Here is a 57,671-nt window from a genome sequence, read left to right on the forward strand (position 1 = left end):
GAGGTTTTGAGGGCGCCGGTCTCCTTGTCAAGCGTCACCTTGACTTGCACGTACTGCCACGTGTGGTCGTAGGTGATGCCGTCCTTGGTGTCGTTCACGGCGTCGGCGGGTACGACCTCGCGGATGGAGTACGTGTGCGTGCCGGTCGTATCGAAGTCGAGCTTGTCGAAGGTCACGTCGCCGTTCGCGTCGTTGGTCTTCGTCTGGAGGAGCTTCGTCTGATCGCCGTCGCCGGTTTGCTGGCCGTCATACAGCTGGAACGAGAACTGACCATCCGCGAGGTCGTACCCGCCGACGCCGTGAACGACACCAAGGACGGCATCACCTACGACCACACGTGGCAGTACGTGCAAGTCAAGGTGACGCTTGACAAGGAGACCGGCGCCCTCAAAACCTCCGTCACGGACGCGAACACCAACTCCGACACCGCCGCGTTCACCAACAGCTACGACGCCACCGGTGCCGCGACGCTCGGAGCGAAAAAGGCGTTCAAGAACGCGGACGGCTCCGCACGCCCGATTCCGGAGAACGACTTCCAGTTCCAGCTGCATGAAGGCGAGACCACGAACGGCAAGGTCCTCCAGACCAAGGTCGCCAAGACCGACGGCTCCGTGACGTTCGACCCGATCGCCTACAAGCTGAGCGATCTGGGCGGTATGAAGGCGAAGACGTTCACCTACACCGTCAACGAGGTCGTGCCCGCCGACAAGGACAAGCTGCCCGGCGTCGACTACGACACCACCGCCCACACCTACACGGTGACGGTCACGGACAACGACAAGGGCAAGCTGACCACCAAGGTCGCGGTCGACGGGAACGCCAACGAACAGCAGCCGACGTTCACCAACACCTACAGCGCCGAGGGTTCCGCGAAGCTCTCCGGTGTCAAGAAGGTGACGGGTAAGGACGGCAGGGACTACACGGCTGTTTTCGCCGGGAAGTTCGGTTTCACGCTTACCGGCAAGGACGGTGCGCCCATCCGAGTGTCTGGCACCGGTGGTGCGGGCAGTGATGCGGGCAAGTTGGTGACCAAGGATTCGCTGACCGCGACGAACGCCGCGGACGGCGGCGTCTCCTTCGACGGCCTGCACTATACGCTCGCGGATCTCGGCGGCGCGCGTTCCAGGGACTTCACGTATGTGGTCGCCGAGTCTTCGGATAAGACGGTCGCCGGCGTCACGAACGACGCGAACGCGACCCGTGAGGTCACGGTGAGCGTGTCGGATGACGGTTCGGGCAGGCTGTCGGCCGTGGTGAAGCATGAGAAGGACCAGCCGTCGTTCACGTTCACGAACACGTACGCGGCCGGCGGCTCGCTTACGCTGACCGGCACGAAGACCCTGACCGGCCGCAAGCTTACGGACGCCGACAGGTTCACGTTCACCGTGTACGAGGGCTACCAGAGCGCCGACAAGCCGGGCACGCCGGTCTCCACCGGCACGAGCGACAAGACCGGTAGGATCGCGTTCGACAAGCCGTTGCAGTACACGCTCAAGGATCTCGGCGAGCACACGTATACGGTGGTCGAGTCCGAGGCGGGCCTGCCGAAGGGCGTGTCCGCCGTCACCAAGACGCGCACGTTCACCGTAAGCGTCGCGGACGAGACGCATGACGGCAAACTCACGGTCACGGCGACGGGACTGGGCAAGGGCAACAGCGTGTCGTTCGAGAACGCGTACACGACCACGGACTCGGCCCCGGTCGGGTTCAGGGGCGTGAAACTGCTCGACGGCGCCCCGATCGCCGATTTCGACGGCAGGTTCACGTTCACGCTGACCGGCGAACAGGGCGCCCCGATGCCCGTCAAGGCGAAGGACGGCAGGCTGTCGGTGACGAACGATAAGACGGGCAACGTCGATTTCGGCACGGTGACGTTCACCAAGGCCGACCTCGCTGGCGAAGCCGAGAAGACGTTCACGTACACGGTCACTGAGTCCGGCAGCGCTCCCGGCGTGACGAACGACGCGACCGCGACGCGCACGTTCACCGTCACGTTGCGCGACAACGGCGACGGCACGCTGTCCGCGACGGCCAGTCCGGCGGAAGGCCCGCTGTTCACGTTCACGAACACGTACTCGGCCAAGTCCACAACCGACAGCTTCTCCTTCACGAAGACGCTGAACGGCCGCGATCTGCATGACGGCGAGTTCACGTTCGTGCTGGACGCGAAGGACGACGCGCCGATGCCGAGGTCCGCGACCGCGACGAACAATGCGGACGGCCGGATCGCGTTCGGTCCGATCACGTACGACAAGCCGGGCACGTACACGTACACGGTCCGCGAACAGTCCGGCGACGAGACCGGCGTGATGTACGACGACGCGACGTACGTCGTGACCGTCACCGTCACGGACCACGGCGACGGCACGCTGAGCGCAACGCACACGGTCGCCGACGCGAACGGCAAGACGGTAAGCCAGCCGACATTCGTGAACACGTACACGCCGCCGGCCACACCGCCCGACACGCCGCAGCCGACGCCCGTCACCGTCAATTTCGACGCGCGTAAGACGCTCAACGGCCGCGACTTGCGGGACGGCGAGTTCACGTTCGTGCTGCGCGATGCGGACGGCAAGACACTGCAAAGCGCGGCGAACACCGCGGACGGCACGATCGTGTTCCAGCCGATCACCTACACCGAGGCCGGCACCTGGCGGTACGAGATCACGGAAACCGCGGGCGACGACGCGAACATGACCTACGACCGCACCACGTACAAGGTGACGGTCACGGTCACGGACGATGGCAACGGCAAACTGACCGCGAACGTTGCCTATTCGTCCGGTTTCCTGGGACTGGACCGGAAAACGCCCGAATTCGTGAACACGTACACGCCGCCGGCCACGCCGCCCGACACACCGGAGGAACCGGGCAAGCCCGAGCAGCCGGAGACACCGGGCACGCCGGAACAGCCGACCACGCCCGGCCAGCCGACGCAGCCAACCCAGCCGACGGACCGGTCCTACCCCAAGACCCCGCTGTCCCAAACCGGCGCGGCGACCTCGTCGATCATGGCCGCCTTCACGGCCCTGCTCGGCTGCGGCCTGGCACTCGGCATGATCCGCCTCCACGGCACAATCGCACGCTCCCCGCGCAAGAGCAAGGGACGCCACGCACAGTAACGTGTTCGCAGATGCTGACCTCGGCCGGCGACATGGTCCGGCCGAGGTCAGCGTATCGTTGGACATGGCAACAACCGAACCGGCAACGATCGCAGCCGTCGTCGCAACGCATCGCAACGCGCCACGGCGACGGGCGGTCATCGCACCAACAAGGAGGTCTTATGCTGCACCGCAATCTCGGACCGTTCTACACCACCGCCATCGGCCACGGCGAAATGCCGCTGACCATCGAAAACAACCGCGGCCACGATGTCGGCATCGAAACGCTGCACGCCTCGCTCGACGCGGGCTGCCGCCACATCGACACCGCGTGGGCCTACTACACGCCCGGCGAGGAGGAGCAGACTGGCGAAAAGCTCGTCCGCGAGGCCCTCGACACGTGGAACGGTCCGAAGGAGGAAGTGCTCGTCGCCACGAAGATCGGCCTGCGCCGCGCATGGGACGGCGACAAGCCCGTCTGGCCGCGCGACGGCAAGCCCGAATATCTCATCCGCTACGGCAAGGAATCGGCGATGGCGCTCGGCGTCGACACGATCGACCTGCTGTACATGCACCGCCACGATCCTGAGGTGCCGTACAACGAGTCCATCGAAGCGTTGAAGCAGCTCGTCGACGAAGGCGTCGCCCAGTACGCGGGCGTGTCCAACGTGACCATCGAACAGCTCGACATCGCGCGCGGCATCCTCGGCGATAAGCTCATCGCCGTGCAGAACCAGTATTCGCCGGTCCACCTCGACACGCAGGACACGCTCGACTACTGCGCCAAGCTCGGCCTCGCGTTCGTGTGCTGGAGCCCGCTCGGCGGCTACCGCCACCCGTACGACGAGCACAAGTTCGACCCGTTCCGCGAGGTTGCCGCCAAGCACGGCGTCTCCTACCAGCAGGTCGTGCTCGCGTGGGAGCTCGCCAAGGGTGACCACATGTTCGTGATCCCCGGCGCGCACCGCCCCGAAACCATTCTCGACAGCCTCAAGGCCGGCGAACTCCAGCTTGACGAGGAGGATTTCGCCAAGCTCGGCTGAGCTGTGCGCTTCCTGAATCCTTGGTCCCTCGGCTGGGGCTGTCGGCGAAGCCGACTGGGGGAGTGTCACAGGCGAGCGGCGTTTGACGCTCATTGTCTTGGCGATCACGCCCCCGTTTCGCGGGCGGTCGTGGCCAGCACCGCCGCCGCCCGTGCGAACTCCTCCGGCGTCGTGTACGAATAGCTCAATCGCAGCGCATTGTCGCCCTCGAAATCGTACACGTCGCCGGGATTGAGCAGCACGCCGCGCTCCAACGCCAGCTGGAACAGGCGTCCGATCTTCACCGGCTGGTCGAACGTGAGCCAAATGTAGAATCCGCCCTGCGGCACGGTCCAATGCGCGAGCCCCGCAAACAGCCGGTCCAGCGTGTCGAGCGCGGCGTCGCGCCGCCGGCGCAGCTCGCGCTTGAGCCCCGCCACGTATTCGTCGTACAGGCCGCTGTCCAAAAACCGCGCGTACACCCATTGGCTGAGCGTGCTCGCGCCGTAATCCATCTGCATCTTCACGTCGGCTAGCCGGTGCACGATCGACCGGTCCGCCACGATCCAGCCGATGCGCAGGCCGGGCGCGAGCGCCTTCGACGCGCTGCCCAGCGTGATCACCATGCCTGTCTTGTCCAGCGATTTGAGCGGCGTGGGCGCGGGTCCGTCGCCGAAGTACAGGTCCTGATACGCGCCGTCCTCGATGATCGGCAGCCGGTTCGCCACGCAGCAGTCGATGAGCTCGCGCCGCCGCGCGTCCGGCATCGTGACGCCGGTCGGATTGTGGTTCGTCGGAATCGTGTACAGCACCGCATCGTCCGTCCGTCGGCGGCTGATCGGTGACGGCACCGGACGTTGGATCGCGCTTCCTGATCGGAAGTCCGGTGGCGTGATCGGCGCGGCCGACTGGGCGTTCGACGGCAGACCGGCCCCGGTCGTATCCGCGCCGGAATCGTCGGACCGGTTGGCGGAACCGTCCAACATTGCACGCAGCGCGTCGACGCGCAGTCCGTCGCCGTCCATCGGCACGCCGGCAAGCCGGATCCCCGCCGACTGGAACACCTGCAGCGACTTGATGTAGCTCGGCGCTTCCGCGATCACCGTCGATCCGGCCGACAGCAGGCTCACCGAAATCATCTGCAGCGCCTGCAACGCGCCCGACGTGACGAGAATCTGCTCGGCCGTGCAGTCGACGCCGGTCGCGCGCATGTGCGCGGCGATCGCCTCCCGCAGCGCCGGCGTGCCCTCCGGCTCCGGATATCCGATCGCATCGATCTCGTCCGCGGCCTCGCGCGCCACGCGTCGCCACATGTCGCGCGGAAACAGTCGCGGATCAAGCTCGCCCGTGCCGAGCCGGGTGACGCCGCGCGCGAACTCCATGCGGTTGATGGTCTGCATCGTCGCGTTGTTCGCGCGGAAGAAGCCGGACGAGACGTAGTCCGCCCAATCCGGCGCGCCCGGCAGCATGAGCGACCACGTGTTGCTCACGATGCGTGTGCCCGCGCCGTGCAGGCCCTCGACGATGCCGTAGTCGGCCAGTTCGCCGATCGCGGCGATGACGGTCGACCGGTTCACGCCGAACGCCTCGGCCAGCGCGCGCTGCGACGGCAGGCGCGAGCCGATCGGCCATGCGCCGCTGGACACCTGACGGCACATGAAGTCGACGATCTGTTCGGTGACCGGCACGTCGGACGCGCGGTCCGGTGTCCAGTCGATGCTGATCGGCGCGATGCGTGCCATGACGGTTCCTCGATTCGTGGTTGGACGGGCGCGGCCGACTGACGTCCGTGATGGGATTCCGGTTGCTGCGGTGCTGCGGCGTTGCCGTATGCGGTGCCGTGGAGTGCGGTCGATGCGGCCAACTGTGGTTGATGGGCTCAGTTTGGTTGGGTGCATGGTGTACTGCTTGGCTGGTTGCCAAGTGTAATCGCTTGGGTAGGATAATGCGACGGTATTGGAATAGTGCGGATTCGCTGGTGATCGCGATCCGCGGGAGTTGATCCGGCCGGCAAGGATTTGGCTGGATTTGGTTGGTTGGGTGTGACCCAGCCAAACCGAGACGCAGGGGAGTGAAGACATGGGCCTGTATTTGCAGGGACTGACGATGGGACTGGCGTACATCGCACCGATCGGCATGCAGAATCTTTTCGTCATCAATTCGGCGCTCACGCGCACGCGCCGCAACGCGCTCATCACGGCGCTCATCGTCGTGCTGTTCGACATGTCGCTGTCGCTGTCCTGTTTCTTTGGCGTGGGCGCGCTCATGGAGGCGCACCCGTGGCTCGAGACCATCGTGCTCGGCCTCGGCGGCCTGATCGTGGTGAAGATCGGCATGGGGCTGCTGCTGCCGAAGAAGAAGGCCGCGACGCAGGGGTCCGCCGCCGATTCGGCCGCCGCGAACTCCTCCGTCGCGGTCGCGCAGTCCGCTGACGGCACCGTCGCCGGCGCGGCCGGCACCACCGCGAACCACGCCCAGCACATGGGCCTGCGCGGCCTGCTCGACACGATCGGCACCGCGTGCGTGGTCACGTGGTTCAACCCGCAGGCCATCATCGACGGCACGCTCATGCTCGGCGCGTTCGCCGCGACCCTGAGCGCCCAGCAGACCACCCCGTTCATCACCGGCGTGGAAACCGCCTCGGTGATGTGGTTCATGGGCGTCACGCTCGTCGTCAACGCGTTCGCCCATAAGTTCAGCCCGAAGATCATCGACGTGCTCAACCGCGTGTGCGGCGGCGTGATCACCCTCTACGGCGTCAAGCTCCTCGTCGACTTCGCCCTCGCCGTGCTCTGACGGATCCGCGGAACGAAGCCGACGAGCAACGTCTACTCCGCCTTGAGGGTCGGCTTTTTGGTGCGCGAGCGGATCGCCGCGTTGTGCGGCACCGGATGCGGGCACGGCATCGAGAACACGTGCGCCGGATTGTTGATCGCCTCGACCCAATGGCCGTCCGCGTCGCGGAAACCGCCGGCCGGAACCGTGTAGGCGAACGGGCGCTCGCCCGGCAGCAGGAATTCGATCTCCTGCCCGGCCTCGATCTTGTTGCGGCTCATGAGCGTGACGCGGCCGCCCTCGTCCGGCGTCCAGTCGAGCGCCTCGCCCACGACCATCCACGCGCGGAAGTATGCGGAACGGTTCGTGTTCTGCGTGACCTTGTGCTCCGGATAGTAGAAGCCGGTCGAATAGTCGCGGTGCGCGACCTTGTCGGGCTCCTCCAGCAGCCACTCGGGTAGCGCGACCGGTTCCGCCGGGCGAACCTTCGCATGATGCCAGCCTTCCGGCAGCACCTCCTCGGCCGTGTTCGACTTGCGGCGCGCGCTGCGGGCGCGGTAGCTCAGATCGTCGAGCTGCGAGCCGCCGGCCGCGCGGGCCGCGGCGTCTTCGGTCTTGTCGTCGCGCACGTTCGCGGCCTTGCCGTCGCGACCGAGCGGAGCGATCTTCCCGGTGTCGGCTGCATCGGCCGCGACCGTCGCCGCCTCCGCGGCGCCATCCCCGCCGAACTCCAGCCCCATATCGCCGCCGGGCACGCCCGCGAACGCGCGATCCGCGTCGCGTTCGATCGCATCCGGCGCCGCGTCGATCGACTCCGCGTAATCCGGGTCGCCCTCGCGGATCACCCGATCGTGGAACGGCTTCAGCACGTCGCCGCCGGCCGACTCGAACCCGCGCTGCACCATGTACTCGTTCACCGCGATCTTGTACGCGTTCGTCATCGCCGCGATGTAGTACGCCGACTTGGAACGCCCCTCGATCTTCAGGCTCGTCGCGCCCGAATCGATCAGATCGTCGATGTGATCGAGCATGCACATGTCCTGCGAGTTGAACAGATACGCGCCCTCCTCGGTCTGCTCGATCGGGAAGTACTGGCCGGGCCGCTTCTCCTCGACGATCGAATACTTCCAGCGGCACGGCTGCGCGCATTCGCCGTGATTGCCGTCGCGGCCGGTCAGGTAGTTGGAGAACAGGCAGCGGCCGGAGAACGCCATGCACATCGCTCCGTGTACGAAGCACTCGATGTCCATGTCGTCGGGGATGCGCGCGCGGATGTCGCGCACGGCCTGCAGGTCCATCTCGCGGGCGAGTACCACGCGGCGCGCGCCGAACTCGTACAGCGCCTGCGCCGCGCCGTAATTCGTCACGCCGGCCTGCGTGGAGACGTGCAGCTCCACGTCGGGCGCGATCTGGTGCGCCATCATCATCACGCCGATGTCGGTGACGATCATCGCGTCGATGCCGGTGTCCTTGAGCTGGCCGATGTATTCGCGCATCGCCTCGACTTCGGCGTTGCGCGGCAGCACGTTGAGCGTCACGTACACGCGCGCCCCGCGTTCGTGGGCGTAGCGCGCGCCCTCCTCGAAGTCCTCGAGGCTCAGGTTCTTCGGGGCCGAGCGCATGCCGAACGCCTTGCCGCCGCAGTAGACGGCGTCCGCGCCGAAGTCGACGGCGGTCTTGAGTCCGCGCAGGTTGCCGGCGGGTGCGAGCACCTCGGGCTTGCGTCGGGTGCGCAAGGTGCGCAGGCCGGTGCCCACAGTTGCATTGGTATCCGTTTTCATCACCCCAACAGTGTAGGGCACAGCCATCTCAGTGTTTCCGCGGTCGGCGCAGCGTCCCGCCGGCCGGGCGCCGCGTCACGCTAGAGTGGGCGGCATGAGCGATGAACAGTATGATGACGAGATTCTTGACAGCAGCAAGATCAGCTCCACCGACCGCGACGGCAACCCGATCCCGGTGACGATTCCGATCGCGCTCGCGCCCGGCGTCACCGTCGTGTACACGACGCGACTTGGGGGCTTAAGCACCGGCGACTTCGGCAACTGCAACCTCGGCGGCAAGTCCGGCGACGATCCGGCGGCCGTGCTGTCGAACCGCGTGGCGCTCGCCGAAGCGGCCGGCGCGCGTCTGTCGCTGGTGTCGCAGGTGCATTCCGGCATCGCCGTGGACGTGGACGACGCGTTCGAGATCAACACGCCGTTCGGCTTCGACGTGTCCGGCACGCGCACGCCCGGCGATGGTGACGCCCCGACCGTCAAGGAGGCCGACGGCCAGGTCACGTCGCGTTCCGGCATCGCGCTCGGCATGTTCGCCGCCGACTGCCTGCCCGTGCTGCTCGCCGATCCCGAAACGGGCATCATCGGCGCGTGCCACTGCGGCCGGCGCGGGCTCGAGAACGGCGTGATCGGCGCGACCGTCGAACTCATGAAGCTCAAGGGTGCCGACCCGTCGCGCATCGTCGCCACGCTCGGCCCGCGCATCTGCGGCGACTGCTACGAGGTCGGCGACGAGATCGCCGACAAGTTCGAAAAGCGCTTCCCGCTCACCAAGACGACCACGCGGTTCGGCGGCGCCGGCATCGACATCGCCGAAGCCGCGATGATCGACCTCGCGTTCGCCGGCGTGAGCAAGGTCGTCGATTCGATGCCGCGCGTGCACGCCGCCACCCAGTACCTCGACCATGATCCCGAACTCGCCGAACTGTGCCGCACCGACGGCGAAGGCCCCGCCTCGCTCGATGAACGCATCGAAGGCATCAGCCGCAGCATGTGCACGCTCGAAAACCCGCTGTGGTACTCGCACCGCCGCGCCGCGCTCGCCGGCAAGACGCACGAGGGACGCATGCTCGCGCTCATCGTGCGGCACTAGCCGCCGACCGCGACCGCGGGGGTTCCGCGCATATTCCGTGCAGATGGGTGTGAGCCGGCTCACGTCCGCCGCCCTCCGCCGTACGGTGGAAGACATTATGACCGAGAGAGAAACAGAACAACCCATGCCTGAGAACGCAACCTCACCCGAAACCGCGTCGTCCGCTTCTGCGTCGGCGTCGTCCGCGTCGGAGTCGCCGGCGTCCGCCGCGCCGAAGCCGCAGACCGTGCCCGTCGTGGCCGTGGTGCTCGCCGCCGGCTTCGGCACGCGCTTCGACCCGAACAATCCCAAGCAGCTCGTCTCCGTCGGCGGCAAGCCGATCGTGTGCTGGAGCATCGAGGCGTTCGAGCGCAACGAACGCGTCTCCGACATCATCGTCGTGGTCAACCCGGCCGTGCGCGCCACCGTCGAGGAGCTCATCGAACGCGCCGGCTATCCGAAGGTCCGCATGATCATCAACGGCGGCCGCGAGCGCGTCGACAGCACCGCGGCCGCGCTCGGCGCGCTCGCCGACGCGGGCGTGCCGGCCCGGGCGAAGATCCTCATCCACGACGCGGTGCGTCCGTTCGTCGAACAGTCGTCGATCGACGGCTGCATCGACGCGCTCGACGAGCTCGACGCGGCCACCGTCGCGTACGCGAGCACCGACACCGTGCTGTTGACGGAATTCCGCGACGGACGCAAGGTCGTGCGCCAGGTGCCCGACCGGCCGCACACGTTCCGTGCGCAGACGCCGCAGGCGTTCCGCTTCGACACAATCCGCCGCGCGTACGATCTGGCGTCGGCCGATCCCGGATTCCACCCGACCGACGACACTCGCGTCGTCGTCGACTACCTGCCCGACGCGGCGGTCGCCGTGGTCGACGGCAGCGAGTCGAACCTGAAGATCACGACGATGTCCGACATCCCGACCGCCGAGCGGATCGCGGCAGAACGTCTCGGCCGGCCCGGCATGCCGCCGGTCACAGCGACGGCGGGCGGCGCGACGGGCGCGGACGATGCGGTCGCGGCCGCGTTCGATCCGGCCGCCGCAGGTCCGGTCGATCCGGTGACCGGCGCGCCCGCGAACCTGTCGCACATGACGCGCGAGGAGGCCAAGGCGCGCATGCACGCGATCTTCGCCGAGGCCGCGTCGCGCATGGGGCGCTGACTTCGGGTCGCCGATTGCGGTCGTTGACTCGGGCCGCCGCGTCCGAGCGTTCCGTTGTGGCAGCGGGCAGACGGCAGACGGCAGGCGCCGGCGGAGGCGCACAGGCGACATGAGCCCGAGGGGCGCGCGCCGGGCCGCCGCCGCTGGTTTAGACTGGAGACCATGCAGCAGATCAACGTGGTGATTTCCGGCTTCGACCATTATGACGGCATCGACGTCAACCCCTGTCTCGAAGTGCCGCGCGCGCTCGCCGAACAGGGGCTGGGGCCGGCCGCCGGGAACCGGTTCGACGATCCGCTGGGCGACGTGCGCGTCAATATCCGCACGGTCGCCATCCCGGTCAGCTTTGCCAAGGCGTGGCCGACGCTGCTCGCCACGATCGAGGACGCGCATCCCGACATCGTCATCGCCACGGGGCTCAAGCATGCGGCCCGCGGCGTGCTGCTCGAACGCTGCGCCACGAATCTGATGGACTCCGCGCGGCCCGACGCGGACAACGCGACGCCGCGCTCCGGCCCGATCGACCCGAACGGTCCGGCCGCATACTGGACGCGTCTGCCGCTACGCTCGATCCTCAGGGACTTCACGCGCGACGGCATCCCCTCGTCGCTCAGCTCCGACGCGGGCACGTTCGTGTGCAACTCGCTGTTCTACAACCTGCTCAACTGGACCGCCACGCAGGATCACGTCCTGAGCGGATTCGTGAGCTTCCCCAAGGTCGTCGACGACCGCAAGACGCAGCACGGGCTGCCGCTCGACCAGCAGGTGCAGGCCGGGCGCGACGTGATCCGCGAGACCGTGCGGTACCTGCGCTGCCCGTCGTCCGGCGACATTCTCATCGTCTGATTTCCCGGCGGGCCGCCGTTGTACGGGGGTATCGGCCACGGCGAACCGGTTTGCGAGACACGCCCGAGATTGCGGCTTCTGTGAGGAAACCGCGCTCCCAGCGCGTATTCAGGATTCATACGCTAGAGTGCTCGGTGTGGGTTGTCCCGCAAGGGACTCAGGGGCGTCGAACAGACGGCGAAAGGAACAGGCTATGGTGGATCGTTTCCCGATCGCATTGCGTGGGTACGACAAGGAAAAGGTGGACGAGGCGTTCGGGGCGGCGCAGGACACGCTGCTGCAGCTGCGCGACCAGGTCAAGCAGTACGACGAGCGCATTCTCCAGCTTCAGGCTCAGCTTCAGGAAGAGCGCAACAAGAAGGCGAAGGGCGGCGCCTCGTTCGCCTCGCTGGGCGCGAACGCGCAGCAGATGCTCGCCTCCGCCGAACAGACCAGCACCGAGCTGCTCAACCGCGCCAAGCAGGACGCGGCCGCAACCCGTGCCGCGGCCCAGGCTCAGGCCGAAACGCTCATCAACAACGCGAAGCTCGACGCGCAGCACATCGTCGGCGACGCGACCTCCAAGGCGAAGGCCATGCTGCAGGACGCGAACACCAAGGCCGAAACCATGTCCGTGTCCGCGCAGGAGGACGCCGCGCAGATGCGCTCCGAAGCGGCCAAGGTCGTCTCCGAGCAGCGCCAGTCCACCGAGCTCGAGCTGAGCAACGCCCGCGAGGAGCAGAAGAAGCGCCTCGCCTCCGAACGCGCCAAGCAGGAGCGCGAGATCGCCGACATGCGCGCCGAGGCCACCCAGCAGATCACCGAGCAGCGCAAGGCCGCCGCCGAGGAGATCACCAGGCTCAAGAGCGAAACCAACGACCAGATCGAGTCCGCGCTCGCCGAGGCGAACAAGAAGCTCGCCGACGTGCGCGAGCAGGTGTCCAAGATGATGTCCGAGGCGCGCCGCAAGGCCGGCGAGATCACCGACGCGGCCAGCTCGAAGGCGCAGGGCATCGTCGACGAGGCCGAAGTGCACCGCACCAAGACGATGAGCCAGGTCACCGCAGAGGTCGAGCAGATCCGCGCCGACATCGCCGCCCAGCAGGACGAGGCGACCAAGAAGGTCGACGAGCTGCTCTCGCATCTCGACGAGCGCCGTCAGGTCGCCAAGCAGGAGGCCGACGAACTGGTCGGCCAGGCCAAGACCGTGCGCGAGGAGGCCGACGCCTACGCCACCGCCAAGCGCGCCGACGCGGACAAGCAGGCCGCGGCCATCCTCAAGAAGGCCGACGCGGACGCCGCCGCGCAGATCGAGCAGCGCCGTCAGGCCGCCAAGTCCGAGATCGAGGGCATGGAGACGCACCTCAAGGAGCTGCAGCAGCGCGAGTCTCAGATCACGCAGCGCGTGTCCGAGCTGCGCGCGATGTTCTCCAACGCGTTCGCCGGATTCGCGATGCCCGAGCCGCCCGCCGAGGGCGACAAGGCCGAGGGCGGCGAGAACGCCGACGACGGCAGCACCGACGGCGCGCAGGACGCGCAGCAGCAGGCTCCGGCCAACGGGCAGCAGCACTGACACGGCTTGCCGGCGGATCTATCTGTTATCTGTTGACTGATCCGCTGACTGAATGGTTTCAAAAACAGTCCCGGTCATACTCGGATTCGAGTAGACTGGGACTGTTTGCATCGCGGCACCCCGGCCGCCGGTCCGTTCTCCCAATGGGAGCGCGGCCGACATGGCAGGGGTGCCGAACTATGTGGCCCAGAAGGCCCAAACACACAAGGAGAATCGCATGAGCGAAATCACCGCACTGAGCGCCGACAAGTTGAACGCGCTGCGCGAGGAATTCGACGCTGACGGCACCAACCGTCTCGCCATGAACGCCGTCACCGCGGCCGGCATCGAGAAGGTCGCGCGCAACTACGATCGCGCCCGCCTGCTGCAGCGCCGCTTCTCGACCATCGTCGACAACGGCGAGGTCACCCATCAGGACCGCTCCGGCCGCTGCTGGCTGTTCAGCTCCCTGAACGTGGCCCGCTTCGTCGCCAAGCAGAACATGGGCCTCAAGGAGTTCGAGTTCTCGCAGAACTACGCGATGTACTACGACAAGCTCGAGCGCGTCAACTACTTCCTCAACGACGTGGCCGCCCTCGTGGCCGCCGGCGAGCCGAACGACTCCCGCCTCGTCAAGCACCTGCTTGACGACGTGATGGGTGACGGCGGCCAGTGGACGATGGCCATGAACGTGTACAAGAAGTACGGCGCGGTCCCGAAGGACCTGTTCCCGGAGACCGAGTCCTCCAAGAACACCGGCGCGATGAACACGCAGCTGCGCCACATGCTGCACACCGCCGTCGCGCACCTGTTCGCCGCCAAGGGCGACGAGGGCAAGACCGCCGAGATCGTGGCCGAGGCGACCGCCGCCGGCCATCGCATCCTCACCATCCACCTCGGCGAGCCGCCGGTCTCCTTCGACTGGGAGTGGACCGACAAGGACGGCGAGTTCCACCGCGACGGCGAGATCACGCCGGTCGAGTTCTGGAAGAAGTACGTCGGCTCCGCCGATCTCGAAAGCTACGTGTGCCTCGTGGACGATCCTCGCCAGGAGCACGCCAAGGGCAAGAAGATCGGCATCGAGCACCTCGGCAACGTCGCGGGCGGCGATCCGACCGAGTACCTCAACGTGCCGAACCAGTTCATGAAGGACTGCGTGCGCCAGATCCTCACCGAGCAGGGCATCCCGGTGTGGTTCGGCGCCGACTGCGGCCCGTTCATGGACCGCGTCAACGGCGCGTGGGCGACCGACCTGTTCGAGTACGGCAAGGTGTACGACTTCGACTTCGACCTGAACAAGGAAGACCGCGTGCGCTACTGCGATTCCGCGATGAACCACGCGATGGCGTTCGTCGGCGTCGACGTGGCCGAAGACGGCAAGACCACCCGCCGCTGGCGCGTCGAGAACTCGTGGGGCAAGGACATCGCCGACAAGGGCTACTTCACCATGAGCGACGACTGGTTCACCGAGTACGTCTACGAGGTCGCCGTCCCGAAGGCGATGCTCCCCGCCGAGTATCAGGCCGCCCTCGACGAGCCTGCCACCATGCTCCCGGCCTGGGACCCGATGGGCGCATTGGCCAAGTAGCACGCGAAGCGTGCGCCGGCCAATACGCGAGAAGCCGGAAATAGAAAACAGTCCAGTGGACTGTTTTCCCGGCTTCCCGGCCGATAGGCCGGAGAATATCCTATATGCAATCGGCTGCGCACGTGATGGTATTGCGTTGCATTCTGCCATCGCGTGACTTGGGTGTCAACGCACGCGATGGCATCGAACGATGATGTTCCATCGCGTGCGTTTTTTCATACCGATTGCAGGGGCACGCGATGGAATAATCCTCGAGAATGTCATCGTGTGACCAGCCGGTTGACTCACAGGATGGCATTGCCGTTGCGGATTCCATTTCGTGACCGATTTCTCATGATTTCCGGGGTCACGCGATGGCAATCTTGCGTATTTTTCCATCCCGTGACCAACTCTCTTCTCACGGGATGGCATTTTTGTTTCGGTTTCCATTTCGTGACCGGTTTTCCGCGGTTTTGCGGGTCACGCGATGGCAATTTGGTGAATTGTGCCATTTCGTGACGAACACGCATCTCACGGGATGGCATATGCGCATGATTTACCATCGTGTGACCCCGAAGGTCGGGCGATCTGCCGCGCTATCCACATTCCAGTCCGGAATTTCCGCAACCCGGTCCCCTCGACTATCCTGTGTTCGGTATCGTCTACGCATATGCGACGTGCATGAGTAGCGCACGCAAACGCACGCAGAACAGCAGAGGAGAGCATCACGATGGCAGGTCTTCGCGGTCCGGACAGTTCCGAGGATGAGCGACGCTTAAGCAGGAACGCCGTGTTTCCCGAAACGGTGGACGTGAACATCCGCCAGCTCGACCCGATTCCGGCCCCGCGCTATTTCCTCAAGGAGCTTCCCCTCACCGACGAGATGAGCGACCTGGTCCTGCGTTCGCGCCAGGAAATCCGCGACATCCTGCACGGCCGCGACGACCGTCTGCTCGTCATCGTCGGCCCGTGCTCCATCCACGATCCCAAGGCCGCGCACGAATACGCGACCAAGCTCGCCGCGGTGGCCAAGGAACTCAACGATCGTCTGCTCGTCGTCATGCGCGTGTACTTCGAAAAGCCGCGCACCACGATCGGCTGGAAGGGCCTGATCAACGACCCCGATCTCAACGGCCGCTTCGACATCCGCAAGGGCATGTGGCTCGCGCGCAAGGTGCTCACCGACGTGCTGTCCCTCGGCCTGCCCACCGCGACCGAATGGCTCGACCCGATCACCCCGCAGTACATCTGCGACCTCATCAGCTGGGGCGCGATCGGCGCGCGCAACACCGAATCGCAGGTCCACCGCGAACTCGCGTCCGGCCTGTCCATGCCGGTCGGCTTCAAGAACGCGACCGACGGCTCGATCAAACCGGCCGCCGACTCATGCTATGCGGCCGCGTTCGAGCACCACTTCCTGTCCATCAATCTGGACGGCCGGGTCATCTCCGCCGAAACCAAAGGCAATCCCGACTGCCATCTCGTGCTGCGCGGTTCCAATTCCGGCCCGAACTACGACGCCGCATCCGTCGCGCAGGCGCTCGCCGACCTCAAGAAGTCAAAGGCATCCGGTCCGAGCGAGCACGGTCTGATCATCGACGCGGCGCACGGCAACTGCGGCAAGGACGAGAAGGTCGAGGCCGAAGTCGTCGAGAACATCGCCTCGCGCATCGCCGCCGGCGAGCAGGGCATCCTCGGCGTGATGATGGAAAGCTTCCTCGTCGCCGGCCATCAGAAGCCGGCCCCGCTCGACCAGCTCGTCTACGGCCAGTCGGTCACCGACTCGTGCGTGCCGTGGGATCGTACCGAACAGCTGCTGCACACGCTCGCCGACGCGGTCGCCGCGCGTCGCGCGGCCTGAGTCCGTTGCAGGATGCCGTCATCCAGACCGGTTCGACGATTGAGAGGCTGATAAGGACGGTTGTACGGGTCGGTTCGACGATTGAGAGGCGGCCGGACAGACCATACGAGTCATCTTGCCCTTATATTGCGTGGGCGTTGCAATATGCCAAGGCATCGGTTCCACGGAAAGATGCCTCTTGATCGTCAAACTGACCCGTGCGTAAGGCGGAAATAGCCTCTCGATCGTCAAACTGCGGCCGACAAGGCCTATGCGGCTGACCGACGGCGCCCTATGTCAGGCCACGTCCCGCGTCGCGTCCTCCGCGGCGTCGATTTTCGCGATGGCCTCCTCGTACGTCGGGCAGTCGGGCACGCCGTTGACCGAACGCTGGATCGCGAGAGAGGCGGCCGCGTTCGCGATCCGCACGGCGTCGACCAGCGACCATCCGCGCGCCAGCATCGCGCACGTCGCGCCGGTGTGCGTCGCGCCGGCCGAGCGCGTGTGCGTCGCCTTCGTCTCGTAACCGTCCACATGCACCACGTCGCCGCCCGGCGTGCGCACCCACGCGCCGCGCGATCCGGCGCGCACCACGAGCGGCGCGCGCAGCGTCTCGCCGAGCGAACGGCATAGTTCCGCCATCGCGCGGTCGAAACCGCCGCCGACGGTCAGCGCCACGTCTTCGTCTCGCGCGATGCCGAGCCGGTCGGCCAGCGTGTTCGCCTCCTGCCGGTTGCACGACCAGATCGGCCGCGCCAGCACGAGGTCCTCAAGCAGATGGTCGTTGACCAGCGACAGCGTGTTCGTCGGGTTCAGCACGATCCGATACGCGCGCGACGCCGGATCCGCGCCGGCTCGCTGCATGAACTCGTCGATGCCGGCCGCCGTGTGGTCCATGAGTGTGTTGCCGCTGATGTGCACCACGTCGCCCGCCGCCGGCTCCACGCAGTCGAACGTCGTTTCGTCGCCCTGCGCTTCGGCTCCGTACGTGGCGATGTACGTTTTGCGATGATCTTCGTCGGACAGCACGAGACGGAATCCGGAGTCGGCGTCGATGCGGTCCTGCCCGATGTGCTCGATGCCGTCGTCCGCGAGCGCCTGCCGCACGATCGTGGCCCACGGTCCGGTGCCGATGATGCCTGCGTGCTCGGCCTTGACGCCCATGCGGCTCGCGGCCTGCAGGACGCGGTAGCTGCCGCCCACGGTGGCCGTGGTGTGGTCGGACACGGCGAATCCGCCGGTTTTCGGCACGCCGTCGACGTCCATCATGATGTCGACCCAGACGTGGCCCAGCGAAATGACCGCATGCGCCGGCTCGTCCGGCCGTTCGTCGAGATGATCCTCAAGATGGCGGGAGAAACGCTCCCCGATACGACTGAGCATGGCATCCTCCTTGATTTCCCGCGATCGTGCGCCCTGTTGCACCCCAACCGTTGTCAATGTTGTACGCCAAGTCTATGAACGTTTCCTGAACGTCGCAATAGTCATCGGGGATGATTCCGCATAGGGGAGCGCCGGCGTGTTCCCGCGCCCCGCCCCGACTGCGGGCCGTCCGCCGCGGGATTTCCGGCCGTCTGCTGAGACGAAGACGCGGCATGCGGACGGCGCGTGGTATGCGCCCGTGTTGCATTGTCCGGGACCGCGCTGTATATTAGGGAAGTTGTGTGTTCGACCATGCCGTAGAACGTATGGCATGAACGAATGCAAGACTTGCAAGTCAAAAGAACATTATAGGGAGTCCATTATGGCAGCTCGTTGCGCAGTGTGCGGCAAGGGACCGCAGACCGGTTACACCGTTTCGCATTCGCATATCCGCAATAAGCGCACCTTCCGCCCGAACCTGCAGCCGGTTCGCACCACCGTTGACGGCCAGAACGTCCGTCTGCGCGTGTGCGTCAAGTGCCTCAAGGCTGGCAAGGTTCAGCGTGTGGCCGCGTGAATCGCGAGATAGCAAGCTTAAACCCCGGTAGTCGCAAGACCGCCGGGGTTTTTCATTGCCCGGGCGCCCGGACGCCCGGGCGGGGTTCGGCAAAGTCCGCTTGCGCCGCAAGAATGGGATGCCATGAGCATTACGTTGGATACCCCGATCGCGTCCCTGATGACGAACAAACGGCGTGTCGGCGCGCTCAAGGCATTGGGCGTCGTCACGGTTGGCGACGCGCTGACCTACTATCCGTTCCGCGTGACCGAACCCGTGCCGTTGAGGTCGCTGCGCGAGGCGCGCATCGGTGAGGCGATGGCGTTCGCCGCCGTGGTGCGCGGCCAGCGCGTGACGCGCACGTCCGGCTACTCGTACCGGCTCGAAGTCGTCGTGGACGATTCCAACTTCGCCCCCGAACGCCGCACGTCCGGCGCGCTCGCCCGGCTCGTCTATTTCTCCGGCAAGAAGCAGTTCATCGACTGGAAGGCGATGGGCCTGCGCGAGGGCGCCACGATCGTCGTCTCCGGACAGCCTAGCGAATTCAACGGGCAGCTCCAGTTCACCCATCCCGAAACGCTCACCGTTGCCCCCAACGCGGATGATCCCGACGGCGACATGTTCATCCCCGCCTCGTCGTCGCTCAAGTACGACGCGGACACGATCGAGGCCGGTCTGCGCCGCGTGTGCCGGCCGCGGCCCGTCTACCACGCCACGTCGCGCATCTCCAGCGAGCACATCCACGAATCCATTCTCGGCTTCCTGCGTCTGCTGGAAGGCGAGAATGCGGACGCGGGCGACGGCGCTGCGCTGCCTGTGTCGCTGGCATCGCCGACTTCGCCTGCGCCGCCGCCATCGTCCGCGTCGTCCTCCGCGTCGGCGGCCTCGTCCCCGGCCGTCTCGTCGGCGCAGGTTGCGTCCGCACAGCGCAACGCGGTCGAAGCGGACCGACTCGCCGCCGCCATCCCCGACATCCTGCCCGAATCGGTCCGCGCGGCCCGCGGACTCATGCACCGTGCCGAGGCGTTCGCCGCCATCCACGACCCACAAACCACGGCCGACTTCAGACGCGGCATCGACGCCATGCGTTACGAGGAGGCGTTCATCTGCCAGACCGCACTGCTCAACGCGCGCCGGCACGCGCACCACGCCGCCGCCGAACCCTGCCCCGACACCGAGCTGCGCGACCGGTTCATCGACGCGCTGCCGTTCACGCTCACCGGCGGACAGCGCGGGGTCATCGACGACATCGCCGCCGACATGGCCCGCGACACGCCGATGCAGCGCCTGCTACAGGGCGAAGTCGGATCCGGCAAGACGGTCGTCGCGCTCGCCGCCATGCTGCAGGCCGTCGGCTCCGGCCGACAGGCCGTGCTCGTCGCGCCCACGCAGGTCCTCGCCGAACAGCACGTCGCCACGATCTCCCGCATGGTCGCCGGGCTGGACGACCCGGCGGGCGGCGACGGTGAGCCCGACCCCGCCGGAACGGCGTCGTCGGCGGGCTCGTCGGCCAAACGCAAGACGCGCACTGCCGGCGGGAACGGCAGCGACGGTCGCGCCGGCATCCCCGTCATCCTGCTCACCGGCGGCATGAAACTCGCCGAACGACGCCGCGCGCTCGCCATGGCGGCCAGCGGCGAGCCGTGCATCATCGTCGCCACGCACGCCGCGTTCTCCAAAACGTTCCAGGCGCCGAACCTGGCGCTCGCGGTGATCGACGAACAGCACCGGTTCGGCGTCGAACAGCGCGAATCGCTGCGCGCGAAGACGGACAAGGCCCCGCATCTGCTCGTCATGACCGCGACGCCGATCCCGCGCACGGCCGCGATGACGTGGTTCGGCGACCTCGACATCTCGTGGCTGACCGAACTGCCCGGCGGACGCAAGCCGATCCGCACGTTCGTCGTGCCGGAAGCCGACGTGCGCACGATGGCGAGCATGTTCGCGCACATCCGGCAGCGCATCGACGCGGGGGAGCGCGCGTACGTCGTCTGCCCGCGCATCGACGCGGACGATGACGACGGCGAGTCCGGCGCGGACGGCTCCGAAACCGGCGTGTACGACGTGTCCGACGAGATGACGCGCGAAGCCCGCTCGTCGTTGGTTGCAGGCTCGGCGGGTCGGGGGACCGCCGGCGGACGGAATGGGGCCGCGTCCGACGCCGACGCGACAGAGCGTCCGCCGCTGCACGCGGTGACGGAGATCGCCGCGCGACTCGCCGCGCTGCCGCAGTTCGCCGGCATCGCGTTCGCGACGCTCACCGGCCGCGACGACGACGAGACGAAGGCGCGCGTGATGGCCGACTTCGCGAGCGGCAAGACGCCGATCCTCGTCGCCACGACGGTGATCGAAGTCGGCGTGGACGTGCCGCAGGCCAGCTGCATCGTGATCTTCGACGCCGACCGGTACGGACTGTCGCAGCTGCACCAGCTGCGCGGGCGCGTGGGCCGCGGCGGCACGAACTCGTGGGCGTTTCTGATCTCGCGTGCTGAACCGGGCTCGCCGGCCGAAGCGCGCCTGCAGGTGGTCCAGGGCACGCTGGACGGCGCGGAAATCGCGCAGGCCGACTTGGAATTCCGCGGCGCGGGCGACGTGCTCGGCGACGCGCAGTCCGGCGGCAAGTCGAGCCTGAAACTGCTGCGCGTCGTCAAGGACGCCGACATGATCGCCGACGCGCGCTCGCGGGCGGACGCGCTGCTCAACGCCGATCCCGACCTGACGGGTGAAGTACAGCTCGCCGGCGCGGTGCTCGACTTCACGCGCGGCAACGAGACGTTCCTGACCTCGTCGTGATCGGGGCGGGTGCGTGGGCGGGCGCATACGCCGCTAGAGTAGGGCGTATGCGCGTGATTTCAGGACGATTCAAGGGCGTGGCGCTCACCACGCCGAAAGCAGGCACCCGGCCCACCACCGACCGCACCAAGGAGGCGATCTTCTCCCGCCTCGACTCGTGGGGCGTGCTCGACGACGCCCGCGTGCTCGATCTGTTCGCCGGCACGGGGGCGCTCGGCATCGAGGCGCTGAGCCGCGGGGCACGCGAGCTGGTCGCCGTGGAGGCGAACGGGCCGGCGGCCGCGCTCATCGCGAAGACGCTGACCGCGCTCAAGCGCAACCGGTCGTGGGAACCGGACATGTCGGCGCGGGTCATCAAGGCGAAGGCGGAGAAGTATGCGGCTCCGTCTGCGGGTGGTTCGGTGGCCGGTGCTGCGGGTGCGTCTGGTGTTGGTGTGGCAGGTGCTGCAGGTGCGGCAGGTGCGGGCGCGGTGGGCCGTACGGTGGGCCGTACGGCGGGCGCGGACCAGTCGTTTGATGTGATCTTCATCGACCCTCCCTACGCGTTCGAGACGTCGGCGTGCGAAAGCCTGCTGGCCGATCTGGTCGCGTCGGGTATGGCGGGGGAGCGGACGCTGATCGTGCTCGAGCGGTCGGCCCGGTCCGAGGAGCCGGCGATGCCGGCGGGCTGGTCGATCACCGAGCGGCGTGACTATGGGGAGACCGCCGTGTTCTATGTGGAGAGGAATGTTGAGTGAGTGATGGGGGCCGGTGAGGGCCGTGTGAACTGGTGGGTGCTGGGGGCTGGTTCCCGGGATCATTGGCGAAAAATCCCGGGAACCGGCCCTGTTCGTTTGTGATGGTGTGCATGGCGGAATCGCAGGGTTTGCCGATGTTCACTTGTTTGATCATGTGCGTTTCCCGGTTCCCGGGATGTTGCCGCCCGATCCCGGGAACCCGGCGACCCAAAAAATTCCTCTGACAGCGGATCCATCAAGATACACACGCAATACCTCGTATCGTTATATCCGGAAGATATATCTCGAATCGAGATATATAATGATCGAGACATAATAAGCGAAACGAAAGGACACATCATGTCGAACTTCGTCGAGGATCTGCAGAACCGCCGCTCCCAGTACGCGCTGACCAGCGCGTCGCCGATCAGCGACCAGGAGATCGTCAAGCTGGTCGAGGACGTCACCGTCGCCGTGCCGAGCGCCTTCAACTCCCAGCCGCAGCGCGCCGTCGTGCTGTTCGGCGATGCCAACCAGAAGCTGTGGAGCATCGTCAAGGAGACCCTGCGCAAGGTCGTGGGCGACGAGGAGGCCTTCAAGGCCACCGAAGCCAAGATCAACGCCTTCGCCGCCGGCCACGGCACCGTCCTGTTCTACGACGACACCGACGTGACCAAGACCCTGCAGGAGAACATCCCGGCCTACGCCGCCAACTTCCCGGGCTTCGCGCGCGACGCCGCCGGCATGCTCCAGCTCGCCGTGTGGACCGCGCTGGCCGACAAGGGCCTCGGCGCCTCCCTGCAGCACTACAACCCGCTCATCGACGAGGCCGTGACCGCCGAGTTCGGTCTGCCGGCCAGCTGGAAGCTGCAGGCCCAGATGCCGTTCGGCACCGTCGCCCAGCCCGCCGGCCCGGTCGACAAGCAGCCGGCCGACGCCCGCGTCAAGGTCTTCGGCCTGTAAATCGCGATTTTCGTCACTCTGTGCGCGTGATAACGACATCGACGCGCACACAGTGACGAAAACGGTGTCTGAAACGTCACTCTGTGCGCGCCGACGTTGCGTTCGCGCGCACAGAGTGACGTTTTTGTTTATCGGCGCCGCGGATGCGCGCCGGAGACCTCCCAGCCGAGCGCCATCAGCGTCTTGCGGTCGGCCTTGTCGAGCGCCTTGCAGTCGAGCTGCGCGATCAGATCCGGACGGAGCCCGTTCGTGCGTTCCAGCGCCTCGTCGCGGCGGAACCGGTCGACCTTGCCGTGATCGCCGGACAGCAGGATGTCCGGCACGCGAATGCCGCGCCATTCCGCCGGTTTGGTGTACTGCCGGTGCTCGAGCAGTGCGTTCTCGCCCGTATACGATTCCTCGACGATGGACTCCGCGTTGCCCATGAATCCGGGCAGCAGGCGCGTGATCGCCTCGAGCATGACCGAAACGGCCACCTCTCCGCCGTTCAATACGTAGTCGCCGATCGAATACTCGCGCACGTCCACGCCCTGCGCCCGGTAGTACGCGGGGATGCGCGCATCGTAGCCCTCGTACCGGCCGCAGCCGAACAGCAGATGCCCCGCATGCGAGAGTTCCGTCGCGTCGCGCTGCGTGAACAGCGGCGCCGACGGATTGGGGAAGATGAGGACGGGGCGATCGGCGGGGACGGCCGGCGTGCCACTGACATCGGCGGACTCGTCCGATGAAGGAGCCGCATCGACTGCGGTTGCGATGATGTCCGGTGACGCATCCTCCGTGGTGACGTCGGCCATGGTCGCCACATCGGACGTTGGGACTTCCGTACCGGCCGTACCGGCCGTGTCGGCCGCGTTGACGGTCGCTTCGACGACCGTCGGCTCCAACCCCAGCAGATCGTCGAGGCACTCCGCCCACACTTCGGGCTTCATCACCATGCCGGCGCCGCCGCCGACGGGCGTGTCGTCCACCGAATGATGCACGTCGTGCGTCCAGTCGCGCAGATTGTGCGCCTTCACCTCGACCAGTCCCTTGGCCTGCGCCTTGCCGAACAGCGACAGGTTCAGCACGTCAAAATATTCGGGAAACACGGAAACGATATCGATCTTCATGAACCCCTAGCCTAGCGTGTGGGCTGTCGGACCGCGTCGCGTGGCGGAAAACGTTCGCTGACAGCCATGTCAGCGAACGTTTTCCGCCACGCGACGACCGTCACAGCGCCGTCTGGTCCGCGACCATGCGCGCGTACGTGCCGCCCGCCGTCATCAGCGACTCGTGCGTGCCCTGCTCGACGATCCGCCCGTGCTCGAACACGACGATCAGGTCCGAATCGCGGATCGTCGACAGCCGGTGCGCGATCACGATGCTCGTGCGCCCCGCGGTCATGCGCATCATCGCGCGCCGGATCGACTGTTCGGTCACCGTGTCGACTGCGCTCGTCGCCTCGTCGAGAATCACGATCGGCGCGTCGGCCAGCATCGCGCGCGCGATCGTCAGCAGCTGCCGCTCGCCTTGGCTCAACGCACTGCCGCCGCCCGTGAGCACTGTGTCGTACCCGCGCTCGAGCCTGCCGATGAACGCGTCCGCGCCGGCCGCGCGCGCCGTGTCGCGAATCCGCCCTCGCGTCGCGTCGGGCCGTCCGAACGCGATGTTCGCCGCGACCGTGTCCTCGAACAGCGACGGCTCCTGCAATACGCTGCCGAACGCGTGCCGCAAACTTGCCATCCGGTAATTGCGCAGGTCGCGCCCGTCGAGCAGGATCCTTCCGGCGTCCGGATCGTAGAAGCGCGTGACCAGATTCACCATCGTCGTCTTGCCCGAGCCGGTCTGCCCGACGAACGCGACGCGCGAACCGGCCGGGATCGTAAGCGTTACGTCGTGGATCACCGGATGCGCCGGATCGTAGCCGAACGAGACATGGTCGAACACGATGTCGCCGCGCGGATTATCGACGTCGACCGCGTCGGGCGCGTCGGCCGGCTCCGGCTCCTCGTCGATGATCTGGAACATGCGTTCGGCGCCGGCCACGGCCGTCTGGAACGTGTTGTAGATGTTCGCGATGTCGACGAACGGCCGCGAGAACTGCCGCACGTACAGCAGGAAGCTCGACACGACGCCGATGCCGATCATGCCGCGCGCCGCCATCACGCCGCTGACGACGGCGACCAGCAGGAAGCCGAAGTTGTTGATCGCGTTCGACAGCGGCATCATGAACCCGGACCAGGTCTGCGCGCGCGTCGCCGTGTCGCACAGCCGCTCGTTGAGCCGCTCGAAGTCGTCGATCATCGCCTGCTCCTGGCCGTACGACTTGACCGTCGCCATGCCGGAAACGGTCTCCTCGACGTGCCCGTCGAGCTCGCCGAGCACACGCTGCTGGCGCGCGAACAGCGGGCGCGTGCGGCGCGTGACGGTGCGCGCGAGCAGCAGCACGAGCGCCACGGAGACGAGCGAGACGGCGGTCAGCGGCGGGCTCAGCCACAGCATGCAGGCGAGTGTGCCCGCGATCGTGAACGCGTACACCATGAGCTGCGCGAGCGAATCGGAGATCGTGGAGCTGATGTTGTCCACGTCGTTGGTGAGCCGGCTCATGAGCTCGCCGTGCTGGTGCCGGTCGAAGAAGCGCAGGGGGAGGCGTTCCATCGCCTCGAACAGGGAGACGCGCAGGTGCAGCACGATGCGCTGGCCGACCGCGGCCATCATCCACTGCTTGCCGAAGTCGATGAGCCAGTCGGCCGCGTACAGTACGGCCAGCAGCGCGAGTGCGAACGTGAGCGATTCGCGTGCGGAGATGCGGTCGATGACCATGCCGATGAGCAACGGCGAGAGCACGCTCGACGCCGCGCCGAGACCGGACAGCGCGAACACGCGACCGAGTCCGCGGCGATGCCCGCGCGTCGCGTCGAGCAGCCTGTGCAGCGTGCCGCGCATGTCGTGCGGCTTGACGACGGGCGCGCCGCGGCGGGCCATGCCGCCGCCGAACTGCGGCCCGCCGGTGCGACGGTCGAAGGCGGGGGAGGGGGCGTTCATGACCGGTCACCTCCGATCTGCGACTTGGCGATGGCCTGATACAGTGCGCACGATTGCATGAGGTCGTCGTGTGTGCCGATGCCGGCGATGCGCCCGTCGTCCATGACGATGATGCGGTCGCACGTGCGCACGGTCGCGATCCGCTGCGAGATCACGACGACGCCCATGCCGTCGCGCCTGTCCGTCGTGCCGCCCCCGGTCAGCGAACGCAGGTTCGCGAGCACGTCGTGTTCGGTGACCGCGTCCAGCGCGCTCGTGCAGTCGTCCAGTATCAGCACGCGCGGCCCGCGCACGAGCGCCCGCGCGAGATTCAGCCGCTGCTTCTGCCCGCCGGACAGGTTCACGCCGCCCTGACCGACGCGCGCGTCGTAGCCGTCCGGCAGCGCGTCGACGAACTCGCTCGCGCACGCCAGCCGCGCCGCGCGACGGATGGCCGCATCACTGGCCGCGGGGTCGCCCCAGCGCAGGTTCGAGGCGACCGTGCCGGTGAACAGCGTCGGCTTCTGCGACACGAGCGCGATTCGCACGCGCAGTTCGTCCACATCCCAGTCGCGCAGGTTGCGCCCGTCGATGAGCACCGAGCCGGACTGCGGGTCGTACAGCCGCGGAATCAGCGAGACGAGCGTCGACTTGCCCGAGCCGGTCGGTCCGATGATCCCGAGCGTCGAGCCGTGGTCCATCGCAAAGCTCACGCCGCGCAGCGCGGGCGCGCCGGCCTGCTCGTACGCGAATGTCACGTCGCGGAATTCGACGGCCGGCGGCGGGCATCGGCCGGAACTTGCCGCGGTCGCGTCATTGCGGCTGCGTCGGGCGTGGGCGCCGCCGCGCTCCGCGAATTCGGCGGGGCAGTCGAAGATCTCTTGGATGCGCGAGGCCGAGGCGCTCGCGCGCGTGGCCGAATTGACGATCATCGACACGCGGTTCAGCGCGAACAGCACCTGCGTCATGTAGTTCATCGACGCCATGAGCGCGCCGATGTGCGCCGCGTCCTGCGCGCGCGACAGCCACAGCATCGCGACGATGCCGAGATTCACGCTCAGGTTGATAAGCGGCCCGTACGTCGCGTTCACGCGCGTCGCCGCCACGTTCGCATCCGCGAACTGCCGGGACGCCGCGCCGAACCGCGCGCGCTCCTCGTGCTCCATGACGAACGCCTTGACCACGCGGATCGAGCGCAGGAACTCGCGGCTGACGATGCCGAGCCGGTCGAGCGCGCGCTGCACGGCGAGGAAGCGCGGGAAGCTCACATGCATGTTCGCCCAGATCAGCACGGCCGCGATCGCGAGGATCACCGCCACCGTGGGCGTCTGTTCGGGAATCTGCATGACGATGAGCGCGATCGCGCCCACGCAGGTGATGGGTGCCTTGAGCATGATGCGCATGAGTCCCTGCGCGAAGTTCTGGATCTGCACCACGTCGTTGGTGATGCGCGTGATGATCGCGCTCGGCTGGAGCCGGTCGATGTCGTCGAAGCCGAGCGACATGACCTTGCGGTACGTGTCGGAGCGGATGTCGCGGCCGATGAGCTGCGAGGCGCGCGACGCGTAGATGTTGCGCATGGCGGCCGCGCCCGCGCCGACCACGGCGACGGCGAGCATGACCATGCCCCAGCGCAGCACGGTGCCGACGTCGCGGCGCACCACGCCGCGGTCGACGATCATCGACATCAGCGTCGGCTGCAGCAGATCGCCGATCGTCTCGACCAGCAGGAATCCGGCGGCCGTGAGCGCCATGCCCCAGTGCCGCCGGACGTAATGGAATATGAGCCTCACCGTCGCACCCCCGCACCCCGCGTCTTCGTATCGGAAGTCGATGATACTCGTGCAAGCGCTTTCCTGCGGTCCTGCGCTCACTGCGCGGCAGAAACGAAACGGCCGGCGTCGACGCGTTCGATGATGAACGCAAGCCGACGCCGGCCGTGTGATCGGTATGACCGATCGGTATGACCGTTCGGTACGGGAGCCGGTCAGTACGCCAGTCCGGGAATGAGCCCGCCCGGCGGGTCGATGGTCAGATACTGTTCGTCAAGGTCGATGTCCGGCACGAGCTCGTCGACGAACGGCACGAGCGCGCTGTTCTCCACGACCTCGCCGGTCTCGGGATCGCGCACCGGATTCGCGAGCCGCACCTTGAGCAGCGACTGGAAGCCGTCGAGCACATCCACGACCTTGCCGACGACCTGTCCGGCCGGCAATCCCAGCCCGTTGTCTTCGGCCAGACGCACTTCGAGGCCGATCAGATCCTTCGGATACCAGGCGTCCTCTTCGAGCATGTCTTCCGGGTCGTCCGCCTCGCCGTACAATTCGACGCCGTTCGCGGCCTCCGAGGCGTCGCGGTCATCGATGCCCTCGAACTTGACGATCCAACGGTTCTTGAAGGTTCGCGCTCGTTCCACGACGTACTCTTCGGAGCCGTCGCGCGTGTACAGCACGGAACCGGGAGCGAACCGGTATTCCGGTTCGTCCGTGAAACTCTGGACGGTGACTTCGCCCTTGAGCCCCTGAGCGCGGCCGATACGACAGACCCTCAGCAGTTCGAGCTGCTGAGGGTCGTCTGAGAATTCTTCTCGCACCACGTTGGGGTTCACCTGCGCACGTCCATGATGTCGACGCGCACCTTGTGGTCGGCCAGAGCCTGCACCACGGTGCGGATCGCGTTCGCCGTGCGGCCGTTGCGGCCGATCACGCGGCCGATGTCCTCGGGATTCACGCGCACGCGAATAAGCTCGCCGCGCGGATTCTCGTGGGACTTGACCGAAACATCGTCGGGAAAATCAACGATGTTCTTGATGAGGTGTTCCACAGCCTGTGCGAGCATGATCACTCAGCCTGCGCTTCCTCAGCGGCTTCCTCGGCCGGGGCCTCAGCGGCGGCGGCTTCGGCCTCAGCCTTGGCCTTCGCCTCGGCTTCGGACTTGGCGGCCTTGAGCTTCTGGGCCTCGTTCTCGACGGCGGCGACGCGAGCGGCGGCATCCGGGCCGGCCTCAACGGTCTTCAGGGTGCCTTCGGCGCCCTTGAGGCCCTTGAACTTCTGCCAATCACCGGTGATCTTGAGCAGCTTGAGCACCTGCTCGGTCGGCTGAGCGCCAACGCCGAGCCAGTACTGAGCGCGCTCGGAGTCGATCTGGATGGTCGAAGGCTGGGTGTTCGGGTTGTAGGTACCGATCTCCTCGATGGCACGGCCATCGCGCTTGGTACGCGAATCCATGATGACCACGCGGTAGTACGCGTAGAACTTCTTGCCCAGACGCTTCAGACGAATCTTGGTTGCCAAAATGGCTCTCCTTGTAATACTAGGGGTGTGGTTTCGGTTTGCAGTGTGGGGCACAGCGCGCCGAGCCCACGTGTTCCTCACGGCAAGCGGGATAGAGGGCACCGCCGGTCGCGAATAACCGGGCCATTATAGCGCACGGGGGTGGAACTCGCGACACGCTGGTGGTATGGCCGGTATCGACGGAACCGCCCGCCTCAATGCTCTTCGCTCCCCTTGCCAGGGGATCTGGCCGCGAAGCGGACTGAGAGGTGGTCGAACCCGGTGCATGGGATGCCGGAACCCTTAGTCGAGCGCCACCGTCGCCACGAGCGCGAGATGGTCCGTGCCTTCGATCGGGAACGATTCGACGCCCGTGAACCGCGCGCCCTTGGTCGCCAGCGCATGGTCGAGCACGATGCGCGGCCACGGGATCCAGCTCGGGAACGTGGCGCGACGGCCCTCGCCCAGACTCAGGTTCGCGTCCGCGAAGCCCGACCTGAGCAGCGCGCGGAAGCTCGGATGGTCCGGGCTCGAGTTGAGGTCGCCGAGAATGACGGCGATGTCGTGGTCGGTGCGTTTCGCCGTGTCCGCCAGCGTGCCGAGACCGCGGATGCCGGCCGACCAGTCGCGGCAGCCGCGCATCGGCGACTTGGGATGGGCGGACGCGAACGTGATGTCGCGCATCGGGTCGACCTGCAGCGTGACGGACGGCACGTCGGCGGCCGGAATCGGCACGGCCGACCGTTCGGCCGACTTCGGGTCGACGCGGATCCAGATGCCGTTGAAGCCGCCGTTGTCGGTCTCCTTGTCCTCGCCGAGCTGGTGGTACGACATGAGCATGTCGAGCCCGTTGTCGTCCAGCTCGCGCACGAGATCGGCGGTGAGCTCCTGCAGGGCGAGCACGGTGACGTTGCGGCTGAGCACCGTGGCGACGATGTCCTTCGCGTTGGCACGCCCGTACCGGCAGTTGAGCGTCATCACGGTGAACGACGCGGACGACGACGTGCGCTGCGCGAGCACGTCCGACGCGGTTTCGCTCGCGTTGATCTCGGTTTCGCGCCGGGCCTCGCGGATGTCCGCGAGCAGTTCCTCGGTGCTGCGCTGACCGTGCGCCGGCTTCTTCTTCGCCGCGCCGTTGCGCGCGTTGCCGTTGCCGGAGTCCGGCTTGGCAAACAACAGTCCGAGCAGATCGCGCGACGGTGACCAGTGCGACCAGTAGCCGACCTCGCGCATCTGCGAGGAGAGCGCGACCGCGACCGCCAGGCACAGCAGTCCCCACTCGCGCATCGCGATCGCGGCGACCGCGATCGCCAGCGACGGCACCCACATCAGCGGAATCAGCGCGATCATGTACGGCAGCGGCATATGCGCGTCCGCGCCGGCCGGCAACGCGCCCAGCGCGATCCACGCCGCAAGTATCAGCAACACCATGCTCAGAACAACAACAATCACAATCCTTGATTATGCCTTGGCCGCGCGGACAGCGCGCATCCCAAGCACGGTTCTTCGCACAATCACAACCACCACGATCGCCGTGATTGCGTATGGGAAACCGCGCCTGTCATTGTTTGTTGACGAGGAGAGGCGGTATGCGGACGGCGTTGCTATATTCGGTGTCTGGGAGGGACGGCCGGCGCGACAATCCGTGTCGGCCGTCGGGGATCGTGGCAAGGAGCCTGAGATGACAGCTGCAAACGGGCGGTTCTTTGCGGTGAGGAGGGGATGTCCTGAACAAATATCCTCTTGATGTTCTTTTGTGTGGTGCCGATGGTCCTCTTTGACGTCCTATCGGTCTCAGTGAGACCTGCGAGCATGGATGGGAAGCGGCTGTGGGCATAGACGGTACATGAGACTGGCACAACGATGGGAAACTCGTCAGATCATCTTCATTCGTGGGCATAAGAGGGACATGATGATGCCTGAAATGTGGGCATAAGTGGGACATCTGTATGGTCGTGGGCATAGACGGTACATACAGGAGATGTTTTGGACCAGTTCATGGTCGGTCTATACCCACATGTGCTTCTCATGTGTGCCGGTTATACCCACGATCGGTTCTCCGTGGTTCCGGGGCGGCTCCGACCCGTTCCGTTATTCGTCCGTACGGAAAAGGGACCTCCTCACCGGAGACCAGATCCGGAAAGAAGATCCCTGTGCCATGCGTGCACAACGATTGAGGTGGATGCGGGGAAGCCGCTGTCCGTCTCAATCGATGAAGCGTCAGCCCAGCAGGCCGGACAGGCCGCCGCCGAAGTTCGGCGGGAGTTCGCCGCCGTTGGCTTCGAGGGCCTGCTGCAGGCCGGCGGGCAGGGCCGGGTTCTGCGGCTTCTTGGCGAACGCGGAGCCGCCCGACTTGCCCGAGCCGGAGCCGGACTTGCCGGCGAGCTTGTCGCGCAACGCCCGCTCTTCGGCCTCGCGCTTCATCGGGTTGCCGGACTTGGAGCCGCCCTTCTTCTTGCCCTTCTTCGCGTTCTTCTTCGCGCCCGGTCCGCCGAAGCCCGGAATGCCGCCGCCGACGCTGTTGCTCATGCGCTTCATCATCTTCGCGGCCTGATCGAAACGCTGCAGCAGCGCGTTGACCGCCGACACCGTGTTGCCGGAACCGTACGCGATGCGCGCGCGGCGCGAACCGTCGATGATCTTCGGATTGCGGCGCTCCTCAGGCGTCATCGAACGGATGATCGCCTCCGTGCGGTCGATCTCGCGCTCGTCGAACTGCTCCAGCTCCTTGCGGTGCGCGGCCATGCCCGGAATCATGCCGAGCAGCGACTTCATCGAACCGAGCTTGCGCACCTGCTGCAGCTGCTCGAGGAAATCGTCCAGACCAAACTCGCCCTCGGCCATCTTGGCCGCGGCCTCGCGCGCCTTGTCCTCGTCGAACTGCTTCTGCGCCTGCTCGATGAGCGTCAGAATATCGCCCATGTCGAGGATGCGCGAGGCCATGCGATCCGGGTGGAAGACCTCGAAATCCTTCAGACCTTCGCCGTTCGAGGCGAACAGGATCGGCTTGCCGGTCACGCTCGCGACCGACAGGGCCGCGCCGCCACGCGCGTCGCCGTCGAGCTTGGAGAGCACCACGCCGGTGAAATCCACGCCCTCGTCGAACGCCTGCGCGGTCTTGACCGCATCCTGACCGATCATCGCGTCGATCACAAACAGGATCTCGTTGGGGCTCACGGCGTCGCGAATGTCACGCGCCTGCTTCATGAGCTCCTCGTCCACGCCGAGACGGCCGGCGGTATCGATGATCACCGTGTCGTACAGCTTCTGCTTCGCGAATTCGATCGAATCGCGCGCGACCTTCACCGGGTCGCCGCTCGTCTGTCCCGGAGCCGACACCGCGTCGCCGCCGTCCGACTGCACGCCCTTTTCCGGCGCGTACACCGGCACGCCGGCGCGCTCGCCGACCACCTGCAGCTGCGTCACCGCGTTCGGACGCTGCAGATCGGCCGCGACCAGAAGCGGCGTGTGGCCGGCGTCCTTGAGCCAGTAGCCGAGCTTGCCGGCGAGCGTGGTCTTGCCGGCGCCCTGCAGGCCGGCGAGCATGATGATCGTCGGCGGATTCTTCGCGAAGTTCAGCGGACGATCGACGCCCGCGCCGAGAATGTCGGTCAGCTCGTCGTTGACGATCTTGACGACCTGCTGCGCCGGATTGAGCGCTTCGGACACTTCGGTGCCCAGCGCGCGCTCGCGCACGCGCGCGGTGAAGGAACGCACCACTTCGAGCGCCACGTCGGCGTCGAGCAGCGCGCGGCGGATCTCGCGGATCGTGCCGTCGATATCAGCCTCGGAAAGCTTGCCCTTGCTCTTCAGATGCTTGAACGCATTCGAGAGACGGTCTGTAAGAGAACTAAATGCTGCCATAATGCGCACCAGTCTAGCCGTGGCGGGGGAAAACCGGGCGTCCGTGCGGTCGCCGAAAACCGGACACGCGCCGCCCGTCCGTCGATCGGACGATTTCGCTTGGAACGCAACGCCGAATCGAACCCTTTCGCTACCATGGAAGGGCAATAATCCGTGGATATTTGGAATGCCTATGCTGTTTTGAATTCCCTCGGACACCACCTATACGCAGACTGCCGTGCGCCCTCGCGAATCGAGCCGAACGGCCGGAACCGCGATGTTTGCGACGTTCCGGCGGGCAGGCCAGTGAAGTAGCGGGCCAACGCAGACATGCCGTGCAATATGGAAGGCCCGCCCTATGCCACAAAAAAGAATAGAACGCAAAGCCCTGATCGTTGGCATCGTCGTCAACGCGCTGCAAGTCGCGGCCGGCATGGCCGTGTTCTTCATGACCGGCCTCAAGGCCATGTTCCTCGACTTCTCCTTCACCGCGATCTCCGTGCTGTCCGGCATCGTCGCGGTCTACCTGTCCTCGCGCACCGTGCGCACCACCGAACGCTTCCCCAACGGCCTGTTCGCGCTCGAACCGATCTACGCGATCTGCAAGGCCATCTTCACGCTGTCGCTGCTGCTGTACTCGCTGCTCGACGTCTCCCAGGTCGCCTACGACTACTTCGTCCTCGGCCAGGGCGAGCGCATCGAAACCGGACCGGTCGTCATCTACGAAATCCTCACCGTCATCGTGTGCTTCAGCCTGTACGTCTACTATCGTCGCGAAAACCGGGCGATCCGCAACTCGAGCACCATGCTCACGGCCGAGTGCAAGAGCACGCTCGTCGACGGCGCGATGTCGTTCGGCATCGGCGTGGTCGCCGTCGTGCTCATGTTCCTGCCGACCAGCGGTCCGTTCGACTTCCTGCACTTCACCGGCGACTTCTTCATCACCGTCGGACTCGTCGCCTGCACGATCAAGGAGCCGTTCGGCGTGCTCAAGGACGCGTTCATCGAGCTGGTCGGCGGCGTGCACGCCGCCGACGAGACGAACGCGTTCGTCGAGACCACCGCGCAGCGCCACCTGCCAGCCAACACCGAATACGAGCAGACGCTGATCTTCAAGACCGGCATGAACTACACGGTCGACGTGTACCTTTCCGGCACCGGCGAGACGATCGACGTGGCCGATCTGGTCGAATGCAAGCGTTCGCTCGAACGAGAACTGCGGCACCGGCTGCACATCGTCGACGTCGACTTCGTGTTCGACTGAGACTGTCGGATCGACTGTCGGATCCGTCCTCGGCTTTTTTGGCTGAGAATGCCGTCGGCAAAGTCGGCTGAGGGGTGTTATGGCAACGGAACGTTCCGAAGCTGCTGACTACCCCTCAGTCATGCTGCGCATGGCAGCTCCCCTGACAAGGGGAGCTGAGGATGAGCTGAGGATGGCCTACTTGAGGCTCCAGGTGCTGCCCTGCGGGCCGTCCTCGATGGCGATGCCGGCGGCGCCCAGCGCGTCGCGGATCGCGTCGGCCTTGGCGAAGTCGCGGGCCTTGCGGGCCTCGGCGCGGGCGGTGAGCTGCTCGGCGACCAGCGCGTCCAGCACCTCGTGCTCGCGGTTCTCGCCCGCGCCCGCGGCACCGGCCGCAGCGCCGCCGCCGATCCACGGCTCGGCCAGCGGGTCAAGGCCCAGCGTGTCGAGCATCGCGCGCACCGACACGAGCGCCGCGCGCACCTCCGCCTTCGCCGCGTCGGAATCGGCGCGGTCGGCCAGCTGCGAGAGCAACGTGTTGCCGTTGCGCACGGCCGTGAACACGGCCGCGGTCGCGCCAGACACGTTGAAGTCGTCGTTCATCGCCGCGACGAAATCGGCCGGCAGATCATCCGCGCGCACCGCAACGATCTCGTCGCGCGACGGCTGTCCGCCCAACGCCACGCCCGCGCGCTCGATGAAGTTCGACACGCGATCGTACGCGGCCTGCGCCTCGACCAGCGCCTGATCCGACCATTCGAGCATCGAGCGGTACTGCACCGAACCGAGCGCGTAGCGCACCACCCACGCGGAATGTTCGGCCAAAACGCTCGGCACCGACAGGCCCGTGCCCAGCGACTTCGACATCTTCTCGCCCTTGGCCGTCACCCATGCCGAGTGCATCCAGTGCGCCGCCGAATCGTAGCCGGCCGCGCGCGTCTGCGCCATCTCGTTCTCGTGGTGGGGGAAGCGCAGGTCGAGGCCGCCGCCGTGGATGTCGAACATGTCCTTCAAATAACGGTGGCTCATTGCCGAGCATTCGATGTGCCAGCCCGGGCGGCCCACGCCGAACGGCGTGTTCCAGCGCGCGTCGAGCGGATCGGTGTCCTTCGGGGCCTTCCACAGCGCGAAATCGCGCGGATCGTGCTTGTCGGGCGACATGTCGGCCGGGTCGATCGGATTGTACTTGTCGTCGCCCGCCGCGTCCACGCTCGGGCCCATGCGGTCGGCCACGGCCGCCGCCTCGTCCGCTTCCACGGAGCCCTGCTTCTGGTGCGTCAGCTCGCCGTAGTGCGGCCAGCTCGGCACGTCAAAGTACACGTTGCCGGTCGGATTGCCGTCCGCGTCGCGCACCACGTAGCCGTGTCCGTTGTCGATGATCTTCTGGATCAGGTCGATCATGTCGATCATGTGGCCGGTCGCGCGCGGCTCGTACGTCGGCGGCAGCACGCCGAGCGTGTCGTACGCCTGCGTGAACTCGCGCTCGTAGTGGTACGCGCGCGCCCACCATTGCTGTCCCGCGGCCGCGGCCTTGTCGAGGATCTTGTCGTCGATGTCGGTCACGTTGCGCACGAATGTGACGTCGTATCCGAGCTTGAGGAACCAGCGGCGGACGACGTCGAACGCGACGGCCGCGCGGATGTGGCCGATGTGCGGCGACGACTGCACGGTCGCGCCGCACACGTAGATGCCGACCTTGCCGGGCTTGATCGGCGTGAAACGCGCGACGGCGTGCGTGGCCGTGTCGTACAGCTTCAGATCGGCCGCAGCCTTCGCCACGGTGGAGGCCGAGTCGCGGCCGGTCGCGGCGACGGTTCCGGACTGGACGCTGGAAATGTTGGAATCATGCGCTTCTTGAGCTTCTGTCATACTGCAAAAGCGTATTCAGATTGGCCGACATGCGCGGCATTTCCATGCCGGATTTCGGCCCGTGGCTGATCGCGAACCAGCCGCGAACTGACGTGGCGATGCGAAACGTCGAATTCGCTTTACGTGGGTGATGCCACAATAGGAACCATGACGCAACCGCAAGTGTTGATTCTGCAGCACGTCCCGTGGGAGAAGCCGGGGCGTATTTTGACGAACCTCGAAGAGCTGGGGTTGGACACGCTCACCCTGAACATCGCCAAAAAGAAGAAACCCGACCTGCCGGACTTCGACCAGGTGGCCGGCGTGGTCATCATGGGCGGGCCGATGGGCGCCACCGACTATGACGAATACCCGGGGCTCAAGGTCGAGGCGAAGCTCGCCAAGGCCGCCGTGAGCGTCGGCAAGCCGGTGCTCGGCGTGTGCCTCGGCCATCAGATCATCGCCACCGCGCTCGGCGCGAAGCTGAGCCGCGGCGACGCGCCGGAAATCGGCTTCGGCCCGATCAAGCGCGTCGACAAGCACGACTACTTCTCCATGTGGGACAAGCAGATCAACGTGCTGCACTGGCACAACGACGTGGTCGGCCTGCCTGCCGACGCGCAGTTGCTCGCCCGTTCGGCCGGCACCAAGGTGCAGGCGTTCCGCTTCGCCTCCGCGCTGGGGCTCCAGTTCCATCTCGAGGTCAGCGCGCCGATCCTCGAGGAGTGGCTGGCCGAACCGTCCATGGTCAAGGACCTCAAGGCCGTCGGCGGCTCCAAGTCGCAGCTGCGCGAGGACTTCGCGCAATACGATCCGCAGATCCTGCCGCTCGCCGAGCAGGTGTTTTCCGGGTTCGCCGCGCGCTGCAACACGTACGCCAAGACGCTGGGCTGAGCGGCCGGCGAACGCCGATGGACCGTAATCGCCGCGCTTCCCTTCTTGGCTCCCCTTGTCGGGGTAGCTGTCACGAAGTGGCTGAGGGGCAGTCAGGACCCATCGCATGAGGTTCGGCAGAATACCAAGCTGGTCTGCCGGTCGGTCCGATGCCCGGTGGTGCCGCTAAGTTAGTGGATTATGCCGACTTACGATATTGGACTGGAACACGTTTCGCTCGCCTTCGCCACCAAAACCATCTTCACCGATGTGACGCAGGGCGTATTCGAAGGCGACCGCATCGGCATCGTCGGCCGCAACGGCGACGGCAAATCCACGCTGCTGCACCTGTTCCGCGGCACGCAGGAACCGGATTCGGGCCGCGTCACCAAACGCAACGGGCTCACGTTCGGCATGCTCGACCAGCGCGATCCGCTCGACGACGACGCCACGATCCGCGAAGCCGCGCTGGAGGGGCGCGCGGACTACGAATGGGCCGCGGAGACGCGCTCGCGCGAGATCGTCGAAGCGCTGCTCGGCGGCATGAGCCTCGACGCGAAGATCGGATCGCTGTCGGGCGGCCAGCGCCGCCGCGCCGATCTGGCCCGCCTGCTGCTGCGCGACTGGGACATCCTCGCGCTCGACGAGCCGACCAACCATCTGGACGTGGTGACGATCCACTGGCTCGCCGAACACCTCAAGAACCGCTGGTCTCGCGGAGAGGGCGCGCTGCTGCTCGTCACGCACGACCGCTGGTTCCTCGACGAGGTGTGCGAATCCATGTGGGAGGTCCACGACGACCTGATCGAGCCGTTCGAGGGCGGCTATTCCGCGTACATGCTCCAGCGCGTCGAACGCGACCGTCAGGCTGACGTACGCGAGACCAAGCGCCGCAACCTCGCCCGCAAGGAGCTCGCATGGCTCACCCGCGGCGCCCGCGCCCGCTCCACCAAGCAGAAGTTCCACGTCAAGGCCGCGCGCGAGCTCATCGCCGACGTGCCGCCGGTGCGCAACACGCTCGAACTCAAGCAGATGGCGACCTCGCGCCTCGGCAAGCAGGTCGTGGACCTGATCGACGTGACGCAGATCTTCGAACACGTGCAGGGCGGCGCCGACAGTTCGGTCGCGGACGCTGCGGCGGCCATCGACCCGGATGTGGCCGCGATGGCCGACTCCGCGTCGCGTGTGGACGTGGTGCGTCCGATGTACGCCGAACCGCAGGTGCACGGTTCGGTCGAAGTCGCCGTGACCGACATGGACGATCCGCGACTCGTCGACGCCGGCGTGCCCGAGGCGGTCGAAGCGGCGAAAGTCGCGCGCGAGGCTGCCGAACAGGCGCGTGTCGATGCCGGCGTCGCCGCGATCGACGACGGCGATCGTGCGACGCGACGTCGACTGACCGGAGGCGAGACGATCGGCGCGGACGACGCCGACGTCGAATCGGCCGCCGACGCGACGTCCGCGGCGCGCAGGATCACCGTCACCGGACGCAAGATCCTCGACGACGTGACGTGGCTGATCGGCCCCGGCGACCGCTTCGGCATCGTCGGCGCGAACGGCGCGGGCAAGTCCACGCTGCTGCGTCTGCTCGACGGCACACTCACCCCGACCGCGGGCCACGTGAACATCGGCAAGACCGTGCGGTTCGCGGTGCTCTCGCAGCGGCTTGACGAGCTCGAGAAGCTCGGCAAGTACAAGATCAAGGAAGTGCTGTCGCGCTACAAGCCGAGCTACATCGTCGACGGCAAGGAGGTTACGCCCGGTCAGCTCATGGAACGGCTCGGCTTCGAGTCCGCGCAGTTGATGACGCCGATCCGCGACCTGTCCGGCGGCCAGAAGCGCCGCATGCAGCTGCTGCTCATCCTGCTCGACGAGCCGAACGTGCTCATCATGGACGAACCCGGCAACGATCTGGACACCGACATGCTCGCCGTGATGGAGGACCTGCTCGACACGTGGCCGGGCACGCTCATCGTCGTCTCGCACGACCGGTATCTGCTCGAACGCGTCACCGACGAGCAGTTCGCGCTCATCGGCGGCAAGGTGCGGCATCTGCCCGGCGGCGTGCAGGATTATCTCGACATGGTCGAGGATCTGAAGAACGGCAAGCCGCTGCCGTCGCTCGAACCGGCGTACGGCAAGAAGAAGGGCAAGGGCGGTGCCGGTTCCGCTGCGGCTTCCGGCGCTTCGTCCGATGTCGCTGACGCTGCGGCTGGACGGGATGCCGCTGCCGAAGACGATTCCGGCGAGGGCGGCGGCACGCCCAAGCTCACCGGCAAGGCGTTCCACGACGCGAGCAAGCGCGTCGCCGCTATCGACCGCAAGCTCGCCAAGCTCGAGGAGCAGAAGGCTGATCTCGAATCGCAGATGGCCGCGCACGACCCGAGCGACTACGAGGGACTGGGCAAGCTCAACGAGCAGCTCAAGGCCATCGCCGACGAGTCCGACGAGCTGACCGCCGAATGGATGGAGCTCTCCGAACAGCTCGAGTAGCGGGGGGCGGCGTGACGGAGTGGCGGCGCGGAATCGTCCGGTTCTCGATTGTCCGGTTATCAGTGGCGTGACGAAACATCTGCTGAAAGGAACGACATGATGGACATTGAGGACATGACGAATGCGAATGACGGTGCCGCCGCTCTCCGTGCTCTGGTGGAGAATTCCCTTGACTCCGAGGGATTGACCTATATGGACAACCCGGACGAGGGCACGATCGTGTATGACATTGATCTTTCGTTGGCGGTGGGCCCCGTCAACGTGGTGATCTGGGTGGAATCGGGCCGAATCGGCGTCGGTGCCGTTTCCTCGTTCGCATGCGACCCCACGGATCGGGAAACCATGCTGGCACTTGCCGAATACGTGTGCCGCGTCAATGCCGGGTTGGATCTGGGCGGTTTCCATCTCGGCTTCGACGACGGCGACGTGTGGTACTGGAACGTGCTGCTCACCGGTGGCGGCAACCCGTCCCGTGAGCTGATCCAGCAGACGGTGTTCACGCCCTGCCTGATGTGGAAGCGGTATGGCGACGGTTTTCTCAAGGTGGCCACCGGCACATGTACCCCGGAAGAGGCCGTGGCCGAGGCGGAAACTCCTCATGCGGATGACGATGAGCGGTAGTCTCGGAAATTTCGGTGCATTCCGGTATCGGCGCGTCGCCGGCCATCATCCGGCGTGATTGCGCCGGCGGCGATCACAGCCGGCTTTTGCCTTGCATGGCGATCGCCGATACCGTTGGCTCATGCAGTTGCCGGCTCGCCGTTGTCCCAAGGATTGACCAGCGTGACGCCGGTGTGTTTGAAATCCTTGACGTTCCTTGACGTTGCGCGTGGCAAGCGTCGCCCCGCGCGACCGTGCGATCGCCGTGATCATCGCGTCCTGCACGTCGATCGGACGGCCGCTACAGTTCGGCCTCATTCCAACGGTCGGCGGCCGGAATCGAACGCACGGCCGGCATCGCCAGCACGATCGCCACGTTGGCGGCCAGCGCGAGCAGGGACAGCGCGACGGTCATCCGGAAGCCGATCGTCGGCAGCAACGAGCCGGCAATCGCCGAACAGAACATCGTCGGCAGCAGGCACATCAGATTCGACGACGAATTGACGCGCCCCTGCATCTCGGTCGGCACCTTGGCGAAGATGAAGCCCATAAGCAGCGCGTTGATCGTCGGCACCGGCAGTCCGCACAGCAGCGACGAGACGAGCATCACCGGATAGGCGTCGCTGACGATCATCGGCGCCAGCGTCGCCAACGCGGCCACCGACATGACAACCAGACCGGTGCCCACGGCAAGCCGATCGCACACGCGCGCCGCGATCACCGCGCCGATCAGCATGCCCGCGCCGACCGCCGTCGACACGAAACCGATGCGCACCGAATCCACGCCGGAACCGACCAACTGCAACTGCACCGCCTGGAAGATCCCGTTGACGCCGAAATTCAGCAGCGCGGCGATAGTGGTCAACGTCATCAGCGTGCGCCGGCGCAGCGTCCAACGCCAGCCTTCTACGAAATCGTCGACGAACGAACCGCGTGCGTCGGCCGAGCCGCCCGCAGCCAGCTCGTCGTCGTGCGCGTCGCGCTCGTCGCGTCGGATCGCATCACGCACATGCTCGTCAACGCGCAGCATGCCCGCGCTGATGCCGGCGATCGCGTACATGATCGATGCGACGGCGAATGGCACCCACATGCCGAACGCGTACAGCACGCCGCCGAGCGGCGAGCCGGCGAGAGCGATCACCGAATCGCGTCCCTGATTGAGACTTTGCGCCTTCGGATAGTCGGCGGTGGGGATGATCGAACGCAGCATCGCGTTCGTTGCGCTGCCGAGCAGGCCGTTGATCGTGGATGCCGCGACGATGACGACGGCGAACGCGGGGAACGTGAGCAGGCCGCTCGCCAGCAATGCGAACACCGCGCCCCACAGCACGGCGCCGCATACGGCGTTGAGGATGATGAGCCGCTTGCGGTTGTGCCGATCGACCAGCGTGCCGCCGAATACGTCGGCGGTCTGCGCGGCGATCATGCTCGCCGTGGCCAGCCAGCCGGCCGTGGGCAGGGACTTGGTGAGCGAGAAGGCGACCAGCGAGATTGCGAAGCCCTTCATCGCAAGGCCTATCGCGGATGCGGTGTCGGCGGTGAACCACGCGCGGTACTGCGGATTGCGCCACAGCGAAGCGTGCGTGGTGCGTGCGGGGGACTCGTTGCCATTGGCGATGTCGGTCATGATCAGCTCCTTTACACCAGATAGCGGAAGGCAGACAGTGCGACCATGACCTGTTCTGAGCCGTCGCCTTCGGTGTGCCGGTCGCCGACTGTGTTGATCCACTTGTCGGCTACGGCCAGCAGTTCCTGCTGCATCTGGCTGAATTCCGCGTCGGTCAGTCGGATGATCGACATGCTGTCCAACGAGTGCCGCCACGGTTCGGGCAACGACGATTCCGCGCGATAGTAGCGCAGTCGCGCTTCGGTGGCCGCGGTGGACGCGGATTGCGCGAGGGCTTCGACGGACGCCTGGTCGGTGTCGCCGTCCGCGTTGACGATGAGTTTGGGCGTGCTGGCCTGCCAGTAGCTTTTGCGCGCGTCGCCGTCGGGGGAGGGGACCTGCTCGACGAGTCCGGCCTTGGCGAGCTGCCTGAGATGATAGCTGATCGTGCCCGCCGATTCGCCGATGCGTTCGGCGATGTCGCCCACGGTGCATGCCTTGCCGGGTTCCATCATGTTCATGATGCGGATGCGCGTCGGATGCGATACCGCGCGCAGCTGCGTGAGATCGGCGTGGTGCCGTGTGTTGGTCATGGTGACCTCCTTGCTGGATCGGCGGGCGATGATCACCCGCCCTATTTCACAAGAATCATTGTACAACAAATCTTGTATAAATCAACAAGAACTCTTGCATTTTGGTGTGGAAGCAATGGAGGCAACGAAAAAGGCTCCTCGCCCGGGCGGGGAGCCCATAAGCGAGGAGCCTGTAACAGTGCAACGGCAGCGAGCCGAAGCCAGAAAGAGAACGTCAGCGGCCGGTGATCTCCGAACCGACGACCTTCTCGGCCAGCGCGCGCGGGCCGCGCGTCACCGCAACCGCACCGGAACGCACCAGTTCGATGATGCCGTAGTGATCAAGCAGGCCGAGCAGCGCGTCGATCTTGCCCTCCGCGCCGGTCGCCTCGATCGTCAGCGACTCCGGGTTCACGTCGACCACGCGCACGCGGAACAGGCGCACGATCTCGAGCACGTCGGAACGGTTCGACTGGTCGGCCGCGACCTTGATGAGCACGAGCTCGCGCTCCACGGTCGTGTCCGGATCCAGATCGACGATCTTGAGCACATGCAGCAGCTTGTTGAGCTGCTTGATGATCTGCTCGAGCGGCAGGTCGTCCACCTCGGCCGTGACCGTCACGCGCGAGATGTCCGGGCGTTCGGTGGGGGAGACGGACAGCGAGTCGATGTTGAACGCGCGGCGGGCGAACAGGCCGGCGATGCGGGCCAGCACGCCCGGACGGTTCTCCACGAGCACGGACAGCGTGTGGCGCTTGGCGCCGGGCTGGGAAGCGGGATAGTTAGCCATGAGAGATTTCTCCTTAACCCTTCGCGAACGAACGAACTAGAAACCGGCCTCGCCGAGCTCGACGGCGCCGGCCTCGCCCTGCGGACGCAGCGGCTGCGTGCCCGGACGGTACGTCACGTCGTTGTTCGACGCGCCCGCGGCGACCATCGGCCACACCATCGCGTCCTTCCACACACGGAAGTCAATGAGCACCGGGCGGTCGTTGATCTCGTTCGCCTTGCGAATCGCCTCGACGGCCTCCTCCTGCGTGAACGCGCGCATGCCGACGCAGCCGTACGCTTCGGCCAGCTTCACGAAGTCCGGCACGTCGAAGAACTCGGGAGTGCCCTCTTCGGCCTCGGTGTGCGCCTCGCCGTCGAGCAGGTTGGTCTGCGAATAGTGCTGGTCGTAGAACAGTGTCTGCCACTGGCGGACCATGCCGTACACGGAGTTGTTCAGAATCGCGATCTTGACCGGCGTATGGTCGAGGAACGCGGTAGCCAGCTCCTCGCTGGTCATCTGGAACGAACCGTCGCCGTCGATCAGCCACACCGGCTTCTTGCCGGCGAAGTCGCGCGCGGAGCCGACCTGCGCGCCGATCGCGGCCGGCAGGCCGAAGCCCATCGTGCCGAGGCCGCCGGAGGAGATCCACGAATGGGGCTTCTTGAAGTCGATGAGCTGCGCGGCCCACATCTGATGCTGGCCCACGCCCGACACCCAGATCGTCGACGGGTCGGCCATCTTGGACAGCTGCTCGACCACCCACTGCGGCTGCAGCGTGCCGTCGGTCGGCTGGTCCTCCGGCTCGTCGTAGTGGATCGTGTACTTCTCGCGCAGCGCGTTGAGTTCGTCCCACCACGGCTTGAGGTTCGGCTTGCCGCCGATCGCCTGCGAGCGCTTGATTTCGGGGATGAGGTCGTTGAGCACGGTCGCCACGTCGCCCACGATCGGCACGTCCGGCGCGCGGTTCTTGCCGATTTCGGCCGGATCGATGTCGATGTGGATGACGCGCGCGAGCGGCGCGAACGCGTCGAGCTTGCCGGTGACGCGGTCGTCGAAGCGCGCGCCGATCGCGACGAGCAGGTCGCAGCGCTGGGCGGCGGCCGTCGCTGCGACGGTGCCGTGCATGCCGAGCATGCCGAGGTTCTTCGGATTATCGTCCGGCACGATGCCGCGTGCCGGCAGGGTCGTCACGATCGGCGCGCCGGTGATTTCGGCCAGTTCGGCGACTTCCTTGGACGCGTTGGAGCGCGACGCGCCGCCGCCGACGTACAGCACGGGGCGGTACGACTGCGCGAACAGCTTCGCCGCGTCGGCGAGCACGCGTCCGTGCGCCTTGGTGATCGGGTTGTAGCCGGGCAGGATCATGCGCTGCGGCCACGAGTAGTACATTTCGCCGACCTGCGCGGTCTTGGTCAGGTCGACGACGACCGGGCCGGGACGGCCGGAACGTGCGATGTAGTGCGCTTCGGCGATGACGCGCGGGATGTCCTGCGCGCGCGTGACCAGATACGAGTGCTTGACGACCGGGTAGGTCGCGCCGACGATGTCGGCCTCTTGGAACGCGTCGGTGCCGATCGCGTTCACGCCGACCTGTCCGGTGATGACGACGAGCGGCACGGAGTCCATGTTCGCGTCGGCGATCGGCGTGATCATGTTCGTGGCGCCCGGGCCGGACGTGACGATGCACACGCCCACGCGGCCGGTGGCCACCGCATAGCCTTCGGCCGCGTGACCGGCGGCCTGCTCGTGGCGCACGAGCGTGAAGCGGAACTTCGTGTCGTCGTTGATCGCGTGGTAGACGGGCAGGATCGCGCCGCCGGGAAGGCCGAAGACGTCCTGAACGCCCAGGTCCTCCAGCGCGCGGACCAGCGCCTGCGCGCCGGTCATCTTTTCGCCGTCGACAATGGTCTGCGTGTCGTCCGCGTGCGTTTTCGGCACGCCGCTGAATGCCTGAAGGGGCGTTGGTGTCGCCATGATTCCTCTCAACTTCTCGTAATCGACTGAATGATCGTGAAGGTGCGCGTGCCGTGCGGCGGCCGCAGGATGGTCGGCCTGCCCGACGGCGGCCGGCGTCGAACGCGGTCGCGGAACTTGTGGCCCCGCGCGCGGGATGCCGGGCGATGATTCACCCCATCCTAATCACAGGCGCTGAGATACGGCGATTCTTCGCCCATATGCTGGCTGGGGCGGGAGGCGCGGCCGGTCTCGTGACGGACGGTGCGGACGCGCGCGGATCCAACCGCCCCGTCCGCCATCCGTACGACGCTACTTGTCGAGCGCCTTCCACGCGACCTCGGCCGCGGCCAGCTGCGCCTTGCGCTTGCTGGAGCCCTCGCCGACGCCCCACACGGTCTGCTCGTCGTCGCCGAGCGTGACGCGCGCGGTGAAGATCTGCGCGTATTCGGGGCCCTTCACGGACATGCGATAGTGCGGGTCGCCCTTGCCGAGCCCGTGCGACTTGACCTCCAGCGACGTCTTCCAGTCGAGCGCCGGGCCTTCGGTCGCGACTTCGGCGAGCGTGTCGTCGATGAGCCGGTGGATCACCTCGCGCGCGCCGTCGATGCCGTGCTCGAGGAACGTCGCGCCGATGAGCGACTCGACGATGTCGCACAGGATGGAGCTTTTCTCTGCGCCGCCCTCCTTCGCCTCGCCGTGGCCGAGCAGGATGTAGGGGCTCACGTGCAGCTTGGTGCGCGCGATCGCGCTCAGCGATTCCTCGGAGACGGCTTTGGCGCGCATTTTCGCGAGCTGGCCTTCGGTCATGTCCGGGTGGGCGGCGAACAGCGTTTCGGTGGAGACGAGTTCGAGCACCGCGTCGCCGAGGAATTCGAGGCGCTCGTAGTTCGGCGCGCCCGGATGCTCGTGCGAGAACGAGCGGTGGGTGAGCGCCTGCACGAGCAGTTCGGGGCTGATCGTGGTGCCCAGCGCCTCGAGTAGCACGTTGGACGGGCTGATCGGCGCCGGCGTTGCGTGCTGCGCGTCGTGCTGCGTGGCGTGCTTCGTGTTCTGCGATGGTGCTTGCGATGCTTCTGCGGTCATGGTCACCTATCTAGCCCGGAGCGCGGACAGTGGGCCCCGCAAGCGACCGCCGTCCGCCGCGTGGAGGTTTTCGTTCGCTGAGACCGCCCTCAGAGAGCGATCTCTGCCACTCGGGATTTCGCGTGGCGGTTTTGGCTCGCTGCCGGATCCCGCAGCCAAACAAAACCGCCACCGGTGAGCCAAAATACGAAAAAGCCCCGCCACCCGTCGATGGCAGGGCTTTGCGTTATCGCTTGGTTACCGCGAACTCAGGCTCACTTGGTGTGGGCGGAGCGGATGGCCTCACGGTAGGTGCGGCCGCGGAAGTTACCGCAGCTCGGGCAGGCCATGTGCGGCAGCGCCGGAGCGCCGCAGTTCGGGCAGCTGACGGTCTGCACAGCAGACGCCTTCCAGTTCGCGCGGCGCGAGTGCGTGTTGGCGCGCGAGGTCTTGTACTTAGGCAGTGCCATTTGTATTCCTCTGTTTCGATCGAACGATTGAGCTTAAGCGTTCGGTATCTTAGCGCACCGGGCGTACAAAGTCCAGCGGCGAGCCGCATTCGCCGCTCGATTGCCGCTGGAGCACGTTCGACAGGAGTGTTTGCCGATGATGCGCGAAACGCCGTCTGATGCCACAGGAGCCCCCTCTGATGAGGGAGCTGTCACGGCTTGCCGTGACTGAGGGAGAGATGGAATCTACTTGCCCGACTCGAGCTTCGCCTTGAGCGCCGCCAGCGAGGCGAACCGGTCGTCGACCACGTCGTGGTGATGGTCCGGATCCTCATTGAGATCCGCGCCGCACTGCGGGCACAGGCCGAGGCAGTCCTCGCGGCACAGCGGCTGCAGCGGCAGCGATTCGGCCAGCGTGTCGCGGATCAGCGCCTCGAGATCGGCGAACGCGCCGTCGGTGCTGAGCGGATACGTGTCCTCCGACTCGTCCTCGCCGGCGATGATGTCCACCTCGCCCTTGTCGTCGCGACCGCGGCCGTTTCGCCCGCCGCGTCTGCCGTTGGCGTCGGCCGACTCGTACGGGAAGAACGTGGTGACGTCCACCGTCCAGTCCTTGTTGATCGGCTTGAGGCAGCGCGTGCACTCCGTGCTGATCGGCGCGCTGATGCGCGCGGTCAGGATCAGCCCGTCGACGATCGAGTCGAACGAGCCGACCACGTGCACGTCGGCGCCTTCCGGAATGCCGACGATGCTGTCGCCGATGCCGCTGGGCGCGGGAAACACGGCGTCGATGGGCTTGCTTTGGCCGGCTCGCGACGCGACCTGCGCGACGGGCACGGCCCACTGGGAATCTTCGGGACGTGGCATGGATCAGCCTTCCGGATAGTCGTTGTTGTTCAGATGGGGGAGCTGTTCGCCGGCGTTGCGCTGGCGTTCATACAGTACATTAAGGCCGGCCTGCACGTCGCGGTCGAGCTTGCCGAGCTGCTGCTGGAGGCCTTCCATGACGGTCGTGCAGTACTTGTCGGCGCCCTGCGTGAGCCGGTCGGCCTTGGCCTGCGCCTGATCGAGGATCACGCGCGCCTTCTGCCGGGCCAGCTCGGTCACGTTCTCCTGTCCGGCGAGGAACTGCGCCTGGTCGTTCGCGTCCTTGACCATGTCGGCCGCGCGGCTCTGCGCCGAGGCGATGATCGCGTTCGCCTGCGTCTGCGCGGATTCGAGCCGGCGCTCCGCCTCGCGCATCAAAGCCGAGGCGCGTTCGAGCTGCACGGGCAGCATCTTCTTGAGATCGTCGAGATGTCCCACGAACTCCTCTCGGTCCACCTTCACCACGCCGGGCGCGAAGAAGCTGGTCTTCGCCTCGTCCAGCATGGATTCCATCTGGTCGAGGATGTCGTACACGGTGGTGAACTCGTCGCGCGGGTTCACGCCGTCCGCGTCGCCATCGGACGAGCCGTCGCCGGACTGTTCGCGCAGGTCCGGCAGCGAGTCCATCAGGAACGCCGGTCGGGACGCGCCCTGGCCGGCAGGATCGGCCTGCCCTGAGGACTGCCCGGTCTGCCCGGTCTGCCCGTCGCCGTTTGCATCGGACGTCGCGCTCGCCGACTGTCCGTCCGCGGCCTGCGCGGCCTGTACGTACGGCTGGCCCGCCTGTCCGTTCTGCTGATACACGGACGGATCGATCGGCTGATCGGCCGGCTGGTACGCGGCCGGATCGGCGTTCGGATTGACCGGCATCGGACGGAACGGCTGGAACGGTTGCGTTGCGGACTGCGCAGCCTGCGCGCCCGGCTGCGTCGCGCTCGCGTCGGCCTGTCCGGCCGCGTCGCTGTTCACTGCATCATCGGTCATCACTATTCCCCTCCTTCGCGCCGCGCACGTTCGCGGCGCAACGCCTCCGTGAGCATCGGCACCACGCAGTCCGGGACCATGCCGGTCACGTCGCCGCCGTGGCGCGCCACGTCCTTGACGATCGAGCTGGAAATGTGCTCGAGGATCGGATCGGCCGGCAGGAACAGCGTCTCGATGCCGGCGAGCTTGCGGTTGACGAGCGCCATGCCGAGCTCGGCCTCGTAGTCGCCGTTCTGGCGCAGGCCCTTGACGATCACCGTCGCGCCGACGCGCTTGCAATAGTCGGTGATGAGCCCGTCGGTCGAGGCGACGGTGATGTTCGAATATCCGTCCTTGGCGATGGCGCGGCGGATCACCTCGACGCGCGTGGATTCCGGAAACATCGGCGTTTTCGCGGCGTTGACCGCCACCACCACATGCACCTCGTCGAAGAAGTGCGCGCATCGTTCGATTACGTCCAAATGCCCTGCGGTGACGGGGTCATACGATCCTGGGCACACTGCGATAGTCATAAGACCATAGCGTACCCCGTCGCGGCGAGTTCGGCGCGGCGTTTGCCGCCGCTTGCGGCGCGTGTTGGCATGTTGCGGTGCGCACGGTTCGTCCGGCAGTTGCGCGCGCGTATGGTCGCCGCACGTGGGCCGATGCCATCAATGCCGAGCGAGATGGGGGCGTGCGGGCGGGAGATGCCGTGATCGTTGCGCAACCGTGCGGCAATTCGTTGGCGGATGGTGGGAACGGTCTTATGATGGGGTTGATTGTTGCCCACGAGGATGGAGTATGCGATATGTCCGCTGAGATGATGACGGTTGCGATGGTGACGCCGGCGGCTGCGATGACGGCCGGCGTCGCGCGCGATTTGGCCGATCCGGTCTCGCCCCTGTCCACGCCGGATCCGGGCACCGGTACGGCCGTGCTCGAACGTCCGGAGACCAAGGAGCAGACGCAGCGCGACGACGGGGGCGACGCGGACCGCTACGCGCACTACGTGTCGAAGGACCGCATCGCCGAGTCGCGCATGACCGGCCGCCCGGTGGTCGCCCTGTGCGGCAAGGTGTGGGTGCCCAAGCACGACCCGTCCAAGTACCCCGTCTGCCCCGACTGCAAGCGCATCTACGAAGAGATGATGAAGTAATGTCGCGTGGCGGAAATGGCTCACTGACGAACCGTCAGTGAGCCATTTCCGCCACTCAGCGCATCCCCGTCAGAGAACGGTAGTCTCAGTAGGAATCACCGGTTCGCCCTTCATCAGGGACTGCGCGGTGATCGGCAGTTCGGCGAGCGCCTTCGCGCGGTACTCGTGCGCGGCTGTGATCGCGTCGTGGCCCTGCCAGCGCGGGTCGATCTCGCCGTGGTCGACGAAGTCGACGAGCAGGTCCTTCCATCCGTCGGCCGGACGGTACGCGGCGAGCGCGTCCTCCGAACCGGAGATGACATGCTCGCAGTCGGCGAGATTGTACTCGTACGAACGGTAGGCGAGCTTGCGGCCGGGCACGGTCGCCTTGTTCTTCGACTTCTTGGCGACCGGCTGCATCACGCCGTCCGCGTTTTCGCGTTCGGTGAGCTTGTACACCATCGCGCACGTCGGCGCGCCCGATCCGGTCACGAGCATCGTGCCCACACCGTACGAGTCGACGGGCGCGGTCTGCAGCGCGGCGAGCGCGTACTCGTCGAGGTCGTTGGTGACGGTGATGGTCGTGTTGGTCGCTCCCAGCGCGTCGAGCTGGTTGCGCACGCGCTGCGCGAGCGAGGCGAGGTCGCCCGAGTCGATGCGGATGCCGCCGAGTTCAGGGCCGGCGACCTCCACGGCGGTTTTCACGGCCTCCTCGATGTTGTACGTGTCGACGAGCAGCGTGGTGTTCTTGCCGAGCGCGTTGATCTGCGACTGGAACGCCTCGCGTTCGGAGTCGTGCACGAGCGTGAAGCAGTGCGCGGCGGTGCCGATGGCCTTGAGCCCGTACATCTGCGCGGCGAGCAGGTTGGCCGTGCCCTTGAACCCGCCCACGACGGCGGCGCGCGCGGCGGCGACCGCGGCCCACTCGTTGGTGCGGCGTCCGCCCATGTCCATGCACGGGCGGTCCTTGGCGGCCGACACCATGCGCGAGGCGGCGGAGGCGACGGCCGAATCGTAGTTGAGGATCGACAGGATCAGCGTCTCGAGCAGCGTGCATTCGCCGAACGTGCCCTCGACCTGCAGGATCGGCGAGTTCGGGAAGAACATCTCGCCCTCCCGGTAGCCCTTGATCGACCCGGAGAAGCGGAAGTTCTCAAGCCACTTGATCGTCTCGGGGCTCACCACCTTGCGGTCGGACAGGAACCGCAGGTCCTCGTCGTCCAGATGGAACCGTTCGAGCGCGTCGAGGATGCGCCCGGTGCCGGCCACCACGCCGTAGCGGCGGCCTTCCGGCAGATGGCGCGTGAACACCTCGAACACGCACTTGCGGTTCGCCGTCCCGTCGCGCAGCGTCGCGTCGAGCATCGTGTATTCGTACATGTCGGTCATCAGGGCCGGTGAATAGTCCATGGAATCTCCCTCGTTTCGGTTGCTCCCAGCCTACTCGCTCCGTCCGCGCTCCGGCAACGGGGCCGTCCGCCGAATTCGGCGGGTTCCCGCAAGCGCGACCCGTGCGCGTAGACTGGCCGGTATGAGATTCTTCGCGGGTCTGTGGCGGCTGGCGATCGCCGCGCTGTGCTTCGTGGGCACGTATGAGGCGTGGCAGCGCCCGGTGCTGTGGGTGTACTTCACGTTCCAGACCGGGGCCGTGCTCGGCTTCGTGATGCTGTGGGCGGGCGCGGCCACCATTCTCAAGGGCATCCAGCCGCCGGCGTGGCTCAAGGGCGTGGTGACCCTGTACGCGGTCGTCACCGCGGTGGTCGCGTTCCTGCTCATGCCGCCGGACGACCCGAACTACGTGCCGCAGATACTTGGCATCATGACCAACACGATGCTGCACCGCATCGCGCCGATCATGGCCGTGGCCGACTTCATCCTCTTCGACCCGCACCGGCGCTTCCAATGGCATTACATGTTCAGCTGGCTGATCTACGTGCCGGTCTGGTTCGCGTTCGTCATGGGCCGCGCGTGGCTCGCCCCGACCCTGCTCGGCTCCGGCCCGGCCGCCGGCGGCAACCCGTACCCGTATGCGTTCATCGACTTCAAGGCGCTCGGCTGGCAGCAGTTCGGCATCAACTGCCTTGAACTGGCGGGCGCGTTCTTCGCGGTCTCGCTCGTCCTGTTCGTCATCGACCGCATCGAGCCGGCCAAACCGCTGCTCGGATGAGCGACCGCACGCCGCTTCGCCCGGTCACATAGCGTGCGCCCGCTTCGCCGGCTGGTGCTAGGTTGGGCCTCATGGCTCAGATCAAAGATTTGCTTGGAAACGATACCGTGCTGCGCGGCGACGGTCGCGCGGTCGACCAGCTGCGCCCGGTGCGCATCACCCGCCGCTTCACCGATGTGCCGGAAGGCTCGGTGCTCATCGAATGCGGCAACACGCGCGTGATGTGCACCGCGACGTTCACGCCCGGCGTGCCGCGCTGGCGCAAGGATTCGGGACTCGGCTGGGTGACGGCCGAATACTCGATGCTGCCGCGCGCGACCGCGGAGCGCACCGACCGCGAGTCCGTCAAGGGCAAGATCGGCGGCCGCACGCACGAGATCAGCCGACTCATCGGCCGCTGCCTGCGCGGCGTCGTCGACATGAAGGCGCTCGGCGAGAACATGGTGCAGATCGACTGCGACGTGCTGCAGGCCGACGGCGGCACCCGCACCGCGTCGATCACCGGCGCGTACGTGGCGCTCGTCGACGCGATGCGCTGGGCGGAGCGGAACAAGCACATCAAGTCCGCCGACCGCGTGCTCAAGGACGTCGTGTCGGCCGTGTCGGTCGGCATCATCGACGGCACGCCGATGCTCGACCTGCCCTACCCGGAGGACAGCCGCGCGATGACCGACATGAACGTCGCCATGACCGGCTCCGGCACGTTCATCGAAATCCAGGGCACCGCCGAACACCGCCCGTTCAACCGCTCCGAGCTCAACACGCTGCTCGACCTTGCGGAAAAGGGCAACCGCGAACTGCAGGCCGCCCAGCAGGCCGCCCTCGCGCAGGATTAGGGCTTATCTCGGCTCCCCTTGCCAGGGGAGCTGTCGCGCGAAGCGTGACTGAGGGGTAGTCAGAAGCTTTGGAACGTTCCGTTGCTTTGACGTTTCCCCAGTCAGCTACGCTGACAGCCCCCTCAACCGAGGGGGCCAAGAAATGGAACGGAGGCTTTTTCATGAAACTCATCGTCGCCACGCACAACGAAGGCAAGCTCGCCGAAATCCGCCGCATCCTCGCGGCCGGCCTCGGCCAGGACGCGGAGCGCATCGACCTCGTCTCCGCCGGTAGCCTGAACCTGCCCGACCCGGTCGAAACGGGCGTCACGTTCCAGGAGAACGCGCTGCTCAAGGCGCGCGACGTGGCCGAACGCACCGGCTGCCCGGCCATCGCCGACGACTCCGGACTGATCGTCGACGTGATGGGCAACGCTCCGGGCATCCTGTCCGCGCGCTGGGCCGGCCGTCACGGCGACGACGAGGCGAACAACGCGCTGCTGCTCGCCCAGATCGCCGACATCCCCGACGACAAGCGCACCGCGCGCTTCCGCTGCGCCGCCGCGCTCGTCGTGCCGCAGGTCGACGCGCTGCCGGACGAAATCCCGGTCGTCGTCGCGTCCGATTCGCCGGCCGTCGAAGCCGAACTCGAACACCGCTATCCGATCGCCGAACAGGTCGTCGAAATCGGCGACATGACCGGCCGCATCATCCGCGAGCCGCGCGGCGCGCACGGTTTCGGCTACGACCCGCTGTTCGTGCCCGATGACCAGCCGGCGCGCGCCGCGACGGACGGCACCGACGGCACGCTTACCAGCGCCGAGCTCGAACCGGCCGAAAAGAACGCGATCTCGCACCGCGGCAAGGCCCTGCGCGCGCTCGTGCCGGCCGTCGAACGACTGCTGCGCTGACCACGGGCCGGACTATGGGGCGGCCTGTGACACCGCCCCGTGGTCCGGTGGAAAGCCGATTCGAGCGACGGTCCACAGGCCGCCACCCGGCGCCGCTCAAGCGCAGCCCAGTGTGAAGAGGCTGTGCGCTCGGGAGACGCCTCGGGCCGGCACGGGGCGCCGGTGCTAATATCGGCTGAGCAATCCGTGCGGGCCCGCAGCGTCCGGCATCCATCATGCCCGGCGCTCATCGGACGCACGGGACACCGAGTCAAAGGACGGTTTCCACCAGTGCGCTCGTTCACTCTCGCCACGCTCACCCCGGACGAATTCGACGCGTTCTCCGCGTCCCATCCGCAGGGCAACTTCCAGCAGACTTCGGCGATGGGCCGTCTGCGCGCCGAGCAGGGCACCGAAGTCGAATACCTGGCCGTGCGGGAACACGGCGCGACCGTCACCGCGGCGCTGTTCGAAACGCACCGTTCGCGGCTGTCCACGTTCGCGGCCGTTCACGACGGCCCGCTGTGCGACTGGCATGACCGCGAACTGACCACGTATTTCGTCAGCCAGCTGCGCGCCCACGCCAAGGCCAAGGGCGCGGCCCAGCTCGAAATCACCCCGGAAACGCCGTACCGCCTGCGCGGCTCCCACGGCGAGCCGCTCGCGTCGGGCACGCCCGCGCCCGCCAGCGAACCCGCCGACGTGAACCCGGGCGAGCCGGCCGACGACATCGTGAACCTGCTGACCGGGCTCGGCTTCGAGCACGGCGGCTTCACCGTCGGCTACACGGCCGTGCCGCGCTGGCGCTATCTCAAGGACCTGGGCGGCATCGACGACGAATCGTCGCTGCTCAAGTCGTACGACAAGCGCACCCAGTGGAGCGTCAAGCGCGCCGCGTCGATGGGCGTGCACGTGCGCGAACTCGCCGACGACGAACTCGGCGTGTTCGCCGCGATCGAACAGCAGACCGCCGAACGCCGCAGCTTCGAATACCGCGGAGAGGCGTACTTCCACCGGTTCAAGCGGGCGTTCGGCGACAAGGCGCATTTCATGGTCGCCGAAATCCACATCGCCGAATACGTGGCCGACATGCAGGCCAAGCGCGCCGTGCTGCAGGAGAAGGTGGACCGGCTTCAGGCCAGGTACGACGAGCGCCCAACCACCAAAATCGAACGCCAGCTCGGCGAGGAGACCCGCAATCTGGCCGCCGCCGACAAGCGCCTCGCCGAAGCCGCCGCGTTCGCCAAGCAGGGCGACGTGCTGCCCGCCGCGGCCTCGCTGTTCGTCGAGCACCCGCGCGAGGTGATCTACCTGTTCTCGGGCAGCGTCGAGGAATACAAGCCGTTCTACGCCTCCGCGCTCATCCAGCACCACGCGATGCTGCACCTGTGCGTGGAACGCGGCGTGAAACGCTACAACTTCTATGGCGTCGACGGCGTGTTCGACGATCCGGACGACGAGGGCCGCGGCGTGCTCGAGTTCAAGCAGGGATTCAACGGCTACGTCGAGGAGCTGACCGGCGAGTTCACGCTGCCGGTCCGGCCGCTCGTCTACCGGCTCAAGAACCTCGCGCATCGGCTCGCCGGCCGGTAGGCGCGGAAGGAACGTCTCCGCGCGGATGATCGCGAGGACGCCTGCGGATGGCCGCGGGTGCCGTGGACGCCCGCGCGGAGACGGACGGTACCGGACCGGCCATGGGAGAGGGATGGCCGGCCCGGCAAAGGCATGGGGGAGTGCGGAAGGGGAATGATCGACACGCATATCGCAGGAATGTGAGGAGTAATCATGCGGTTGCAAACGGATAATGACATGGTCGGCAAGCGCTGGCGTTCGAGGGCGCTCACGGACGACGAGTTCGACGCGCTGTCCGCGGCGAGTCCGGAGGGCGGATTCCAGCAGACCGCCGCGATGCGCCGCATGGTCGAGCAGGAGGGCGCCGCGCAGACCGAACTGGTCGGTCTGGTCGACGCCGACGACAAGCCGATCGCCGGCGCGATGGTCGCGTACACGCAGGGACGGTTCGGCCTCGAAGGGTCGATCTGGCTCGGCCCGCTGTGCGACGCGCACAACGAGCATCTGCTCACCGCGATGACGATGGCCCTGCACGTCGCCGCGCACAAGCGCGGCGCGATCAGCGTGTCCTGTTGGCCGGACGACGTGTACCTGCGTCGCACGTCCGACGGTGAGCCCGACGGCGAGCCCGACGACCTGCTGGTCGGCAACTACGAGAAGCTCGGCTGGCATCACGCTGGCTTCGACCGCGGCTACGGCTCGATCGTGAACCGCTGGGTGTACGTCAAGGACCTATCCGGATTCAAGTCGGCCGACGACCTGCTCAAGTCGTATTCGAAGAACACGCGGCGCAACGTGAAGATCGCGCGCAACAGCGCGGTCCACGTGCGCAGGCTGGACCGCGACGAGCTCGGCGTGTTCCACCACATCTGCGAGCTGAGCAGCGTCAAGCAGCATTTCCAGAACCGCGACCTCGCCTACTTCGAGGGCGTGTGGGACGCGTTCGGCGACCGGGCCGAGTTCATGGTCGCCGAGATCCATCTCGACGAATACCTCGCCGGCTGGCAGGACAAGTACGCGAAGTTCGCGCGCGAGGCCGACCGTCTCGAGGCGGCGTTGCCCGAATCGAAGTACCCCGACGACGTGCGCAAGAAGCTCGACACCGCCCGCCGCAACGTCGAATCCGCCGAACACCGCATCGCGGACGCGAAGGAGCGCATCGAACGCGACGGCCACGTGGTGCCCGCCGCGGCCGGCCTGTTCATGTGGCATGAGCGCGAGCTCGTCTACTTCTCGTCCGGTTCGGACGAACGGTACGCGAAGTTCTACGCGCCCACCGCGATCCAGCACGAGATGATGTCCCGCTGCCTCGAACGCGGACTGCACCGCTACAACTTCTACGGCATCTCCGGCGTGTTCGACGACCCGGACGACCCGGGCCGCGGCGTGCTCGAATTCAAGCAGGGGTTCAACGGCTACGTCGAGGAGCTTCCGGGCGAATTCACCCTGCCCGTGGACCGCATCCGCTACGGGCTCAAGGCCGCCGCCGCTGCGGTGCTGCACCACTGACCTGCGGCCGCTGAGACGGCATGCGGGCGCCGTCCGCCAGATGGTCGGCCGGCGTCCGTTGCCGTCGCCGTAAGGCAGGGCTCATGCTAGATTGACGACTTGCGCGCGCGTGGCGGAATTGGTAGACGCGCAGGATTTAGGTTCCTGTGTCTTGTACGTGTGGGTTCGAGTCCCATCGCGCGCACTTCCCCGACCGGCTCTGCAAGACGCGGCCCGCACGCCGCAGTACGGCGGCCGGGTCGAGTACGGGAGAGGAAGCACGACATGTCCGCCATTCTCAAGCCCATCGCGTTCCTGATCATCATCTTCGCCGCGTATCTGGTCAAGCGCGCCGGACTGTTCCGCCCGCGCGACTATCGTGTCATGCAGGTCGTCGTCTTCGACTTCACGCTGCCGGCGTCCATCATCGTCTCGTTCGCGACGAATCCGCACCATCCGAGCATGCTGCTCATCTCCGGATTCGCGTTCCTGTGCGCCCTGCTGCCGCTGCCGCTCACGTTCCTCGCCTCCCGGCGCAAGCCGGCCGCCGACCGCGCGTTCCTCATGCTCAACGCGTCCGGCTTCAACGTGGGCAACTTCTGCTTTCCCGTCTTGCAGGCGTTCATGGGCCCGTCCGCGCTCGTGACGGCCTCCATGTTCGACATCGGCAATTCGGTCATGGTCACGGCCGGCACCAACGTGATGACCACGTCCATGCTGCACATCGACATGGATAAGCCGATCACCGAACAGCACGCCGGCAACGCGCCCACGCTGCCGTACACGCGGCCCAAGGACCGCGATGCGCGCCGGCTCGCGCGCCGCGCCAAGCTGCGCAAGATCGCCAAGGGCTTCCTCACGTCGGTGCCGTTCGACATCTACATGCTCATGCTGGTCGTGATGTTCGCCGGGATTCCGATCCCCTCGTTCGTCCCCACGCTGCTCGACCCGGTGGCGAACGCGAACTCGTTCTGCTCGGTGTTCATGGTCGGCATGCTTATGGATCTGCCGAAGACCGGCAAGGACGTGCGCGACGTGCTGCGCGTGCTCGCGTGGCGACTGCCGCTGGGGATCGCGTTCGCCGCGATCGCA

At 66.5% G+C, this 57,671-nt stretch carries 47 protein-coding genes and 1 tRNA gene (1 of these 48 running past the window's edge); 25 read left to right on the plus strand and 23 right to left on the minus strand.

The features are described from left to right. Positions 1–335 (minus strand): Spy0128 family protein (locus KIH79_RS04050; protein ID WP_338023117.1); only part of this gene is annotated, 335 nt, incomplete at its 3' end. Between KIH79_RS04050 and KIH79_RS04055 the strand changes: the two genes are divergently transcribed. Then, entirely contained in the window at positions 300–3,122 is a 2,823-nt protein-coding gene (locus tag KIH79_RS04055; RefSeq protein WP_219058242.1) for a Spy0128 family protein, read from the plus strand. The two genes, KIH79_RS04050 and KIH79_RS04055, sit on opposite strands and share 36 nt — an antisense overlap. 161 nt (positions 3,123–3,283) lie before the next feature. Continuing rightward, the gene (locus KIH79_RS04060; RefSeq protein ID WP_219058243.1) at positions 3,284–4,144 is read left to right on the plus strand and encodes an aldo/keto reductase; all 861 of its coding nucleotides are present in this window, start codon (positions 3,284–3,286) and stop codon (positions 4,142–4,144) included. Between the two features lie 104 nt (positions 4,145–4,248). Here the strand turns inward: KIH79_RS04060 and KIH79_RS04065 are convergent, their stop codons facing one another. Continuing rightward, positions 4,249–5,865, minus strand: a complete 1,617-nt coding sequence (locus tag KIH79_RS04065) for an aminotransferase-like domain-containing protein (protein WP_219058244.1) — start codon at positions 5,863–5,865, stop codon at positions 4,249–4,251. Between the two features lie 337 nt (positions 5,866–6,202). Between KIH79_RS04065 and KIH79_RS04070 the strand changes: the two genes are divergently transcribed. Continuing rightward, positions 6,203–6,919: a LysE/ArgO family amino acid transporter gene (locus tag KIH79_RS04070; RefSeq protein ID WP_219058245.1), complete on the plus strand. Its 717-nt coding sequence runs from the start codon at positions 6,203–6,205 to the stop codon at positions 6,917–6,919. Positions 6,920–6,951: 32 nt separating this feature from the next. Here the strand turns inward: KIH79_RS04070 and KIH79_RS04075 are convergent, their stop codons facing one another. Next, positions 6,952–8,679, minus strand: a complete 1,728-nt coding sequence (locus KIH79_RS04075) for a peptidase U32 family protein (protein ID WP_219058303.1) — start codon at positions 8,677–8,679, stop codon at positions 6,952–6,954. 94 nt (positions 8,680–8,773) lie between these two features. Here KIH79_RS04075 and KIH79_RS04080 point away from each other — a divergent pair, with 94 nt between their 5' ends. The 6 genes from KIH79_RS04080 to KIH79_RS04105 all read left to right on the plus strand — a co-directional run bounded on the left by KIH79_RS04080 (position 8,774) and on the right by KIH79_RS04105 (position 16,721). After that, entirely contained in the window at positions 8,774–9,766 is a 993-nt protein-coding gene (locus KIH79_RS04080; RefSeq protein WP_219058246.1) for a purine nucleoside phosphorylase YfiH/LACC1 family protein, read from the plus strand. 97 nt (positions 9,767–9,863) lie between these two features. Then, positions 9,864–10,916: an IspD/TarI family cytidylyltransferase gene (locus KIH79_RS04085; RefSeq protein WP_236023598.1), complete on the plus strand. Its 1,053-nt coding sequence runs from the start codon at positions 9,864–9,866 to the stop codon at positions 10,914–10,916. 162 nt (positions 10,917–11,078) lie between these two features. After that, complete coding sequence (locus KIH79_RS04090) at positions 11,079–11,762, plus strand: pyroglutamyl-peptidase I (RefSeq protein WP_219058248.1); 684 nt, start codon at positions 11,079–11,081, stop codon at positions 11,760–11,762. Positions 11,763–11,955: 193 nt separating this feature from the next. Further along, on the plus strand, positions 11,956–13,314 hold the full coding sequence (locus KIH79_RS04095; RefSeq protein ID WP_236023599.1) for a cell division protein: 1,359 nt from the start codon (positions 11,956–11,958) through the stop codon (positions 13,312–13,314). A gap of 217 nt (positions 13,315–13,531) precedes the next feature. Further along, positions 13,532–14,881, plus strand: a complete 1,350-nt coding sequence (locus tag KIH79_RS04100) for a C1 family peptidase (protein WP_219058249.1) — start codon at positions 13,532–13,534, stop codon at positions 14,879–14,881. A 709-nt stretch (positions 14,882–15,590) separates the two neighbouring features. After that, a complete protein-coding gene (locus KIH79_RS04105; protein WP_219058250.1) occupies positions 15,591–16,721 on the plus strand; it encodes a 3-deoxy-7-phosphoheptulonate synthase in 1,131 nt (376 codons plus the stop codon). Positions 16,722–16,997: 276 nt separating this feature from the next. On the opposite strand, the gene KIH79_RS04110 is transcribed toward KIH79_RS04105, so the two are convergent. Further along, positions 16,998–18,083 carry a PfkB family carbohydrate kinase gene (locus tag KIH79_RS04110; protein WP_219058251.1) on the minus strand — a complete coding sequence of 362 codons (1,086 nt, stop codon included), beginning with the start codon at positions 18,081–18,083 and terminating at the stop codon, positions 16,998–17,000. A gap of 361 nt (positions 18,084–18,444) precedes the next feature. Between KIH79_RS04110 and rpmB the strand changes: the two genes are divergently transcribed. The 4 genes from rpmB to KIH79_RS04130 all read left to right on the plus strand — a co-directional run bounded on the left by rpmB (position 18,445) and on the right by KIH79_RS04130 (position 23,090). After that, positions 18,445–18,639: a 50S ribosomal protein L28 gene (gene rpmB / locus KIH79_RS04115; protein WP_163232444.1), complete on the plus strand. Its 195-nt coding sequence runs from the start codon at positions 18,445–18,447 to the stop codon at positions 18,637–18,639. 123 nt (positions 18,640–18,762) lie between these two features. After that, positions 18,763–21,411: an ATP-dependent DNA helicase RecG gene (locus tag KIH79_RS04120; protein WP_219058252.1), complete on the plus strand. Its 2,649-nt coding sequence runs from the start codon at positions 18,763–18,765 to the stop codon at positions 21,409–21,411. Between the two features lie 47 nt (positions 21,412–21,458). Continuing rightward, positions 21,459–22,148, plus strand: coding sequence for an RsmD family RNA methyltransferase (locus tag KIH79_RS04125; RefSeq protein ID WP_219058253.1), 690 nt, complete (start codon positions 21,459–21,461; stop codon positions 22,146–22,148). A 339-nt stretch (positions 22,149–22,487) separates the two neighbouring features. Then, a complete protein-coding gene (locus KIH79_RS04130; protein WP_219058254.1) occupies positions 22,488–23,090 on the plus strand; it encodes a nitroreductase family protein in 603 nt (200 codons plus the stop codon). 128 nt (positions 23,091–23,218) lie between these two features. Here KIH79_RS04130 and trmD read toward each other — a convergent pair whose 3' ends face one another. The 8 genes from trmD to ffh form a co-directional block, all read right to left on the minus strand. Continuing rightward, positions 23,219–24,199, minus strand: a complete 981-nt coding sequence (gene trmD / locus KIH79_RS04135; RefSeq protein ID WP_219058255.1) for a tRNA (guanosine(37)-N1)-methyltransferase TrmD — start codon at positions 24,197–24,199, stop codon at positions 23,219–23,221. A 100-nt stretch (positions 24,200–24,299) separates the two neighbouring features. Then, positions 24,300–26,114 carry an ABC transporter ATP-binding protein gene (locus KIH79_RS04140; RefSeq protein WP_219058256.1) on the minus strand — a complete coding sequence of 605 codons (1,815 nt, stop codon included), beginning with the start codon at positions 26,112–26,114 and terminating at the stop codon, positions 24,300–24,302. Continuing rightward, a complete protein-coding gene (locus tag KIH79_RS04145) occupies positions 26,111–27,886 on the minus strand; it encodes an ABC transporter ATP-binding protein (RefSeq protein ID WP_219058257.1) in 1,776 nt (591 codons plus the stop codon). The genes KIH79_RS04140 and KIH79_RS04145 overlap by 4 nt, the downstream gene beginning before the upstream one ends. Before the next feature lie 194 nt (positions 27,887–28,080). Then, positions 28,081–28,689 carry a ribosome maturation factor RimM gene (gene rimM / locus KIH79_RS04150; RefSeq protein ID WP_219058304.1) on the minus strand — a complete coding sequence of 203 codons (609 nt, stop codon included), beginning with the start codon at positions 28,687–28,689 and terminating at the stop codon, positions 28,081–28,083. Between the two features lie 8 nt (positions 28,690–28,697). Continuing rightward, entirely contained in the window at positions 28,698–28,931 is a 234-nt protein-coding gene (locus KIH79_RS04155; protein ID WP_033494729.1) for an RNA-binding protein, read from the minus strand. Positions 28,932–28,933: 2 nt separating this feature from the next. After that, entirely contained in the window at positions 28,934–29,386 is a 453-nt protein-coding gene (gene rpsP / locus KIH79_RS04160; RefSeq protein WP_219058258.1) for a 30S ribosomal protein S16, read from the minus strand. Between the two features lie 282 nt (positions 29,387–29,668). Next, the gene (locus tag KIH79_RS04165) at positions 29,669–30,814 is read right to left on the minus strand and encodes an endonuclease/exonuclease/phosphatase family protein (RefSeq protein ID WP_219058305.1); all 1,146 of its coding nucleotides are present in this window, start codon (positions 30,812–30,814) and stop codon (positions 29,669–29,671) included. Positions 30,815–31,585: 771 nt separating this feature from the next. After that, positions 31,586–33,229, minus strand: a complete 1,644-nt coding sequence (gene ffh, locus KIH79_RS04170) for a signal recognition particle protein (protein ID WP_219058259.1) — start codon at positions 33,227–33,229, stop codon at positions 31,586–31,588. A gap of 337 nt (positions 33,230–33,566) precedes the next feature. Here ffh and KIH79_RS04175 point away from each other — a divergent pair, with 337 nt between their 5' ends. Then, the gene (locus KIH79_RS04175; protein ID WP_219058260.1) at positions 33,567–34,472 is read left to right on the plus strand and encodes a cation transporter; all 906 of its coding nucleotides are present in this window, start codon (positions 33,567–33,569) and stop codon (positions 34,470–34,472) included. A 177-nt stretch (positions 34,473–34,649) separates the two neighbouring features. Here the strand turns inward: KIH79_RS04175 and cysS are convergent, their stop codons facing one another. Further along, entirely contained in the window at positions 34,650–36,320 is a 1,671-nt protein-coding gene (gene cysS / locus KIH79_RS04180; protein ID WP_219058261.1) for a cysteine--tRNA ligase, read from the minus strand. 147 nt (positions 36,321–36,467) lie between these two features. On the opposite strand from cysS, the gene KIH79_RS04185 reads away from it, so the two are divergent. From KIH79_RS04185 to KIH79_RS04195, 3 genes are all read left to right on the plus strand, one after another. Beyond that, positions 36,468–37,193, plus strand: a complete 726-nt coding sequence (locus KIH79_RS04185) for a type 1 glutamine amidotransferase (protein ID WP_219058262.1) — start codon at positions 36,468–36,470, stop codon at positions 37,191–37,193. A 180-nt stretch (positions 37,194–37,373) separates the two neighbouring features. Continuing rightward, positions 37,374–39,665: an ABC-F family ATP-binding cassette domain-containing protein gene (locus tag KIH79_RS04190; protein WP_219058263.1), complete on the plus strand. Its 2,292-nt coding sequence runs from the start codon at positions 37,374–37,376 to the stop codon at positions 39,663–39,665. A gap of 96 nt (positions 39,666–39,761) precedes the next feature. Continuing rightward, a complete protein-coding gene (locus KIH79_RS04195) occupies positions 39,762–40,286 on the plus strand; it encodes a type III secretion system chaperone family protein (protein WP_219058264.1) in 525 nt (174 codons plus the stop codon). A 280-nt stretch (positions 40,287–40,566) separates the two neighbouring features. Here KIH79_RS04195 and KIH79_RS04200 read toward each other — a convergent pair whose 3' ends face one another. The 9 genes from KIH79_RS04200 to coaD form a co-directional block, all read right to left on the minus strand. After that, the gene (locus KIH79_RS04200; RefSeq protein ID WP_219058265.1) at positions 40,567–41,892 is read right to left on the minus strand and encodes an MFS transporter; all 1,326 of its coding nucleotides are present in this window, start codon (positions 41,890–41,892) and stop codon (positions 40,567–40,569) included. Between the two features lie 11 nt (positions 41,893–41,903). Further along, positions 41,904–42,464, minus strand: coding sequence for an ArsR/SmtB family transcription factor (locus KIH79_RS04205; RefSeq protein ID WP_219058266.1), 561 nt, complete (start codon positions 42,462–42,464; stop codon positions 41,904–41,906). A 214-nt stretch (positions 42,465–42,678) separates the two neighbouring features. Further along, on the minus strand, positions 42,679–43,233 hold the full coding sequence (ilvN, locus tag KIH79_RS04210; RefSeq protein WP_033494561.1) for an acetolactate synthase small subunit: 555 nt from the start codon (positions 43,231–43,233) through the stop codon (positions 42,679–42,681). A gap of 36 nt (positions 43,234–43,269) precedes the next feature. Then, the gene (locus KIH79_RS04215; RefSeq protein WP_219058267.1) at positions 43,270–45,189 is read right to left on the minus strand and encodes an acetolactate synthase large subunit; all 1,920 of its coding nucleotides are present in this window, start codon (positions 45,187–45,189) and stop codon (positions 43,270–43,272) included. 291 nt (positions 45,190–45,480) lie between these two features. Further along, positions 45,481–46,254, minus strand: a complete 774-nt coding sequence (rnc, locus tag KIH79_RS04220; protein ID WP_219058268.1) for a ribonuclease III — start codon at positions 46,252–46,254, stop codon at positions 45,481–45,483. Positions 46,255–46,508: 254 nt separating this feature from the next. Then, positions 46,509–46,703, minus strand: coding sequence for a 50S ribosomal protein L32 (rpmF, locus tag KIH79_RS04225; protein ID WP_219058269.1), 195 nt, complete (start codon positions 46,701–46,703; stop codon positions 46,509–46,511). Positions 46,704–46,928: 225 nt separating this feature from the next. Next, positions 46,929–47,549: a YceD family protein gene (locus KIH79_RS04230; protein WP_219058270.1), complete on the minus strand. Its 621-nt coding sequence runs from the start codon at positions 47,547–47,549 to the stop codon at positions 46,929–46,931. A gap of 3 nt (positions 47,550–47,552) precedes the next feature. Beyond that, the gene (locus KIH79_RS04235) at positions 47,553–48,539 is read right to left on the minus strand and encodes an ATP synthase F0 subunit B (RefSeq protein ID WP_420829351.1); all 987 of its coding nucleotides are present in this window, start codon (positions 48,537–48,539) and stop codon (positions 47,553–47,555) included. After that, the gene (gene coaD, locus KIH79_RS04240; protein WP_219058272.1) at positions 48,536–49,045 is read right to left on the minus strand and encodes a pantetheine-phosphate adenylyltransferase; all 510 of its coding nucleotides are present in this window, start codon (positions 49,043–49,045) and stop codon (positions 48,536–48,538) included. The genes KIH79_RS04235 and coaD overlap by 4 nt, the downstream gene beginning before the upstream one ends. Positions 49,046–49,368: 323 nt before the next feature. Between coaD and KIH79_RS04245 the strand changes: the two genes are divergently transcribed. Next, positions 49,369–49,668: a DUF3039 domain-containing protein gene (locus KIH79_RS04245; protein ID WP_236023607.1), complete on the plus strand. Its 300-nt coding sequence runs from the start codon at positions 49,369–49,371 to the stop codon at positions 49,666–49,668. A gap of 69 nt (positions 49,669–49,737) precedes the next feature. Here KIH79_RS04245 and KIH79_RS04250 read toward each other — a convergent pair whose 3' ends face one another. Further along, positions 49,738–51,057, minus strand: a complete 1,320-nt coding sequence (locus KIH79_RS04250) for a nicotinate phosphoribosyltransferase (RefSeq protein WP_219058274.1) — start codon at positions 51,055–51,057, stop codon at positions 49,738–49,740. 121 nt (positions 51,058–51,178) lie between these two features. Between KIH79_RS04250 and KIH79_RS04255 the strand changes: the two genes are divergently transcribed. From KIH79_RS04255 to KIH79_RS04285, 7 genes are all read left to right on the plus strand, one after another. Further along, positions 51,179–51,814 carry a Pr6Pr family membrane protein gene (locus tag KIH79_RS04255; protein WP_219058275.1) on the plus strand — a complete coding sequence of 212 codons (636 nt, stop codon included), beginning with the start codon at positions 51,179–51,181 and terminating at the stop codon, positions 51,812–51,814. Between the two features lie 71 nt (positions 51,815–51,885). Continuing rightward, positions 51,886–52,650 carry a ribonuclease PH gene (gene rph, locus KIH79_RS04260; protein ID WP_219058276.1) on the plus strand — a complete coding sequence of 255 codons (765 nt, stop codon included), beginning with the start codon at positions 51,886–51,888 and terminating at the stop codon, positions 52,648–52,650. Positions 52,651–52,811: 161 nt separating this feature from the next. Further along, complete coding sequence (locus tag KIH79_RS04265) at positions 52,812–53,540, plus strand: non-canonical purine NTP pyrophosphatase (protein WP_219058277.1); 729 nt, start codon at positions 52,812–52,814, stop codon at positions 53,538–53,540. 270 nt (positions 53,541–53,810) lie between these two features. Continuing rightward, positions 53,811–55,112, plus strand: coding sequence for an aminoacyltransferase (locus tag KIH79_RS04270; RefSeq protein ID WP_219058278.1), 1,302 nt, complete (start codon positions 53,811–53,813; stop codon positions 55,110–55,112). Between the two features lie 192 nt (positions 55,113–55,304). After that, complete coding sequence (locus KIH79_RS04275) at positions 55,305–56,600, plus strand: aminoacyltransferase (protein WP_219058279.1); 1,296 nt, start codon at positions 55,305–55,307, stop codon at positions 56,598–56,600. Positions 56,601–56,703: 103 nt separating this feature from the next. Next, a tRNA-Leu gene (locus tag KIH79_RS04280) sits at positions 56,704–56,784 on the plus strand. Positions 56,785–56,864: 80 nt separating this feature from the next. Next, positions 56,865–57,671 carry the 5' portion of an AEC family transporter gene (locus KIH79_RS04285; protein ID WP_219058280.1) on the plus strand. It continues 195 nt past the right edge of the window, so the window shows 807 of its 1,002 coding nt (coding positions 1–807); it begins with the start codon at positions 56,865–56,867; the stop codon falls past the right edge of the window.

Source organism: Bifidobacterium miconis (genome assembly GCF_019331735.1).
GTDB lineage: Bacteria > Actinomycetota > Actinomycetes > Actinomycetales > Bifidobacteriaceae > Bifidobacterium > Bifidobacterium miconis.

What these genes read in the sequence shown, in the direction of transcription:
- KIH79_RS04095 (WP_236023599.1), top strand. Translation starts at nt 11,956, where the DNA reads ATGGTGGATCGTTTCCCGATCGCATTGCGTGGGTACGACAAGGAAAAG.
- KIH79_RS04185 (WP_219058262.1), top strand. Translation starts at nt 36,468, where the DNA reads ATGACGCAACCGCAAGTGTTGATTCTGCAGCACGTCCCGTGGGAGAAG.
- KIH79_RS04100 (WP_219058249.1), top strand. Translation starts at nt 13,532, where the DNA reads ATGAGCGAAATCACCGCACTGAGCGCCGACAAGTTGAACGCGCTGCGC.
- KIH79_RS04060 (WP_219058243.1), top strand. Translation starts at nt 3,284, where the DNA reads ATGCTGCACCGCAATCTCGGACCGTTCTACACCACCGCCATCGGCCAC.
- KIH79_RS04200 (WP_219058265.1), bottom strand. Translation starts at nt 41,892, where the DNA reads ATGACCGACATCGCCAATGGCAACGAGTCCCCCGCACGCACCACGCAC.
- KIH79_RS04105 (WP_219058250.1), top strand. Translation starts at nt 15,591, where the DNA reads ATGGCAGGTCTTCGCGGTCCGGACAGTTCCGAGGATGAGCGACGCTTA.
- KIH79_RS04190 (WP_219058263.1), top strand. Translation starts at nt 37,374, where the DNA reads ATGCCGACTTACGATATTGGACTGGAACACGTTTCGCTCGCCTTCGCC.
- KIH79_RS04120 (WP_219058252.1), top strand. Translation starts at nt 18,763, where the DNA reads ATGAGCATTACGTTGGATACCCCGATCGCGTCCCTGATGACGAACAAA.
- KIH79_RS04175 (WP_219058260.1), top strand. Translation starts at nt 33,567, where the DNA reads ATGCCACAAAAAAGAATAGAACGCAAAGCCCTGATCGTTGGCATCGTC.
- trmD (WP_219058255.1), bottom strand. Translation starts at nt 24,199, where the DNA reads ATGAAGATCGATATCGTTTCCGTGTTTCCCGAATATTTTGACGTGCTG.
- KIH79_RS04090 (WP_219058248.1), top strand. Translation starts at nt 11,079, where the DNA reads ATGCAGCAGATCAACGTGGTGATTTCCGGCTTCGACCATTATGACGGC.
- KIH79_RS04250 (WP_219058274.1), bottom strand. Translation starts at nt 51,057, where the DNA reads ATGGACTATTCACCGGCCCTGATGACCGACATGTACGAATACACGATG.
- KIH79_RS04125 (WP_219058253.1), top strand. Translation starts at nt 21,459, where the DNA reads ATGCGCGTGATTTCAGGACGATTCAAGGGCGTGGCGCTCACCACGCCG.
- KIH79_RS04065 (WP_219058244.1), bottom strand. Translation starts at nt 5,865, where the DNA reads ATGGCACGCATCGCGCCGATCAGCATCGACTGGACACCGGACCGCGCG.
- rph (WP_219058276.1), top strand. Translation starts at nt 51,886, where the DNA reads ATGGCTCAGATCAAAGATTTGCTTGGAAACGATACCGTGCTGCGCGGC.
- KIH79_RS04075 (WP_219058303.1), bottom strand. Translation starts at nt 8,679, where the DNA reads ATGAAAACGGATACCAATGCAACTGTGGGCACCGGCCTGCGCACCTTG.
- KIH79_RS04085 (WP_236023598.1), top strand. Translation starts at nt 9,864, where the DNA reads ATGACCGAGAGAGAAACAGAACAACCCATGCCTGAGAACGCAACCTCA.
- KIH79_RS04275 (WP_219058279.1), top strand. Translation starts at nt 55,305, where the DNA reads ATGCGGTTGCAAACGGATAATGACATGGTCGGCAAGCGCTGGCGTTCG.
- KIH79_RS04205 (WP_219058266.1), bottom strand. Translation starts at nt 42,464, where the DNA reads ATGACCAACACACGGCACCACGCCGATCTCACGCAGCTGCGCGCGGTA.
- KIH79_RS04130 (WP_219058254.1), top strand. Translation starts at nt 22,488, where the DNA reads ATGTCGAACTTCGTCGAGGATCTGCAGAACCGCCGCTCCCAGTACGCG.
- ilvN (WP_033494561.1), bottom strand. Translation starts at nt 43,233, where the DNA reads ATGGCTAACTATCCCGCTTCCCAGCCCGGCGCCAAGCGCCACACGCTG.
- KIH79_RS04255 (WP_219058275.1), top strand. Translation starts at nt 51,179, where the DNA reads ATGAGATTCTTCGCGGGTCTGTGGCGGCTGGCGATCGCCGCGCTGTGC.
- rnc (WP_219058268.1), bottom strand. Translation starts at nt 46,254, where the DNA reads ATGACCGCAGAAGCATCGCAAGCACCATCGCAGAACACGAAGCACGCC.
- cysS (WP_219058261.1), bottom strand. Translation starts at nt 36,320, where the DNA reads ATGACAGAAGCTCAAGAAGCGCATGATTCCAACATTTCCAGCGTCCAG.
- KIH79_RS04080 (WP_219058246.1), top strand. Translation starts at nt 8,774, where the DNA reads ATGAGCGATGAACAGTATGATGACGAGATTCTTGACAGCAGCAAGATC.
- KIH79_RS04140 (WP_219058256.1), bottom strand. Translation starts at nt 26,114, where the DNA reads ATGAACGCCCCCTCCCCCGCCTTCGACCGTCGCACCGGCGGGCCGCAG.
- KIH79_RS04265 (WP_219058277.1), top strand. Translation starts at nt 52,812, where the DNA reads ATGAAACTCATCGTCGCCACGCACAACGAAGGCAAGCTCGCCGAAATC.
- KIH79_RS04155 (WP_033494729.1), bottom strand. Translation starts at nt 28,931, where the DNA reads ATGCTCGCACAGGCTGTGGAACACCTCATCAAGAACATCGTTGATTTT.
- KIH79_RS04245 (WP_236023607.1), top strand. Translation starts at nt 49,369, where the DNA reads ATGACGGCCGGCGTCGCGCGCGATTTGGCCGATCCGGTCTCGCCCCTG.
- KIH79_RS04230 (WP_219058270.1), bottom strand. Translation starts at nt 47,549, where the DNA reads ATGCCACGTCCCGAAGATTCCCAGTGGGCCGTGCCCGTCGCGCAGGTC.
- coaD (WP_219058272.1), bottom strand. Translation starts at nt 49,045, where the DNA reads ATGACTATCGCAGTGTGCCCAGGATCGTATGACCCCGTCACCGCAGGG.
- KIH79_RS04070 (WP_219058245.1), top strand. Translation starts at nt 6,203, where the DNA reads ATGGGCCTGTATTTGCAGGGACTGACGATGGGACTGGCGTACATCGCA.
- rpmB (WP_163232444.1), top strand. Translation starts at nt 18,445, where the DNA reads ATGGCAGCTCGTTGCGCAGTGTGCGGCAAGGGACCGCAGACCGGTTAC.
- KIH79_RS04195 (WP_219058264.1), top strand. Translation starts at nt 39,762, where the DNA reads ATGATGGACATTGAGGACATGACGAATGCGAATGACGGTGCCGCCGCT.
- KIH79_RS04215 (WP_219058267.1), bottom strand. Translation starts at nt 45,189, where the DNA reads ATGGCGACACCAACGCCCCTTCAGGCATTCAGCGGCGTGCCGAAAACG.
- ffh (WP_219058259.1), bottom strand. Translation starts at nt 33,229, where the DNA reads ATGGCAGCATTTAGTTCTCTTACAGACCGTCTCTCGAATGCGTTCAAG.
- KIH79_RS04110 (WP_219058251.1), bottom strand. Translation starts at nt 18,083, where the DNA reads ATGCTCAGTCGTATCGGGGAGCGTTTCTCCCGCCATCTTGAGGATCAT.
- rpmF (WP_219058269.1), bottom strand. Translation starts at nt 46,703, where the DNA reads ATGGCACTGCCTAAGTACAAGACCTCGCGCGCCAACACGCACTCGCGC.